56 protein-coding genes and 1 tRNA gene (2 of these 57 running past the window's edge) are annotated in these 57,671 nt (G+C 39.6%); 18 read left to right on the forward strand and 39 right to left on the reverse strand.

Annotation, left to right across the window (positions count from 1 at the left end):
• The 5 genes from B4B65_RS08615 to B4B65_RS08635 form a co-directional block, all read right to left on the reverse strand.
• Positions 1-442, reverse strand: the 5' portion of a protein-coding gene (locus B4B65_RS08615) for an ROK family protein (protein ID WP_293915097.1). 416 nt of this gene lie to the left of the window's left edge; 442 of the gene's 858 nt are visible here — the first part of the coding sequence; its start codon is at positions 440-442; its stop codon lies off the left edge, out of view.
• Positions 429-1,535 (reverse strand): chorismate synthase, encoded by a 1,107-nt coding sequence (aroC, locus tag B4B65_RS08620; protein WP_201680095.1) that lies wholly within the window; start codon positions 1,533-1,535, stop codon positions 429-431. The genes B4B65_RS08615 and aroC overlap by 14 nt, the downstream gene beginning before the upstream one ends.
• 75 nt (positions 1,536-1,610) lie before the next feature.
• Positions 1,611-2,861, reverse strand: a complete 1,251-nt coding sequence (gene aroA, locus B4B65_RS08625) for a 3-phosphoshikimate 1-carboxyvinyltransferase (RefSeq protein ID WP_293915099.1) — start codon at positions 2,859-2,861, stop codon at positions 1,611-1,613.
• The gene (locus B4B65_RS08630) at positions 2,861-3,967 is read right to left on the reverse strand and encodes a chorismate mutase (RefSeq protein WP_201680093.1); all 1,107 of its coding nucleotides are present in this window, start codon (positions 3,965-3,967) and stop codon (positions 2,861-2,863) included. Before B4B65_RS08630 ends, aroA begins: the two co-directional genes overlap by 1 nt.
• Before the next feature lie 33 nt (positions 3,968-4,000).
• Positions 4,001-4,825, reverse strand: coding sequence for a prephenate dehydratase (locus B4B65_RS08635; RefSeq protein ID WP_201680092.1), 825 nt, complete (start codon positions 4,823-4,825; stop codon positions 4,001-4,003).
• 539 nt (positions 4,826-5,364) lie between these two features.
• Between B4B65_RS08635 and B4B65_RS08640 the strand changes: the two genes are divergently transcribed.
• Genes B4B65_RS08640 through B4B65_RS08655 form a run of 4 tightly spaced genes read left to right on the forward strand, consistent with a single transcriptional unit; the run spans position 5,365 to position 8,224 of the window.
• Positions 5,365-5,889 (forward strand): thermonuclease family protein, encoded by a 525-nt coding sequence (locus B4B65_RS08640; protein ID WP_293915102.1) that lies wholly within the window; start codon positions 5,365-5,367, stop codon positions 5,887-5,889.
• 6 nt (positions 5,890-5,895) lie between these two features.
• Entirely contained in the window at positions 5,896-6,759 is an 864-nt protein-coding gene (locus B4B65_RS08645) for an EamA family transporter (protein ID WP_293915104.1), read from the forward strand.
• Entirely contained in the window at positions 6,756-7,373 is a 618-nt protein-coding gene (locus B4B65_RS08650; RefSeq protein WP_293915106.1) for an IMPACT family protein, read from the forward strand. Before B4B65_RS08645 ends, B4B65_RS08650 begins: the two co-directional genes overlap by 4 nt.
• Positions 7,370-8,224 carry a nucleoside phosphorylase gene (locus B4B65_RS08655; RefSeq protein ID WP_293915108.1) on the forward strand — a complete coding sequence of 285 codons (855 nt, stop codon included), beginning with the start codon at positions 7,370-7,372 and terminating at the stop codon, positions 8,222-8,224. The genes B4B65_RS08650 and B4B65_RS08655 overlap by 4 nt, the downstream gene beginning before the upstream one ends.
• 75 nt (positions 8,225-8,299) lie before the next feature.
• Here B4B65_RS08655 and rodA read toward each other — a convergent pair whose 3' ends face one another.
• From rodA to B4B65_RS08730, 15 genes are all read right to left on the reverse strand, one after another.
• On the reverse strand, positions 8,300-9,568 hold the full coding sequence (gene rodA, locus B4B65_RS08660) for a rod shape-determining protein RodA (protein WP_293915110.1): 1,269 nt from the start codon (positions 9,566-9,568) through the stop codon (positions 8,300-8,302).
• Positions 9,561-11,525 carry a penicillin-binding protein 2 gene (gene mrdA / locus B4B65_RS08665; protein ID WP_293915112.1) on the reverse strand — a complete coding sequence of 655 codons (1,965 nt, stop codon included), beginning with the start codon at positions 11,523-11,525 and terminating at the stop codon, positions 9,561-9,563. The genes rodA and mrdA overlap by 8 nt, the downstream gene beginning before the upstream one ends.
• A gap of 44 nt (positions 11,526-11,569) precedes the next feature.
• The gene (locus tag B4B65_RS08670) at positions 11,570-12,094 is read right to left on the reverse strand and encodes a rod shape-determining protein MreD (protein WP_201680085.1); all 525 of its coding nucleotides are present in this window, start codon (positions 12,092-12,094) and stop codon (positions 11,570-11,572) included.
• Complete coding sequence (gene mreC, locus B4B65_RS08675) at positions 12,087-12,920, reverse strand: rod shape-determining protein MreC (RefSeq protein WP_201680084.1); 834 nt, start codon at positions 12,918-12,920, stop codon at positions 12,087-12,089. The genes B4B65_RS08670 and mreC overlap by 8 nt, the downstream gene beginning before the upstream one ends.
• An 85-nt stretch (positions 12,921-13,005) precedes the next feature.
• Positions 13,006-14,028 carry a rod shape-determining protein gene (locus B4B65_RS08680; RefSeq protein WP_002993616.1) on the reverse strand — a complete coding sequence of 341 codons (1,023 nt, stop codon included), beginning with the start codon at positions 14,026-14,028 and terminating at the stop codon, positions 13,006-13,008.
• Positions 14,029-14,364: 336 nt separating this feature from the next.
• On the reverse strand, positions 14,365-16,527 hold the full coding sequence (locus B4B65_RS08685; RefSeq protein WP_293915116.1) for a S9 family peptidase: 2,163 nt from the start codon (positions 16,525-16,527) through the stop codon (positions 14,365-14,367).
• Between the two features lie 19 nt (positions 16,528-16,546).
• Positions 16,547-17,929: an aminopeptidase P family protein gene (locus B4B65_RS08690; protein ID WP_293915118.1), complete on the reverse strand. Its 1,383-nt coding sequence runs from the start codon at positions 17,927-17,929 to the stop codon at positions 16,547-16,549.
• Positions 17,930-17,979: 50 nt separating this feature from the next.
• Positions 17,980-19,629, reverse strand: a complete 1,650-nt coding sequence (locus B4B65_RS08695; RefSeq protein ID WP_293915120.1) for a M1 family metallopeptidase — start codon at positions 19,627-19,629, stop codon at positions 17,980-17,982.
• 55 nt (positions 19,630-19,684) lie between these two features.
• Complete coding sequence (locus tag B4B65_RS08700; protein WP_293915122.1) at positions 19,685-21,367, reverse strand: DNA polymerase/3'-5' exonuclease PolX; 1,683 nt, start codon at positions 21,365-21,367, stop codon at positions 19,685-19,687.
• A gap of 15 nt (positions 21,368-21,382) precedes the next feature.
• Positions 21,383-22,693, reverse strand: a complete 1,311-nt coding sequence (locus B4B65_RS08705) for an NAD(P)/FAD-dependent oxidoreductase (RefSeq protein WP_293915124.1) — start codon at positions 22,691-22,693, stop codon at positions 21,383-21,385.
• Positions 22,694-22,949: 256 nt separating this feature from the next.
• Entirely contained in the window at positions 22,950-23,279 is a 330-nt protein-coding gene (locus B4B65_RS08710; protein ID WP_201680079.1) for a 2Fe-2S iron-sulfur cluster-binding protein, read from the reverse strand.
• A gap of 9 nt (positions 23,280-23,288) precedes the next feature.
• Entirely contained in the window at positions 23,289-24,293 is a 1,005-nt protein-coding gene (locus tag B4B65_RS08715; RefSeq protein ID WP_293915126.1) for an NAD(P)/FAD-dependent oxidoreductase, read from the reverse strand.
• Positions 24,280-24,732 carry a MarR family winged helix-turn-helix transcriptional regulator gene (locus B4B65_RS08720; protein ID WP_293915128.1) on the reverse strand — a complete coding sequence of 151 codons (453 nt, stop codon included), beginning with the start codon at positions 24,730-24,732 and terminating at the stop codon, positions 24,280-24,282. Before B4B65_RS08720 ends, B4B65_RS08715 begins: the two co-directional genes overlap by 14 nt.
• Positions 24,733-24,876: 144 nt before the next feature.
• Positions 24,877-27,858 (reverse strand): protein translocase subunit SecDF, encoded by a 2,982-nt coding sequence (gene secDF, locus B4B65_RS08725; protein ID WP_201680076.1) that lies wholly within the window; start codon positions 27,856-27,858, stop codon positions 24,877-24,879.
• A 314-nt stretch (positions 27,859-28,172) separates the two neighbouring features.
• Positions 28,173-28,646, reverse strand: a complete 474-nt coding sequence (locus B4B65_RS08730) for a hypothetical protein (protein WP_201680075.1) — start codon at positions 28,644-28,646, stop codon at positions 28,173-28,175.
• A gap of 201 nt (positions 28,647-28,847) precedes the next feature.
• Between B4B65_RS08730 and guaB the strand changes: the two genes are divergently transcribed.
• From guaB to B4B65_RS08745, 3 genes are all read left to right on the forward strand, one after another.
• A complete protein-coding gene (gene guaB / locus B4B65_RS08735) occupies positions 28,848-30,323 on the forward strand; it encodes an IMP dehydrogenase (protein WP_201680074.1) in 1,476 nt (491 codons plus the stop codon).
• 145 nt (positions 30,324-30,468) lie between these two features.
• A complete protein-coding gene (locus B4B65_RS08740; protein ID WP_201680073.1) occupies positions 30,469-30,624 on the forward strand; it encodes a 30S ribosomal protein THX in 156 nt (51 codons plus the stop codon).
• A 187-nt stretch (positions 30,625-30,811) separates the two neighbouring features.
• Positions 30,812-31,285 (forward strand): DinB family protein, encoded by a 474-nt coding sequence (locus B4B65_RS08745; RefSeq protein WP_201680072.1) that lies wholly within the window; start codon positions 30,812-30,814, stop codon positions 31,283-31,285.
• Between the two features lie 71 nt (positions 31,286-31,356).
• Here B4B65_RS08745 and B4B65_RS08750 read toward each other — a convergent pair whose 3' ends face one another.
• The 5 genes from B4B65_RS08750 to B4B65_RS08770 form a co-directional block, all read right to left on the reverse strand.
• A complete protein-coding gene (locus B4B65_RS08750; RefSeq protein ID WP_201680071.1) occupies positions 31,357-31,743 on the reverse strand; it encodes a hypothetical protein in 387 nt (128 codons plus the stop codon).
• Positions 31,744-31,864: 121 nt separating this feature from the next.
• Positions 31,865-32,524, reverse strand: a complete 660-nt coding sequence (locus B4B65_RS08755) for a DUF1345 domain-containing protein (protein WP_293915131.1) — start codon at positions 32,522-32,524, stop codon at positions 31,865-31,867.
• Between the two features lie 68 nt (positions 32,525-32,592).
• On the reverse strand, positions 32,593-32,970 hold the full coding sequence (locus tag B4B65_RS08760; RefSeq protein WP_293915133.1) for a hypothetical protein: 378 nt from the start codon (positions 32,968-32,970) through the stop codon (positions 32,593-32,595).
• Entirely contained in the window at positions 32,970-33,548 is a 579-nt protein-coding gene (locus B4B65_RS08765) for a DJ-1/PfpI family protein (protein WP_293915135.1), read from the reverse strand. The genes B4B65_RS08760 and B4B65_RS08765 overlap by 1 nt, the downstream gene beginning before the upstream one ends.
• A 75-nt stretch (positions 33,549-33,623) precedes the next feature.
• Positions 33,624-34,187: an NADPH-dependent FMN reductase gene (locus B4B65_RS08770; RefSeq protein WP_293915137.1), complete on the reverse strand. Its 564-nt coding sequence runs from the start codon at positions 34,185-34,187 to the stop codon at positions 33,624-33,626.
• A gap of 51 nt (positions 34,188-34,238) precedes the next feature.
• Between B4B65_RS08770 and B4B65_RS08775 the strand changes: the two genes are divergently transcribed.
• Positions 34,239-35,336, forward strand: coding sequence for an SGNH/GDSL hydrolase family protein (locus B4B65_RS08775; protein WP_293915139.1), 1,098 nt, complete (start codon positions 34,239-34,241; stop codon positions 35,334-35,336).
• A gap of 57 nt (positions 35,337-35,393) precedes the next feature.
• Here B4B65_RS08775 and rimK read toward each other — a convergent pair whose 3' ends face one another.
• The 5 genes from rimK to B4B65_RS08800 form a co-directional block, all read right to left on the reverse strand.
• Positions 35,394-36,320, reverse strand: a complete 927-nt coding sequence (gene rimK / locus B4B65_RS08780; RefSeq protein ID WP_201680065.1) for a 30S ribosomal protein S6--L-glutamate ligase — start codon at positions 36,318-36,320, stop codon at positions 35,394-35,396.
• Between the two features lie 62 nt (positions 36,321-36,382).
• Entirely contained in the window at positions 36,383-36,817 is a 435-nt protein-coding gene (locus B4B65_RS08785) for an ATP-dependent zinc protease (protein ID WP_201680064.1), read from the reverse strand.
• Positions 36,818-36,828: 11 nt separating this feature from the next.
• Positions 36,829-38,007: an AIR synthase related protein gene (locus tag B4B65_RS08790; RefSeq protein WP_293915142.1), complete on the reverse strand. Its 1,179-nt coding sequence runs from the start codon at positions 38,005-38,007 to the stop codon at positions 36,829-36,831.
• Positions 38,008-38,060: 53 nt separating this feature from the next.
• Positions 38,061-38,543: a DNA-deoxyinosine glycosylase gene (locus B4B65_RS08795; RefSeq protein ID WP_293915144.1), complete on the reverse strand. Its 483-nt coding sequence runs from the start codon at positions 38,541-38,543 to the stop codon at positions 38,061-38,063.
• Positions 38,544-38,601: 58 nt separating this feature from the next.
• Entirely contained in the window at positions 38,602-39,549 is a 948-nt protein-coding gene (locus B4B65_RS08800; RefSeq protein ID WP_293915146.1) for a cation diffusion facilitator family transporter, read from the reverse strand.
• A gap of 316 nt (positions 39,550-39,865) precedes the next feature.
• Between B4B65_RS08800 and B4B65_RS08805 the strand changes: the two genes are divergently transcribed.
• The 6 genes from B4B65_RS08805 (at position 39,866) to B4B65_RS08830 (ending at position 45,787) form a co-directional block, all read left to right on the forward strand.
• Positions 39,866-40,249, forward strand: a complete 384-nt coding sequence (locus B4B65_RS08805; RefSeq protein ID WP_293915148.1) for a LytR/AlgR family response regulator transcription factor — start codon at positions 39,866-39,868, stop codon at positions 40,247-40,249.
• Positions 40,250-40,486: 237 nt separating this feature from the next.
• Positions 40,487-41,350, forward strand: a complete 864-nt coding sequence (locus B4B65_RS08810; protein ID WP_201680061.1) for an SPFH domain-containing protein — start codon at positions 40,487-40,489, stop codon at positions 41,348-41,350.
• Positions 41,351-41,363: 13 nt separating this feature from the next.
• On the forward strand, positions 41,364-41,543 hold the full coding sequence (locus tag B4B65_RS08815) for an Arc family DNA binding domain-containing protein (RefSeq protein WP_293915150.1): 180 nt from the start codon (positions 41,364-41,366) through the stop codon (positions 41,541-41,543).
• 296 nt (positions 41,544-41,839) lie between these two features.
• Complete coding sequence (gene pepE, locus B4B65_RS08820) at positions 41,840-42,550, forward strand: dipeptidase PepE (protein ID WP_293915152.1); 711 nt, start codon at positions 41,840-41,842, stop codon at positions 42,548-42,550.
• 84 nt (positions 42,551-42,634) lie between these two features.
• Positions 42,635-43,951 (forward strand): magnesium transporter, encoded by a 1,317-nt coding sequence (gene mgtE, locus B4B65_RS08825; protein ID WP_293915154.1) that lies wholly within the window; start codon positions 42,635-42,637, stop codon positions 43,949-43,951.
• 102 nt (positions 43,952-44,053) lie between these two features.
• Positions 44,054-45,787 carry a thiamine pyrophosphate-dependent enzyme gene (locus B4B65_RS08830; RefSeq protein ID WP_293915156.1) on the forward strand — a complete coding sequence of 578 codons (1,734 nt, stop codon included), beginning with the start codon at positions 44,054-44,056 and terminating at the stop codon, positions 45,785-45,787.
• Between the two features lie 66 nt (positions 45,788-45,853).
• On the opposite strand, the gene B4B65_RS08835 is transcribed toward B4B65_RS08830, so the two are convergent.
• Complete coding sequence (locus B4B65_RS08835; protein ID WP_293915158.1) at positions 45,854-46,558, reverse strand: hypothetical protein; 705 nt, start codon at positions 46,556-46,558, stop codon at positions 45,854-45,856.
• Between the two features lie 157 nt (positions 46,559-46,715).
• On the opposite strand from B4B65_RS08835, the gene B4B65_RS08840 reads away from it, so the two are divergent.
• Positions 46,716-46,796, forward strand: a tRNA-Leu gene (locus B4B65_RS08840).
• 56 nt (positions 46,797-46,852) lie between these two features.
• Here B4B65_RS08840 and B4B65_RS08845 read toward each other — a convergent pair.
• Together B4B65_RS08845 and B4B65_RS08850 are read right to left on the reverse strand one after the other, a co-directional pair.
• Positions 46,853-47,815 (reverse strand): alpha/beta hydrolase, encoded by a 963-nt coding sequence (locus B4B65_RS08845; RefSeq protein ID WP_293915160.1) that lies wholly within the window; start codon positions 47,813-47,815, stop codon positions 46,853-46,855.
• Positions 47,816-47,865: 50 nt separating this feature from the next.
• Positions 47,866-48,612: a DeoR/GlpR family DNA-binding transcription regulator gene (locus B4B65_RS08850; RefSeq protein WP_293915162.1), complete on the reverse strand. Its 747-nt coding sequence runs from the start codon at positions 48,610-48,612 to the stop codon at positions 47,866-47,868.
• A 72-nt stretch (positions 48,613-48,684) separates the two neighbouring features.
• Here B4B65_RS08850 and B4B65_RS08855 point away from each other — a divergent pair, with 72 nt between their 5' ends.
• On the forward strand, positions 48,685-49,215 hold the full coding sequence (locus tag B4B65_RS08855; RefSeq protein WP_293915164.1) for a 5' nucleotidase, NT5C type: 531 nt from the start codon (positions 48,685-48,687) through the stop codon (positions 49,213-49,215).
• Between the two features lie 136 nt (positions 49,216-49,351).
• On the opposite strand, the gene B4B65_RS08860 is transcribed toward B4B65_RS08855, so the two are convergent.
• The 3 genes from B4B65_RS08860 to purN all read right to left on the reverse strand — a co-directional run bounded on the left by B4B65_RS08860 (position 49,352) and on the right by purN (position 52,585).
• Positions 49,352-50,239, reverse strand: coding sequence for an alkaline phosphatase (locus B4B65_RS08860; RefSeq protein WP_293915166.1), 888 nt, complete (start codon positions 50,237-50,239; stop codon positions 49,352-49,354).
• A 172-nt stretch (positions 50,240-50,411) separates the two neighbouring features.
• A complete protein-coding gene (gene purH, locus B4B65_RS08865; protein WP_293915168.1) occupies positions 50,412-51,938 on the reverse strand; it encodes a bifunctional phosphoribosylaminoimidazolecarboxamide formyltransferase/IMP cyclohydrolase in 1,527 nt (508 codons plus the stop codon).
• A 71-nt stretch (positions 51,939-52,009) separates the two neighbouring features.
• Positions 52,010-52,585 (reverse strand): phosphoribosylglycinamide formyltransferase, encoded by a 576-nt coding sequence (purN, locus tag B4B65_RS08870; RefSeq protein ID WP_002993695.1) that lies wholly within the window; start codon positions 52,583-52,585, stop codon positions 52,010-52,012.
• 137 nt (positions 52,586-52,722) lie between these two features.
• Between purN and B4B65_RS08875 the strand changes: the two genes are divergently transcribed.
• Positions 52,723-53,898, forward strand: a complete 1,176-nt coding sequence (locus tag B4B65_RS08875) for a hypothetical protein (RefSeq protein WP_201680050.1) — start codon at positions 52,723-52,725, stop codon at positions 53,896-53,898.
• Positions 53,899-53,908: 10 nt separating this feature from the next.
• Complete coding sequence (locus tag B4B65_RS08880) at positions 53,909-54,391, forward strand: peroxiredoxin family protein (protein ID WP_293915172.1); 483 nt, start codon at positions 53,909-53,911, stop codon at positions 54,389-54,391.
• 61 nt (positions 54,392-54,452) lie between these two features.
• Here the strand turns inward: B4B65_RS08880 and B4B65_RS08885 are convergent, their stop codons facing one another.
• The 3 genes in view from B4B65_RS08885 to B4B65_RS08895 are tightly spaced (at most 27 nt apart) and all read right to left on the reverse strand, a layout consistent with a single transcriptional unit that may run on beyond the window.
• Positions 54,453-55,904: a serine hydrolase gene (locus B4B65_RS08885; RefSeq protein WP_293915174.1), complete on the reverse strand. Its 1,452-nt coding sequence runs from the start codon at positions 55,902-55,904 to the stop codon at positions 54,453-54,455.
• 27 nt (positions 55,905-55,931) lie between these two features.
• On the reverse strand, positions 55,932-56,675 hold the full coding sequence (locus B4B65_RS08890) for a LytR/AlgR family response regulator transcription factor (protein WP_201680047.1): 744 nt from the start codon (positions 56,673-56,675) through the stop codon (positions 55,932-55,934).
• Positions 56,668-57,671 carry the 3' portion of a sensor histidine kinase gene (locus B4B65_RS08895; protein ID WP_002993709.1) on the reverse strand. It continues 40 nt past the right edge of the window, so 1,004 of the gene's 1,044 nt are visible here — the last part of the coding sequence; the start codon falls outside the window, past its right edge; the stop codon is at positions 56,668-56,670. The genes B4B65_RS08890 and B4B65_RS08895 overlap by 8 nt, the downstream gene beginning before the upstream one ends.

Here is a 57,671-nt window from a genome sequence, read left to right on the forward strand (position 1 = left end):
CCAGTGTAATGCCCAGTATTTTTTCCTCCTTATCGAGCTTGGAAGCAAATATTTCACCCTGAAGAAATGCTGCAGCATCATTTATATATCTGATCTCGATAGAGGGGTTTTGCATGGCTTCACGGATACCTGCAGAAGTATCAAGCTGATACAAACTATCATATTTGTCCTGATTGTGCATCAGGGAAATTCCTTTTTCATAATCGAAGGGACCCGGCATAGCAATCCCAAGCTGTGTGATTTCTTTCGGAGATTTGGCTATTGTCTCTTTTAGATTAGATGCCCAGCTTTGAAAAATCGATTTAGCATCCGATGAAGAATCAACACGATTGCGTGTTACACTTTCAAATAGAATGGACCAGTCAGCTGTATCGACGATAGCTGAGGTAATATGAGAGCCTCCGATATCGGAGGCTAAAATGTATCGGTTAGAAACGGGCATTCGAATAACTTTTTTGTCTTAATAAATGGTCTGTAATCACGAGTGCTGCCATAGCTTCTACTATAACTACTGCACGTGGTACTACACAAGGATCGTGTCTTCCTTTGCCTGAAATACTTACAGACTCTCCTTCGGTATTAACCGTTTCCTGATCTCTCATAATAGTAGCAACAGGTTTGAATGCAGTACGGAATGTAATGTCCATACCATTGGAGATTCCGCCCTGTATACCACCGGAAAAATTTGTAATCGTATGTACATGATCCAGGTCCTGATTTTCGGTCAGAAAAATGTCGTTATGTTCGGATCCTATCATTTGTGATCCTTCAAATCCGGATCCGTATTCAAATCCGTGTACTGCATTGATGCTCATCATAGCTTTGGCAAGATCAGCATGCAGTTTGTCGAATACAGGCTCTCCTAATCCCGCAGGTACATTACGGATAACTGTTGAAATTTTTCCTCCTACAGTATCTCCGGCTTTACGTATACCGTCAATAAATGAGATCATTTCATTGGCTGTAGCCGGATCTACACATCTTACAATATTATTTTCACGTTGTTCCAGTAGTGTAGACAGATCGCTGTGATCCAGGTTAGGAGCATCAATCTTTCCTACAGAAGATACGTGGGCAAATATTTCAATGCCAAGTTGTTTTAGAAATAATTTGGCAACAGCACCTGCAGCTACTCTTGCAGCAGTTTCTCGTGCTGATGAACGACCGCCCCCGCGATAATCACGATTCCCGTATTTCATATGATACGTATAGTCGGCGTGAGAAGGTCTGAATTTATTCTGTATGTGAGAATAGTCTTTAGATCGCTGGTCTTCATTGGGAATGACCAGAGCAATTGGGGTACCGGTTGATTTTCCTTCAAATACACCTGAAAGAATTTTTGCAGTATCACTTTCTTTGCGTTGAGTTGTAATCTTGGATTGTCCGGGTTTTCTTTTATCCAATTCCGATTGGATGAAAGTTTCATCGATTTCGATATTTGACGGGCAACCGTCAATAATCACACCTATAGCTTCGCCGTGTGACTCCCCGAAAGTCGTAATCCTGAATACTTCTCCAAATGAATTTCCTGCCATAAAGTTTAATAATGTATTAGCAAAGCGTAAAGATATAGAATAAGACCATAATATTATGGTCTTATTCTATTTTATCTATGCCGTAATCGTAAAATTTTGATTTTTTAGGTGATCCCAGAATTCAGGATATGATTTTTCGACCACAATAGGATCTTCTATATGAATCTGATCAAATACAAGTGCCAGAGGAGCGAATGCCATGGCCATACGATGATCTTCATATGTCTTGATTGTTATGTGTTCAGGTTTGAAGACATTGGAAGTCTTCAGGTGGTAGATTCCATTATCTTCCACAAGCAACGCTCCGAATTTACCAATCTCATTCTGAAGAGCAGCAATACGGTCTGTTTCTTTGATTTTAAGTGTTTCCAGGCCGGTAAATGAAATGTCGCGTTTCAATGCTGCTGCACATACAATGACTGTCTGGGCCAGATCCGGACATTCTTTAAAATCAAAAAGGGTTTGATCAGAATCAACTGCTGACTTGTGAAGATGGAGTCCGTCCTGTTCAAAAGAAGAGCGTACACCAAAGTGTGTCATTATATCTACTATTGCACTGTCTCCCTGTAAACTGTTTTGTTTCAATCCCGGCAGTACAATATGTCCATTTTCGGATAACGCTACTATCGCATACCAATAGGAGGCCGCACTCCAGTCCGGTTCTATATATAAAGTTGCCTCTTTTGCTTGTTGAGGAGCTATCTCAATTGAATTTTCATTCCATGTATGAGATATGCCCGCTTCCTTGAGCATATCTAATGTCATAGATACATAAGGTCTTGAAGTCAGCTCTCCTTCAATATGAAGCGTAAGACCTTTTTTCAGTGCTGATGCAATCAGCAACAGCGAGGAAATATACTGACTGCTTATGTTTCCTTTTATGGAAACTTCTTTTTTATTCTGGAACATTCCTCCTTCGATTTTCAAAGGGGGGTATCCTGCTTTCTTCTCATAATGTATATCTGCACCTAATGTTTTTAGTGCATCAACGAGAATACCAATAGGACGCTGTTGCATCCGCTCGGTACCTGTAAGGGTAAAATTACCTTTTACTAAGTTGAGGTAGGATGTCAAAAAACGCATTGCTGTACCAGCAGGTCCGATGTTAATGGTTGTGGTATCGGATTGTGGTTCAGCAGCGGTCTTTAAAGCACGTTGCATAATCACGGTATCATCTGCATTCGAAAGATTTTCAATACGGACGTTGCCTTTACTCAGTGCCTGGATAATGAGGGCACGGTTGCTCTCAGATTTAGAACCTGTGAGCTGTACCGTACCTTTTATTGTTTTGCCTGGATGGCTTAATGCAATGCCTGAATGCTCCATTACGCCTCCGTAGCTGGTGTATTGTTCATTACTTCATTTTGTCTGCGGATAGACTCATTGTGTAACAGTTCCAGGAATTTTACTGTAAAATCCTGATCCAAGTTTAATGCATTGGCTAATTTCGCACGTTTTTGTACGATTTCATCCCATCGCGAAACCTGTAAGATGGTCACATTATTATCGCGTTTGTATTCGCCGATTTTCTCTGCAATTTTCATACGGTCTCCGATTTGCTGGATTATTTTGTCATCCAGTCTGTCGATTTCAGCACGTAACTCTGAAAGTTTATCTTCGAAAGCAGGATTGTCGGATTCCGGACGACGTAAAGATAAGTGGCCTACTAATTCAGCCAAAGCTGCAGGAGTAAGTTGTTGTTTGGCATCCGTCCACGCTACTGAAGGATCGATATGCGATTCAATAATTAATCCCTGCATATCCATATCCATCGCTTTTTGTGCAATGTACGGGATCAGTTCACGATTTCCGCAAATATGACTTGGGTCATTGATAACCGGAAGATCAGGAATTAAGGTTTTCAGCTGAATAGCCAGATCCCACATCGGTTCATTTCTGAAAGCTGTCTTCTCGTATGAAGAGAATCCTCTGTGAATAGCAGCCAGTTTTTTAATACCTGCACGGTTGATACGCTCTAATGCACCTACCCATAAAGATAAATCCGGATTCACAGGATTCTTAACTAATACTGGCACATCCACACCTTGTAAGGCGTCTGCTATTTCCTGAACAGTGAACGGGTTTGCTGTAGAACGGGCACCAATCCAAAGGATATCTACTCCTGCAGCTAAAGCTTCTTCCACGTGCTTAGCCGTTGCTACTTCAGTCGCAGTCAACAGGCCTGTTTCTTCTTTGGCTCTTTTTAACCATTCCAGACCAATACTTCCTATACCTTCGAATTCTCCCGGACGGGTACGAGGTTTCCAGATTCCGGCGCGCAATACGTTTACTTTACCGGTGTTTGCCAAAAGGTGAGCTGTTGAAACCAGTTGTTCTTCAGTCTCTGCACTACAAGGGCCTCCGATGATCAAAGGTCTGTCTCCTGTATCTAACCAGGATTTTAGCGGAAGGATGTCTAATGTGTGTTTCATTTTATTGTGTATTTTATATTTTCAGTTTATTAATTACAATTTCTCATTTTTAATGTATTCACCCATGATACTGAAGTTGACAGTATGCTTCAATACTTTGCGGATAGCTGCATCGTATTCGGATTGTTTTTTCCATTCTACATCTACATAAAAATCGTAGTCATTACGGCGTCCTACGACCGGCATAGATTGAATTTTGGTCAGATTGACATTTTGCTCTGCAAAACACTGAAGTACATTAGCCAGAGCACCCACAGCATTGCCGGTTTGAAAAGATAATGATGCTTTATTTGCATTTTTCTGTTCGACGACTTCATCAGCCAGAATCAGAAAACGTGTTGCATTCTTTTTGTTGGTTTCAATTCTGCGTTCAATAATTTCAAGACCATAAAGTTTGGCCGCCAGTTCTCCGGCAATTGCTGCTGTCGTGGTCAGTTTTTCATCCGCAATCTTCTTTGCTGCTGCTGCAGTGTCTGTGAACTCTTTTACCAGAAAATGCGGGTGATCTTCCAGAAATGCATCACACTGACGGATTGCAATAGGATGCGATTCTACAATCTTGATATCTGCTAATTTTACACCCGGCAGTGCTAATAAATGCTGTTGAATGTGCAGATAGACTTCGCCTACAATATGAAAGCGATAATCACGCAACAGATTGTAATTTTGGAGAATACTTCCGGCAATTGAATTCTCGATGGCCATGACCACATAATCTGCTTTTTTCTGTTTGAGGATATCGCAGGTCTTTTTGAAAGAATCACATTCGACAATTTCTATATCATTGCCAAAATATTTGAAGGCTGCTTCTTCGTGAAAAGAGGCCTTTGCCCCCTGTATTGCAATTTTTAAGCTCATTTTTCTCGTTAACTTTCCAAAAAAAGAGGGTCCCGAATATTTCCGGGACCCTCTATATATCTGTATAACTTATATCTATATACTAGTCCCTGCTCTTATTGCTAAAATAAAAGAAACCAAAAAATAGATATGTGTTATTATGTTTCATTGTCTGTGTCTCGTGTTTGACATTTCAAATGTACGGCAAAAAAATAAAAATCCAAATAAAATTTAAAATTTATTGTTTTTTTAATCTTTATAAGTATGTTTTTGTGTTGTTTTTTATGGTTAAAAAATAGCTCATTTTGATATTATTTTTATGTAAATTTTATATTAAAATTGCTTATTTTATTTTGGTTTAAATTAAATAAAACATTTATATACAGCTTTTTATATTTTAAATGTGTTAATATTTATGATGTATTTTTTGACTATTTTTTAATCTATTTTTAACGTATTTTTTTGTAAAAATTTGTGATTTTTTTGTCTGATTTTTATTTGAAAATTTATGTTTTTTTAATGGTTATTTTGTTTGAAATTATACTTTTCCTTTAATTATTTTGGTTTTATTAATTTTGCAGCCTCCCTTTTATAATTTATATGAAGATACTTTTGAGGTGTTTACCTCTTTTTTTATTGCTTTTACGTCTTTTGTACATTCATCCAAAAGATTAGAAATTGCGCATGATCACAGTTATAGCGTTCGTCGGGTGATCGATGGAGACACCTTTGTGATCGAGGATGGTTCTTCTAAAGGAACAAAAGTCAGGTTTATAGGTATAGATGCTCCTGAATCCCGAAATACTGGGCGAAAGCTGATTGGTTATTTCGGTGCAGAATCCAAAAAATATTTAACAGAACGTTTAAAGAATAGGCATGTTAGTCTTACTTTTGATGTTGCAAAGCGGGATCGGTATGGCCGATTGCTGGCTTATGTATATATCGATAGTGTATTGTTAAATGCAGAACTCGTAGAAAAGGGTTATGCGGTAACGATGACAGTTCCTCCAAATGTGAAATATGCAGCGTATTTCAGAGAACTGGAGGGGAAAGCCCGATTGCACAAAGCCGGACTCTGGAAATAGAAGAATATGATATTTGTTTTTTTAAGTGTTATCTGCAGTGTATTGGTTGCCATTTGTATCAAATGGGCAAAAAGCAGAGGTATCAATCATTTACAGTTAGTGTTGTGGAATTATCCTGTAGCGCTGTTGATGACCTGGATATTTCTAAATCCGGAGGCTGTAAAGTGGGATAACCCTGTTCTTCCATGGAATCTGTATTTGCCCTTAGGTATTCTATTACCTACCTTATTTCTGATCATTGCGCTTTCTATAGAATACAGTGGTATTGTAAAGACAGAAGTTGCCCAAAGACTTTCCTTGTTTATTCCGTTGACCGCCGCTTTTCTGTTATTTGGAGAGCGTATTGAATCCGGTAAAATAATTGGACTTGCAGTAGGAGTTGTCGCTATAATCTGTTCAATAGGATGGAGTAAAGGCGGGCAGAAATCCGAAAAGCCGACTTCCTCTATTATATATCCGGCGATAGTATTTTTAGGAATGGGATGTATTGATGTACTTTTCAAACAAGTGGCACAGCATAAAGAGATTCCCTACACGGCTTCTATGCTGATCATTTTTGCACTGGCACTGGTCGTGGCATGTGGCTGTTTGTTTTATTTATTGTTTTGGAAAAAACAAAAGTTTGATGTACAGTCTATGTTTGGCGGGCTGGTTCTGGGTGTTTTCAATTTCGGAAATATTATGTTTTATATGAAAGCACACCGTGCTATTCCGGAGAATCCATCTATTGTCTTTACTTCCATGAATATCGGTGTGATTGCCTTCGGTGCACTGGCTGGTATCTTTTTATTTAAAGAAAAATTGTCTATATTGAATAAAGCAGGACTTTGTCTGGCTGTAATTTCTGTCTTATTAATTGCTTATCTGTGAGTTTATTTGAAGATACTTATCGTACTATTGAATCGCCCTCCGAAGGGATTTTTCGGGACAAAGGAAGTAAATTTATTGCTTATACCTACCCGTTCAGAGATGAAGCCGCATTGAAAACTGTCATTCAGGAATTAAAAGATTTACACCCTAAAGCGAGACACCACTGCTGGGCTTATCGTCTGACACCTGATCGGGCTGTATTCCGGATAAATGATGATGGCGAACCTTCGGGTACAGCAGGCCGGCCGATTCTCAACGTATTGCTTTCTCAGGATGTGACCAATGTCCTGATTGTAGTGGTGCGATATTTTGGAGGGACTCTGTTAGGAGTTCCGGGATTGATCAATGCCTACAAGACAGCAGCGCAGGAAGCTTTGGCCAGTTCGGTTATTGTGGAGCGCACTGTGAATGATGTGTATAGTGTGTCCTTTGAATATCTGCAGATGAATGATGTGATGCGGATCGTGAAAGAGGAAGACTTGACTATGTTGAAACAGGAATTTGATAATAGCTGTTATATGGAGCTCGAAATCAGAAAAATGCAGGTCAATACCGTTGTGCAAAAAATGAATACCATAGAAGGAGTACATCTTAATTACTTAAAAACAATATGATTCCAGCATCTGAACTCATTATAAATACAGATGGAAGTATTTACCATCTGAATATTCTGCCGGAAGATCTGGCAAACACGGTCATCACAGTAGGTGATCCGGACAGAGTCGCAGAAGTCTCTAAATATTTTGACCATATAGAACTTAAAAAAGGTAAACGTGAATTTATCACGCATACGGGTACAATTCGTGGTAAAAGAGTTTCTGTCATATCTACGGGTATTGGTACCGATAATATTGATATCGTACTGAATGAACTGGATGCATTGGTAAATATTGATTTTCAATCAAGAGAACCTAAATCTGATCTGATCAGTCTGAATATTATCCGTATAGGTACTTCAGGGGCTGTACAGGCTGATTTACCAATGGGAACTATACTTGCTTCTGAAATCGGAATTGGCTTTGACGCTTTAATGCAATATTATAAGAGAGAACTTTCCGTTCTGGAAGTTGATATTCAACATGAAATCGGAAAACAGTTCCCGGCCTTACATTTTCAGCCTTATGTGGCACAGGCCAGTGATAAGTTGTTGAAACAGTTTGCTTCTGATCTTCCGAAAGGAATGACTGTCACTGCTCCCGGATTTTATGGACCACAGGGAAGAGCACTGAGGACACAGAATATTTATCCGGATTTTATAGATAAGATTAACCGCTTCAGGGTGGGAGACAGAAGGATTACGAATCTGGAGATGGAAACAGCCGGAATATATGCTATGGCTGCAGCTTTAGGACATCATGCTTTGTCCATAAATGCTATATTAGCCAGTCGTGTGAATGCAACATTCAGTCCGGAACCGCAAAAAATCGTGGAAGAGGCTATTCAATATATACTGGAAAGGATATAATATATACAATCCAAATGTTCGGAATAACTTGCCTTTTCTTTCAATTGCAGAGGTTAGGGTAGGAGCTGTTTTAAATTAAGCTACCCCTTTTCTGTTTGCATCAAACTTGAGCATAATAAACAAGAGTATGGTGAAACTCCACAGCGAGGACCCGCCGTAACTGATAAAAGGTAAGGGAATACCGATAACAGGAACTATACCTATTGTCATGCCGATGTTGATAAAGACGTGAAAGAATAGGATAGATGCTACCCCGTATGCATATATTCGTGCAAATGCTGAGCGTTGTCGTTCGGCTATATTGACTATACGAACCAATAGGGTCATATAGACCGCTATGAGTATGGTACTTCCTACAAATCCCCATTCTTCACCCACTGTACAGAAAATAAAATCTGTACTTTGTTCAGGTACAAAGTTATATTTAGTCTGTGTGCCCTGTAAATATCCTTTGCCGAGCAGCTGACCTGATCCTATAGCGATCATGGATTGGTTGAGATTGTATCCCTGACCCTTCGGATCATCCATTTTACCCAGGATAATATCAATACGGTTACGCTGATGCGGTTGTAAAATATGTTCGTATGCAAAATCCACACACAATATATATGCTGTCGAGACGACAAAGAGTATAGAAATATTGATGAGGTACTTTCGTCTTTTTCTTAGGCTGAAGGCGAAGAATCCGCAGATAACCAGTAAAGAGCCTATCAGTATCCATTGGTTTACGAGAAGTGCAAGTACAAACAGCAATATACACATACCAATAAACAACAGGAAGCCGGTGTTGACATATCCTTCGCGGTAGAAAACAAATATCAGAGAAAAGAATGCTAATGCTGATCCTGTATCCGGCTGTAGCATAACCAGCATAACCGGGAACAATACAATTCCTGCACCTATAGCCAGAGTTTTCATTGTCGGAGCCTTGTTGCTCTGACTGCTGAGGTAATAGGCGAGTAAAAGGCAGGTTGCCAGTTTGCCAAATTCAGAAGGCTGCAGCCTGAAGCTTCCAAGTGGTATCCAGGCCTGGTTACCACCCACATTCCGGCCCACAACTAATACGGCTATAAGCAGAAGAGTAACGACTATATAGATAACCGGAGCAGAAGAACTGAAAAACTTGGCATCAATAATCAAAATACTGATTCCGATAATGATAGCGGAAAAAATATAAATAGACTGTTTGCCATAGTTTGTCTGCAGATTGAACAATTCCGGATGTTCCGGATCAAAGACGGCTGCATGAATATTAAACCAGCCAATAAGGCACAACGTTAGCCACAATAAGATTGTTAACCAATCGATTCTCCCGAAGAAGGATTTTTGCTTAACATTATTCATATCTTCTTTTGATTTGGCTATGGTGAACTAATACTGATTTTCTATCGTCTCTTATTGCTGCAGTCTGCTGCACTGTTTTTGCTTTTGTGCTGTCCTTTTTCACGTCCTCTTTCTTCGGTTTCGGAATTTCCTTCTTCGGCATAAAACTTGCATTATAGATCCGATCCTGAATATACTTTGGCATAGTGATGGTGTCCTTAACATATTTTTCGACCATCATACTAGCTATAGGTCCAGCCCATACTCCTCCGTAACCGGCATTTTCTACAAATACAGCAATTGCTATTTTCGGATTTTCACGTGGGGCAAACGCAAAGAATACAGCATGGTTTTCACCGTGTGGATTCTGGGCAGTTCCTGTTTTTCCACACATTTCTATTCCACTAATTCTGTTGGAATACGCGGTACCTCCCGGAGAGTTCACGGCCTGACTTAAGCCTTCTATCACCATCTGATAATATTTCGCATCTACTCCGGCAGAAATTTTTTCTGTAAATTCTTCTTTCAGGATTTTTTTGTCTCCTATTCCTTTGATCAGGTGAGGACGGTAATAAAAACCTCTGTTGGCAACAATGGCCATGATATTTGCCATCTGTAAAGGTGTAATACCCATTTCACCTTGTCCGATCGATAATGAAATGTTAAATGAAGATCTCCATTTGTCATTACCATAACGTTTTGTATAAAAGTCTGAAGTAGGTAGCAAACCTGGTTTTTCGCCGGGTAAATCGATTCCTAATTTATGACCTATACCAAATTTCATAGTAGCCTCTCTCCACAGATCGTATGCCTTTGGTCCGGAAAGTCCTCTTGAATCTATCATTCGGGCATACGTATACCCGTAATAGGTATTGCAGGACCGTTGTATAGATTTGACCAGACTGGTTGGTCCATCTACGTGCGTACAACGCATAAATCCGCGCCCTCCTCCGTAGCTGTATCCTCCGGGACAATTAAATACAGTATGCGTATCTATCATGCCGGCTTGCTGTGCTGTCAAAGCTGAAACCACCTTGAATACAGATCCCGGCGGATAAGAAGCCTGAATAGGCCGGTTAAACATGGGTTTGGTCGGATCATTCAGCAATTTCATATAATTATTGCCTCTTTGTCTCCCTACCATCAGGTTGGGGTCGTAACTCGGACTGCTTACATAGGCTAGTATTTCTCCTGTGGAAGGCTCGATTGCAACAATAGATCCCAGTTTATTCTTCATTAATTTTTCACCCAGAATCTGCAGTTCTTTATCCAGTGAAGAGATTAATCCATCCCCGGCTACAGCAAGCGTATCATACTTGCCTTCCATAAAAACTCCTTTTGGTCTGTTGAGGGCATCAACCATAAGATTTTTGACACCTCTTTTGCCGCGTAAAAGATCTTCATATGCCCGTTCGACACCACTGGCGCCAATATAATCGCCCGGTCTGTAAAAGCCATTTGATTTTTCGATGTCCCGATCTCTTACTTCCTCAATATATCCCAAAAACTGTGCAGCCAGACTGTCCGGATAACTGCGGACAGTACGATTCTGTACGTAGAATCCTCTGAATTTATATAAATGTTCCTGAAGACGTGCATAGGTAGTCGCCGAAAGTTGCTTTTCAAATTGAGAGGCTCTGAACGGAGAATGCGCGCGTGCTTTGGCCATCCGGCTGTCAAAGCCGGCTTTATCGATATCTATTAATGAACAGAGTAAAGCGGTGTCTATATCTTTTACTTCTTTTGGGGTAACCAACAGATCATAGACAGGTTCGTTTTGTACCATTACCTTGCCGTTACGGTCTAAGATGACCCCGCGCGCAGGATATACAATGACTTTCCTCAAGACATTGTTGTTTGCAGACAGAAGATAAGTGTCGTCAATGATTTGAAGATAAAAAAGTCGAGCAATCAGTATAATGGCAACGGCAATAAATATCCCTTGAATGACGTATTTACGAGCAAAAAAACTGTTCATAAACCGGAGGTTTCCTTCGTTATTAGAAAAATGTACAGAATCGATTATGCATTATAACGGGTCTTCTTTCTAAAGAATAATAGCCCGGATAATAGGATGATAATCAGTGTAAAGATACAACTTAATCCGATACTTAAGAGTGTATATTGAAATTGGTAGAATGAAAATACTTCTAATATATACAATACCGTATGGTGGACTAAAATGCCAAAAAATGTATAGGAAAGGAACCATTTAAATCCCATTTCTCCTAATGAGGGGGTGAGGTAGGATTCTTTCATATCTACTTCCAGTGTAATGTTATGAAAAAAGATCCTGTACCAGGCTAGTGCTACACATGCAGCAGCATGTACGCCCAGTGAATCATAAAATACGTCTACTGTCAGTCCGGTAAGAAAGGCCAGTACGTATAATAATAAATTGGGAAGACCGATAGGTAAAAGAAAGATAATAAGAATATAAGGGAAGGGGCTGGCGAGATTGTAATAACCAATATTCTTGAACAGGAAAACCTGTAAAAGAATAAGGATTACAAATCGTAAAAAATTAAGTAAAACCGTTCTACCCATTGTCGTTATTCGTTTCTTCTAAAAGTCTTTTTTCTTCGGCCATTTTATCTTTAAGAATATACACGTGCTGAAGATTTGAAAAATTGGTGGAAAGCAGTAACCGCAGATCCAAAAAACTTTCACCGGAGGTAATGCCTGTCTCTACTATTTGGCCGACCTGTATTCCTTTTGGAAAAATTGAAAAACCGGAAGTGTATACTTTTTCTCCTTTGGCGACCTTGACATGATTAGGAATATCACGCACCATCGCATACCGTGAATCTCTGTTACTGCCCCACATTAACGAACCAAATACTTCTGATTTGCCAAGTGTGACGGAGATACGTGTATCGGGATGCAATAAAGACTGTACTGTGCAGAAGTCTTTTGAGACATTCAGTACTATACCAACAACTCCATTCGAAGTTATCACGCCCATATCTTTTTCTACCCCGTCTTTCGAACCTTTATCCAGCGTAAGATAATTGCTTTTCTGATGAATACTGTTATTTGCAACATTTGCAACAATAAACTGATAACGTCCTTCTTCTATACTGTCTACCAGGCGAACGCTGTCTGAGCTGTCTTTGACAATATAGCGTTGGAGCTGGTTATGAAGCATTGCATTTTCCTGAACAAGCTGATCATTGGCATCAGCGAGCGCCAGATAGCTTTTCCAGGAGTTTACCTTAGCATACATATTGCCGATCACGACATTAGAAGAATTAAAGGCTGAAGCACGTTGGAAAGTGTTGTTTTTGACAACAAGGAGTACAGAAAAGACAAAAAACAGGATAAACCAAAAAAAGGCGTTATATCTGATTAAGAATAACCAAAGGTTTCTCATGTTATTGCTGGTGTTTTTTAACAACTACGCGATATAGCAGGGTATACCTATCTATATCGCGTAGCTGGAATTGATATTCAAAGAATTACTGCATTAAAAACTTGAATTTTCCAATATTTTTCAATGCTGTGCCTGTACCACGTACAACCGCACGAAGAGGATCTTCTGCTACGTGAACAGGAAGTTTTGTTTTGGCCTGAATACGTTTATCCAAACCTCTTAGTAATGCCCCTCCTCCGGTCAGGTAGATACCGGTCTGATAGATATCTGCTGATAATTCGGGTGGAGTTATTTCTAATGCTTTCAGGATTGCTTCTTCAATCTTCGAAATAGATTTATCCAGACAATGCGCAATCTCCGTATAGGAAACAGTGATTTGTTTAGGAATACCGGTCATCAGGTCACGTCCCTGTACAGCAAAATCTTCAGGTGGCTCCTGTAATTCAGGAAGAGCAGCACCAACTTCAATTTTGATTTTCTCTGCCGTACGGTCACCGATCATGATATTGTGTTGTCTTCTGATGTATTGTACAATGTCAGAATCAAAATTATCTCCGGCAACACGGATAGACTGATCACAAACGATACCTGATAATGCGATGACCGCAATCTCTGTCGTACCACCACCGATATCGATGATCATATTACCGACAGGTTCTTCTACATCGATACCTATACCAACGGCTGCTGCCATAGGTTCGTGAATCAGGTATACTTCTTTTGCTCCTGCAATTTCTGCAGAATCCCTTACAGCACGTTTCTCGACTTCTGTGATTCCGGAAGGGATACAAACGACCATTCTAAGAGAAGGGAAAAACCAACTTTTTCCGTTGTTTACTAATTTTACCATTCCTCTGATCAGATGTTCAGCTGCTGTAAAATCAGCGATAACACCATCACGAAGAGGTCGTACGGTTTTTATATTATCGTGAGTCTTACCTTCCATCTGCATTGCCTGACGACCAATAGCAATTACTTTATTGGTAGTGCGGTCAAATGCAACGATAGAGGGTTCGTCTACTACTACTTTGTCATTATGGATAATCAGGGTATTAGCTGTACCCAAATCGATCGCAACTTCTTGCGTAAACCAGTTAAATAACCCCATTTAGTGAATTTTAAACGATTTTTTATTAATATGCAAAACTACTGAAAAATTATCAATCTCTGTGTACAATGAAAAAAAATTATTTGGTTCAAAATGAACCGAAAAGAATCTTTTGATAGGTATTAAATCGTTAACGGAAAAGAGATGATTATCGTATAATTTTACTGCTTTTTTTATTGTTAAAATTTAAAAAGGCCCCTGTTTTTTAATATTAGTTGTTAAGTAAACTAATCGTTTACTGATAATCCTTATTAGGATTATTTGTGCTGTCCGAGATGTTGACTTTTTAAATCGCTTATAAATTAAAGAGAGCTGCAATTTGCAGCTCTCTTTAATTTATTTTGCTCCCGGAGGGCAATACGTTTTGAGAAATTTGGTGAACAAAGTTGATAAATGCCGCGTTGTTCCTGCTCCTTCATTGATGGAATGGCTGCGGTTTGGGTAGGACATCAGTTGAAATTGTTTGTTATATTTTACCATTTCGTTGATATATACCTCTGTATTCTGGTAGTGCACATTATCATCTCCTGTTCCGTGTATGAGTAATAAGTTTCCTTTTAGGTTTTTGACATAAGATACAGGAGATCCTTTTATAAAGTCTTCTTTATTTTCCTGTGGCAACCCCATGTAGCGTTCCTGATAGATATTGTCATAAAACAACTGGTTTGTTACGGGAGCAATGGATATTCCGGTTTTATAGATATCGGGATATTGTCCGAGGAGGTTGAGTGTGGAAGATCCGCCTCCGCTCCATCCCCAAACGGCTATACGCTCCGGATCTACAAATTTCCATTTTAATATCTCTTTTGCACCCATGGCCTGATCACGAATATTGAGACGGCCGATATTTCTGTAGATAGATTTACGCCATACTCTGCCTTTCGGAGCCGGTGCACCACGGTTTTCCAATGAAATATAGATGTATCCGTCATCCGACATATTACCTGTATATAATGGATTATATCCGGTGTAAGTATCATCTGTTACTGTTTGCGCTGCAGGTTCTCCATAAACATAGAATACAACCGGATATTTTTTATTCGGATCGAAGTTTTTTGGTTTTACCATCCACCCGTCTAATTCAATGCTATCCTGCGTTTTAATTTTGATAAATTCCACATGTGTGGCAATTCCTTCTTTAACAGACTTTGGTTTTACAATTTCTTTATGTTCCGGAAGGCTTACTATAGATCCTGTGGAACTAAACGTCGTGCTCTTGCTGTTGAAAATAGCCAGTTTGCCATTGGAAGAAATCGTATAGGTGTTTGTTCCTTTATATGTCGCCGGAGTTACACGGCTGGACTGCCCGCCATTCAGGCTGATTTTGTACAAAAACTTTTGAGTTGCATTTGTCGGAGAAGCGGAGAAATAAATAAGATTAGCTTTCTGATCAATATTATCTAGTTGTATAACATCATAGTTTTCTTTTGTAATCAGCGTTTCTTTACCCTGAAGGTCGATTTTATAAATTTGTCTCCATCCGTTTTTTTCGGAGAGCCAGATAAATTCCTCGCCATTGTTGATCCAGTCCCAACCGCTTGGGTCTCCGTTATTCCAGCGGGCTTTAATATCTATCCATGCTTCGTCAGTTTCCTGGTGAATGGTTTTGGAAGTCGCATTTACAGCATCGCACACGATAATTTTGCTTACATTTTGTTTGCGGTTAAGCTGTTGGAGTATAATAGATTTGGAATCCAGTACCCATTCCATTCGGGGAATATAGTGCTGGATGTCATCTCCTTCAATACCGGCTTTTTGGGTGCTTCCATCTGATATATTATAAAACCAAATTGTACAGGAAGAAGGGTTCATACCTACTTTAGGATATTCTACCGGAATGGTGAACGAATACAGGCTATCTGTATTGTTGATCATCAGGAAGTTACGTGTTTCTTTTGCGTCTAATTTCCAATAGGCGATTTTTGTTCCGTCGGGTGACCACCGAAATCCGTCCTGGCATCCGAACTCTTCTTCATAAGCCCAGTCAAATGTACCGTTGATAATACGGTCTGTGCCGTCTTTGGTTATAGCGTTGTATGTATGGGTAGAAAGATCTTCTATGTAGATATTATGCTTAGATACATAAGCGACTTTTTTGCCGTCAGGTGAAAATTTTGCAAACATCAGAGAGGATGCAGGCAATCCTTTGCCCAGTTGAATAAGTTGCTTGCTCTTTTTGTCAAATATCCAGTAGTCTCCTCTCGTATTATCCCGCCATACACGTTGCGTATTGGCGAACAGTAAAAGACTATTGCCATCAGGAGATACCTGAAAACTCTGGACTTCTAACGCTTCGGCCGAATCTTTTGGGATAAGGTCCTGTGTGGTCAGAAAGGCTTTATTCTGATCCGGGTGAAGAAGATCTACCATATCAATTCCCTTGGGAGAGAATGAATAATAGGCATTGCCATCTGCCGTCCATTGCATTTTTTGAGCAAAACTATTATGGAGTAAAAAGATGCAAAATATGGATAAAAAGTATTTGGTGAATTTTATCATAAAATAAAAAATTATGCTGCTAATTGTTTGATCTGTAGTTTTCAATTTCCTCTGCGGTTTTAATGAGTTCCGGACCTAATAAGCGATGACCGTCTACTGTGATCAGGAAATCGTCTTCTATACGGACTCCGCCGAAATTGCGATATTCATTTACTTTATCATAGTTGATAAATGTGCTGTTTTTATTTTCTGCCTGCCAGATATCAATGAGTTCAGGAATAAAATACAGACCAGGCTCAACGGTGACTACATGACCAGTTTTCAGCGGTTTACCCAGGCGAAGTGATTTAAGTCCGAAAGTAAGGGTATCTTTTGGTTCGTCTGGAGTATATCCCACATATTGTTCTCCGAGATCTTCCATATCATGTACATCCAGTCCCATCATATGCCCGAGTCCACATTGAAAAAACAGCGTGTGAGCATGTGCTTGTACGGCTTCTTCAGCGTTGCCTTTCATTAATCCAATGGATTTCAGTCCTTCAACAAGGCTAAGGGAGGCTTTAAGATGAATATCTTTGAAGTTTGTGTCCGGAGCGAGTGCATTTCTTGCATTCGTAAAAGACTGCAATACTATGTTGTAAATTTCTTTTTGTTTGGTGGTGAATCGCGAATCTGCAGGGAATGTGCGGGTAAGATCACCTGCATATCCCATCGCTGTCTCTGCACCGGAATCATTCAGAAAAAGATCTCCGCTTTTAAGTGTATGCTGACGATAATGATTGTGCAGTATTCCGCCATTGATAGTTACAATAGGCGGATAAGCCATTTCACAGCTCTGATCAGCAGCCAGATGCTGGATGGCATTGGCAATTTCAAATTCCCGTATTCCCGGTCTGACCAGTCGCATAGCTAAGAGATGCATTTCAGTAGAAACGCGAATGGCTTCTTCTATTTCCTTAATTTCCTGATCCTCTTTGATCTCTCTTTGCTTTACGACAGCTGTTATAAAGGGTACTGAAGGTTGAATAGCACCTACGGAAATCCTGAATAGTTCTGTAAGTAAGATCATGTTGGAAGGTTGATAAGGAGGGAGATAATGTACAGTACGATTCTTGTTTTCCTGCAGATAAGTAGCTAATGCGGAAAAAGGACGTGTCTCACTGATCCCGGAACGTAGACTTTTCTCTTTTAATGTCTCCTGTTTACCCATCCAGACGATATCATCGATACTTAATTCATCTCCGAATACAATTGTTTTATCTTCATCAATATCTATAATTGCAGCCAGACGGGGTTCTTGTATCCCGAAGTAATATAAGAAAGTACTGTCCTGTCGAAATCTGTAGGGGTTGTGTTCGAAATTTATCGGATTTTCAATATTCCCCAAAAACAGGAGAATACCATGGCCAATATTTTTCTTTAAGACATTTCTTCGTTCCTGATAGGTATGCGCTGCAAACATATAGTTGTTGTTTAATACGTTAATTTAATACAGGATGATTTTCTCATCCTTTACATTTTGACTTTGATATAATAATTAAAGGTATCGATATCAATATTTTGCTTTGTCAGTTCCGCAACAGGTATGGGTTTAAACTGCTGATCAAACGTGTATTGTTGTTTTACTTCTCCTTTTTTACCGATAGCTACCGGCATTTTGAAATCTTTGACTTCACTGATCCACCGGGCTGCGGGCAGACCTTTATTGTTCCAAACCACTTCCAGGGTCGGAATGCTGGTATGCTGTACATACTGCTCAAAAACTTTTGACAGATCTATACCCGATTCACGAGATACATAAGATGTGATATCCTGATAATCTACAGTTTTATGATAAAATTTTTTGTTTAATCCTCTGAGGATTGCACGCCATTTTTCATCATTATTTATCATGGAGCGGATCATATTATGTAATACTCCACCTTTAAGATACATATCACCCGATCCTTCTTTATTTACATCATACGGGCCTTGCATTGCTGTATCATTCAGTATACCCCTGCGATTGCCGTTTACATACTCCTGGCTGGCCTGTTTGCCATAATGATAGTCAATGTATAATGCTTCGGAATAGTTTGTGTAGCTCTCATGGATCCAGAGGTCAGCGACATCTTTGGCCGTTATATTATTTCCGAACCATTCGTGACCTGACTCGTGGATAATGATAAAATCCCATTTCATTCCCCATCCTGTGCCGGAGCTTTCTGTGCCCAGATAACCGTTTTTATATTTATTCCCGTAGGCAATGGCGCTCTGATGTTCCATGCCCAGATGGGATGTTTCGACAAGTTTGTATCCATCTTCATAAAAAGGATAGGGACCAAACCAGTGTTCCAGGGCTTCAAGCATGGGTTTGACATTTTCACCAAAGTGCTTTTCAGCTATTGTTTCATTTCCACGGAGGACATAATAATCAATATCCAGTTTACCGTTTTCACCCTGATAGGCATCCTGCAAATGTACATAATCACCTATATTCAATGCCACATTGTAGTTGTTGATTGGGTTAGAAACGCTCCAATGGTAAGTTGTATATCCGTCAGTGCCCTTTTCTACGCCTTTAAGTCTTCCATTTGAGACGTTCATTAAAGAGGAGGGAACTGCAACCGAGATCAGCATACTGTCTACCTCATCCGATAGGTGATCTTTATTGGGCCACCATGCACTGGCTCCCAGACCCTCACATGCAGTTGCTATCCACGGATTCCCGTTTTTATCCTTTTTCCAGTCGAATCCACCATCCCAGGGAGCACGTTTAGCCTCAACTGGATTGCCGGAATAATAAACCTCAAAGGAATCCTGATTTCCTTTTTTTATAGTTTGCGGAAATGATATAAAAACAGCATTATATTCTCTTCTGAAAGGTAAAGTCTTTCCCTGATACACAACTTTGTCAATAGTGAGGTTTTCAAAGAGGTCAAACTGTAGGTCTTTGAAGTCCGTCACTGCCTTGAACCGGAAGAGATTGCTGCCCGAAACAGATTTTTGCTCAGGATTGACTTTTATGTTAAGATGATAGAATTGCACATCATAACAGGTACGTAAGGGGGTAAGCTTTCCGCGTAAGGAATCAGCCCGGGTAAAACTGTTTTTAGGGTGTAAAAGTTGCGAATAAGAATGTAAGGAAAACAACAATAACAGCAAAAGAATAGGGTAGCGCATAACCGATCACAAATTGATCTATAAAAATAGCAAAAGAACCTGAAAAATAAAGCGCTTAAATTCCCCTTGAAATTTTTCTGTTTGTAAAGAATTCGCTGATTTCTGTGACCGAACGTGCATTAAGACAGTTTTCAGCAGATACTCCTCCTTTACGTGCTACGTAGACACCATAGTGCATATCCAAAAGTCCTTCTGTACGGTGTGCATCCGGATTGATGGATAGCAATACACCTTTTTCGATAGCGTACCTGTGCCATCTCCAGTCCAGATCTAACCGCAGGGGATTGGCATTAATCTCGATGACCACCTGATTTGCTGCACAGGCATCTATTATTTTTTTGAAATCCAAAGGATATCCCGAGCGGCTTAATAATAATCTTCCTGTAGGATGCCCCAGAATAGTGGTGTAAGGATTTTCGATTGCTTTTATTAATCTGTCTGTCGCTTTCTCTTCATCCATTTTGAGATTGGAATGTACGGAAGCTACTACAAAATCGAATTGAGCAAGTATCTCATTCGGATAATCGAGAGATCCGTCCGAAAGAATATCAGATTCAATACCTTTGAAAATACGGAATGGAGCCATTTTTTCATTCAGTGCATCTACTTCTTTCCATTGTTGTTCCAGACGATCTATAGACAGACCGTTGGCATATACAGCCGTACGGGAGTGATCGCAGATGCCAAAATATTCTAATCCCAGATCCTCCTTACAGTATCGCGCCATTTCAGCCAGGCTATGTACACCGTCACTATATGTAGAGTGATTGTGAACGGTTCCTTTTAATTCTTCAAAAGTGATAAGCTGCGGAAGTGTACTGTTTTTTGCTCTCTGGATTTCATCCAATCCTTCTCTAAGTTCGGGCTCGATATAGGCTAATCCCAGCAACAGATAGATCCCGGCTTCTGTAGAAGCTGTGGGAAGTGGCTGTTGTATCGCTTCTAATTGTTGGATATGGAGTTCTGAACCTGTAGTTATTAAAAGTGTTCGCGCAAAATTTTCGGAATCTGTATTTAAAAAACTAAAAAGGAAGCCATTGTTATCTTTTGCGTCTATCCGATCTGGATCTTGTTGCTGAATCTGCAGATCAGGAATCGTAGCTAATACTTTTTGCAGCTCTTCTGTTGAAGCGGACAGCAAAAAATCCACACGATCTAATATTTCAACTTTTCTTCTGAAAGCTCCGGTATAAGAAAGCGCTGTGTGTTCAGGTAGGGCGAACCGTAATTTATTGAGAATTGCTTCTGCAGACGGCAATACTTTTGCATATAAAAACCAGCCTTGATTGGCAATGGAAAATTCTATATTTTTCTTAATGTCTTCCTGTGTTTTGAGACCGAAGCCTTTTGCCTCTACCAGACGGTTTTCGTTGCAGGCATAATACAGTTCTCCTACAGATTCAATACCGAGTTCTTTCCATATGATCAGTATTTTTTTTGGTCCCAGACCTTTTATCTGAAGCATATCCAATAATCCGGGAGGCGTATTGGCGATCAGCTGATCCAGTTCTGTAAAGGATCCAGTCTGAATAATTTCCTGAATTTTTTCTGCCGTGCCTTTGCCGATTCCCTGTTGAGCACTGAGATCTTCAACAGTCGCTGTAGCTGCAGCAAAGGGCAATTTGTCAATTTTAAAAGATGCGGAGGCCATTGCTTTAGCCCTGAACGGGTTTTCATTATGAAGTTCCATAAGCTGACTTCCCAGCTTAAATAGCTTAGCAATGACCTTGTTATCCATATCTTAAATATTGTTTTATTCTGTAAGTGCCGGTTTTTTTTCTTCTGGTTTCGGCCGTTCATATTTATTAATGATCAGGCGGATTCCACCATTCATGGTAAAGAATTTGATGGACCAGTTGACGAAAGTAACCAATTTATTTCTAAATCCGAAGATGGACATCAAGTGAACGAACATCCATACAAACCAGGCGAAGAATCCCTGAAACCGGATTTTACCCATATCTACGACAGCTCTGTTACGACCTATTGTAGCCATCGAGCCTTTGTCAAAATAGCTGAAATTTTCAAGAGGCTGATCATTAAGCAGGTGCATGATCTGATGTGCTACGAATTTACCTTGCTGTTGTGCAACAGGTGCGACACCCGGTAACCCTCTTGGAAGATCTTCTGTAATCATAGCAGAGACGTCTCCGATAGCGAATACATTTTCCAGACCTTCGACTCTGCAGGTTGCATCTGTTTTGATGCGATTGCCACGCTGGATAATATCTTTTTCCAGACCTTCTGGGAATTGTCCCATGACACCTGCTCCCCAGATAACCGTTTTGGTATCAATACTTTCTCCATCGCTGAAAGAGATCGTATTTCCATTATATCCTGTTACCTGCTTGTTTAACAATACTTTTACTCCTAATTCTTTCAGATATGTTTCTGCTTTTTCGGATGCCTGCGGAGATAATGCAGCGAGGATCTTGTCCTGCCCCTCTATCAGGTAGACATTCATTTCCTGAGTAGATAACTCAGGGTAATCTTTTCTAAGGATATTATTACGGATCTCGGCGATTGCTCCTGACAGCTCTACACCGGTAGGGCCACCACCGACAACGACGAAGTTGAGGTAAGGAGCACGCTGTGTAGCAGTTTCTTTCAGGACTGCTGCTTCCAGATTTTGAAGAACATAACTTCTGATGTTAAGTGCTTCGCGTATACTTTTCATCGGAAGAGAGTATTTGGCTACTTCCTGGTTTCCGAAGAAGTTTGTTGTAGCGCCTGTCGCAACAACCAGATAGTCGTAATCGAAATCTCCGACATCTGTTCTTACAATTTTAGTATCGGTATCAATATGCGATACTTCTGCTATTCTGAATTTAAAATTTTCCTGCGATTTGAACATCTTCCGTAACGGGAAGGAAATGGCATCGGCTGCAAGTGTTCCGGTGGCGACCTGATAAAGCAGGGGCTGGAACGTGTGATAGTTATTGCGATCCAGAAGTAATACTTCTACATCTTTGTTTTTGAGGTGTTTAGCAACTTCCACTCCACCAAAGCCACCGCCTATGACGATAACTCTTGGAAAACTTCTCTCTGAACGACTGCTTAGCATATTAGTTGTTTTATCTTTATTCTATTAACTTTTGCAAGTTTTTGCAAATATCTTAAATTTTATTGCAGTAAACTAAATTATTTGCAACTAACCTTGTACACATGCGATAAAGAGATCTTTAAAGAAGGCAGATTAACAACGTGCGTTGATCGAAAAGACAGAAGCACTTTTTGCCTGTTTGTATATAAGTCTTTTTCAATCAAGGGTATTCTTAGTGTACAAAGTACACAAATTTAAGAATAATAATTAAAAAGGCTTATTGTAAGGTCCCTTTTATTTTTATTCGTAGCCCGTCATTTTCATTGCCTAGTCTGATCTGACAGGCAAGTCTGCTCTCATCATCCGCATCTGGTAAGGTATCCAGCATATCCAGTTCCTGATCCTGTGGTTCGGACAGGTTTTCAGCTCCATCCAATATCTGCACATGACAGGTCGCACACAATGCCATCCCTCCACAGGTGGCCAGAATCTCGTATTCTGAAGCCTTCAGGATCTCCATCAGGCTCAGATTTATATCTGTAGGAATCTCTACATCTTTTACTGTGCCTTCCCGGTCTTCTACATAAATGGTGATTAAATTATCCATGTGATTTGATTAAAATGCATTTACACCGTTTACTGTTGTATATTTAAATGAAAGTTTCTGATCTGGATATACATATTTAAAAGCACTCTGTGCCATTAATGCTGCTTCATGATATCCGCAAAGAATAAGTTTTAATTTTCCCGGATAGGTATTGATGTCTCCGATAGCAAATATCCGTTCCACATTAGTAGAATAATCAAAGGTGTCTACAACTATTGCATTTTTATCTATATTAAGCCCCCAGTCTGCAATAGGCCCTAACTTAGGACTTAATCCATACAGTGGAATAAAGTGTTCGGTATGGACCACTATGGCTTCTTTTTGCTTGTTTTGTAAATGCACTTCCTGAAGAGTGCCGTTTCCCTGTAAGGCCACCAGATTATGAGAAAGCAACAGGTCAATTTTTCCTTCATTGGCCAGTTTGTATACTTTCTCTGCTGAGTCCGGAGCTCCGCGGAAACTGTCGCTGCGGTGTACCAGCGTAATGCTTTTTGCAACATCGGCCAGGAAAATTGTCCAATCCAGTGCTGAATCACCTCCGCCGGCTATCAGGATATTTTTATCTCTGAAACGTTCCGGATCACGGACCATATAATGTACGGAGTTGTGTTCAAAAGTATCCAGATTCTGAATTTCAGGCTTACGGGGTTCAAAACAACCCAATCCTCCGGCAATCACGACAACCTGACAATGGATAACTGTTCCCTCAGAACCAATTACATGATAAGAACCATCTTCCTGTTTATTCAATCCTTCTACACGTTCTCCTAAAGTGAAGGTAGGGTGGAAGGGCGCTATCTGCTCCATCTGATTATTGATCAGCTCCTGTGCATTTATAGCAGGATAGCCGGGAATATCGTAGATTGGTTTGTGCGGATAAATCTCTGAAAGCTGACCGCCTACCTGTGGGAGGACATCTATCAAATGGCATCTCATTTTTAATAAGCCTGCTTCAAATACTGCAAATAGTCCCACCGGACCAGCTCCGATTATACAAATGTCAGTTGTTATCATAGCTATCTATGTTTAAGTTATCGTGTATTTTATTAAGTATTCGGGTGAAATGTTTGAAATCCTCATCTGTCAGATTATCCCAGGCCTTGGTACGGATCTGTGTGATGTGAGGAGTTAATGATTGTACTTTACTGTTGCCCAGATCCGTCAGTTTAAGATAAAGAGAGCGTCTGTCGGTGGGATGATTGTGACGTTCGGCCAATCCTTTCTTGATCAGCAAATCCACAATCCGGGTCAGTGTAGGCTGATCTTTACCGCATTTTTCAGCCAGTTCCTTTTGTAACAGATCCGGATGTTCAAAGAGTGTCTTTATAATTGTCCATTGATCCACTGTAATATCGAATCCCTTTTCCGTAAAAGAGGATTGTGCGTATTGCTTGACCTTTTTCGCAGTCCGGTCCAGGATAAATGAATATTCGTTGAATTTTTCGTTTTGCATAACAATATTTAGTACAACAAATATATGAAAGAATACATTAAGTTAAAACCATTTTTGTTAGTCCATTGTCAATATTGATGATAAAAAAAGAGGGCTTTCATCATTGATGAAAGCCCTCTGTATGGTACTAAGTTATGTGCTTGATTATGGTCTTGCAGGCTCTACTTTTTTAAGATCTGCTTTTTCTGCCATGTGGCGTCCTTTACGGAAGTCATATACAGAAGGTGCTGCAAGGAAAATTGAGGAGTATGTTCCTACTACGATACCGATAAGGATCGCAAAAGAGAATCCACGGATTACTTCACCTCCGAAGATAAACAATACGGCCAATACGAAGATAATGGTCAGTGACGTAATGATCGTACGGCTTAATGTTGTGTTAATCGCATGATTTACAATATCACTCATTTTTTCATTATGGCTGTTTGGCTTGTTTACGTACTCTCTCAGTCTGTCAAATACAACTACCGTATCATTTACGGAGTAAGCAATTACCGTTAATATCGCTGCCACAAAGTGCTGGTCGATATCCAGAGAGAATGGTACGATACCATCTAACAGAGAGAACAAACCTAATAAGATAACCGCATCGTGGATAGTTGCAATCGCAGCTCCTGCAGAATACTGCCATTTGCGGAAACGGATCAGAATGTATGTTGCAATGATAATAATCGAGAAGATAGCTGAATAGGTAGCTCTTGATTTGATATCATTTGCAATTGACGGTCCTACTTTCTGTTGTGAAAGGATTTCATGTTTGTTTCCTCCAATCTTAGACAAACCAAGGTTCAGTTTATCCAATACATCTTTATCTACGGCATCACTGGTTTCGTCAATCTTGTATGTAGTCGTAATGCGAACCTGATTTTCACTTCCGAAAGTTTTTACCTCAGTTGTTTTCTGGAATACTTCATCCAGATTCTGACGTACGCTTTCCAGATTAACAGCTTTCTCGAAACGTACTGTATACGTACGACCTCCCTGGAAATCTACCCCAAGCGTAAAGCCTTTTGTAAAGATAGATGCCAAACAGATAATAGCAGCAATAATCGATACAATATAGAATTTCTTACGGTTTTTGATAAAGTTGAAGTTTGCATTTCTCAGCGTATTCGCAGACCAAGGGTAAGATACAGAGATCTTCATGTCTTTATCCAACATGAATTCAAAGATCAGACGGGAAATGAAAATTGCAGTAAACAATGATGTAACGATACCTAACATCATTGTTGTTGCAAAACCTAAGATCGGTCCGCTACCTAAGAAGAAGAGTACAATACCTACAAGGAAAGTTGTGATCTGTGAATCGAGAATAGACGGCATCGCATGTTTGTAACCATCCGCAATCGCCTGACGCATAGATTTACCCAGACCCAGCTCTTCCCGGATACGCTCATATATCAGTACGTTGGCATCTACCGCTGTACCCATAGTCAATACGATACCTGCAATACCCGGTAAGGTAAGTACGGCATTTAAGGAGGCTAATACCCCTAACAGGAAGAATACGTTGACAATAACAGCAATATTTGCTGCCCATCCTGCACGGTTATAATAAACAACCATGAAGATCAATACCACTACGAAAGCAATAATGGCAGAGTTTACACCCGCATCGATTGCTGCCTGACCTAATGAAGGACCTACAATAGCCTCTTCAACGATCTTAGCTGTTGTAGGAAGACGACCTGCCTTTAATACGTTTGCTAAATCTTTTGTATCATCTGTTGTAAATGATCCGGAGATCTGTGAACTTCCGTTTGGAATTTCTTCATTTACATTCGGAGCAGAGTAAACAACATTATCTAATACAATAGCAATAGCTTCTTTATTTTGAGCTGCTTTTGCCGTGATTTTGCGCCATTCGCGTGCACCTTCATTATTCATCTGCATCGATACCACAGGTTGATTTGTCTGTGGAGCGATGTCATTTTTTGCATCTGTAATCACATCACCTGTCAATACCGCACCGTTATCAATACCTGACGGTCTGATTGCATAAAGCGATAATGCATTAGGTGAATTTTGTTCAGGTTTTACTGCCCAAAGAAGTTTCAGGTTAGCCGGAATAATAGATTTTATCTCCGGTTTTGCTAATAAAGCGTTTACTTTTGCAGTATCTTTCAGTTCCGCAATACCGACCATGGGGCCCGGTACTAATTGCATCTGGTTGTTTGGTCCCATAGCAACTGACGGTCTCAATACAGCAAATAACGGATTTTCTTCACCCAATTTTGCGTTTACAGCAGCTGAGTCAGATTTTCCTTTGCCGGCACCCAGATTGGCTAACAGATTTTCTTTCTTAGTTGTATCTGCTTTTGTTGTATCAGCAGGGGAAGATTTTTGTGCTTTCAGGGTAGCCGCTAATGTTTTGTTAACATTCTCCAAAAGTGGATATACCTGGAAATTGCTATGTGTTTCATAGAATTCCAGTTTGGCAGATCCCTGAAGAAGTTTGCGTACACGTTCCTCATCGTTGACACCTGGAAGCTCAATAAGAATACGGTTTGTTCCTTGTTGAATCTGGATATTCGGAGATGCTACTCCGAATTTGTCAATACGGGTACGAAGTACTTTATATGAATTCTGGATAGCATTATCCGCTTCTTTTTGCAAGAAATTAGCTACTTCTTTATCAGAGCTTGTCGCTTTGATTAAGGTAGAATTAGATTGTGTAGCAAAAAATGAAGCTAATGGAGTGCTTGCTCCGCTGGATTTGTAGTCTTCGATAAATAAATCAACTAATGATTTATTGGAAGATCTGCTTTTCTTTACAGCATTTCCTAATGAAGTGTTGAATTTTTCATCTTTCGGATTGTTCGCTAAGTTTCTGATCAATTCGTCTAATGAAATTTCCATTGTCACGTTCATACCGCCTTTTAGGTCAAGACCTAAAGCCAGTTCTTTGGCTTTGACTTCTCTGTACGTGTATTTCGCTACTCCCAGATTGTATACAACCTGTCCAGCCATCGAATCTAAATAAGCCTTTTCTTTCGTCATGTCACCTTTGGCGAATGCCTCAGCGTCTTTTTCTACTTTACGGCTCACAAAAGTGAATGATAGGGAATAGAGGCATGCTAACGATACCACTATCACCAAAAATTTAATCAGCCCTTTACCTTGCATTGTCTATTTTAGTGTATTAGTTTGATATATAGTATATTTATAATTTACTCCGGTTGTATTACATTTTACCAAGAATGGCAAAGGTATAAAATTTTTGTATAATGAACCCGACATGATTAAAATAATTATCAAAAGCAAGAATTATCGACAATTTTGTTTGTAAAAGCTTCTCTATTTGTTGATAAACAGATGTGTGGAACTGTAAGCCGGGAAATATAAAAGAGTATTCGGCTTTTTATTATGGAGGAGAGAGGGGGAAACAAAAAAGAGCCTGACGGGTATCCGTCAGGCTCTGCTCAATGATTTGATATTTTCTATTTCAATGTGTATTTGATACCTAATGAAAATTCAGAAGCATCAAAATCACTATTGTGATTTAACTGCCAGTAAGGCTTCCAATCTACGTGAAGACCGATAGGAGCACTAGGGATTTTGAATTCAAGACCTGCCTGAGGACGTAAAGCGATTGCAGTGAAATCATCGCTACCAGCATCGATAAACGAGATTTGAGGACCAACACCTACATACCATCCCAAACCGTTAGTACCACGGAAAGGTCTTGCATACTGATAATCTGCACCAATACCTACAACATTATCACCGAATAATACTTGAACCTGACCTTGATTAGTTCCTCCAAAAGAAGTTTTGTATTGTACTCCAAATGCATCAAATGGTGAATCAAATACAACTCCTATAGCCGCTCTTTGCGGAGACTGTGCTTTTGCTTCTTGGGCACCTAATGCCAAAACAGCTGCTGCTGCAAAAGAAAGTAATAATTTTTTCATAATAATGTTATGTTGTTTTTCTGTTAAATTACGATCAACACTTTGCAAATAGCTTGCCAAAAATCATGATTGATACATTTTTTATGCAGAAATTGTAATCAGGCAATCATCATTTGGTTGTCAATTATAAAAAAACGTTTTACAATCCGAATATTATTTGTAATTTTGCCTGGCAAATAGAAACTCCAACACGTATTTGCCATGCAATTAGATCCACAAAAATTCGTAGCAGAAGGTCTTACCTACGACGATGTATTATTAATCCCCGCTTATTCTGAAATTTTGCCGCGTGATGTAGACACGAGCACATATTTGACTAAAAAAATCAAGTTGAATATTCCTTTGGTCTCTGCCGCTATGGATACGGTAACAGGTTCTGACTTGGCTATTGCTATAGCACAGGCCGGAGGTATCGGCATGCTGCACAAGAATATGACAATTACAGAGCAGGCTGCTGAAGTCCGTAAAGTAAAACGTTCAGAAAGTGGTATGATTCAGGATCCGGTTACGTTGCTGGAAACAGCTACTGTAGGTGACGCATTCAAAATAATGAGTGAGCACAAAATCGGAGGTATTCCTATTATAGACTTATCGGGTAAACTGGTCGGAATTGTAACAAACAGAGATCTGCGTTTTCAAAAAGATATGAAACGCCCTATCAGCGAATTAATGACCCGGGATAATCTGGTTGTAGCTCCTGAAGGTACGGATCTGGTGCAGGCTGAACTGATACTTCAGAATTATAAAATTGAAAAACTTCCTGTTGTCAATGAAGAAGGATTTTTAAAAGGACTGATTACCTTTAAAGATATCCAGAAATATAAACATTACCCTAATGCTGCGAAAGATTCCCATGGTCGTCTGCTGGTAGGAGCTGCAGTAGGAGTGACTCCGGACACATTGGATCGTGTAGATGCTTTGGTAAAAGCTGGTGTTGATGTCGTGACTATTGATACTGCACATGGTCATTCAAAGGGAGTAATAGATAAACTTAAATTAGTTAAGTCAACATACCCTGATCTTCAGGTTATCGTCGGAAATATTGCCACCGGAGCAGCAGCAGCTGATCTGGCAGCAGCAGGTGCCGATGCTGTAAAAGTAGGAATCGGTCCGGGTTCTATCTGTACCACACGTATTATAGCTGGTGTAGGTGTACCACAGTTGTATGCTGTTTATGAAGTTGCCAAAGCACTTAAAGGTACGGGAGTTCCTTTGATTGCTGATGGTGGTATCAAGCAGACAGGCGATATTGCAAAAGCGATAGCAGCAGGAGCAAGTACTATTATGGCCGGATCACTGTTTGCAGGAGTAGAAGAAGCTCCGGGAGAAACGATTATATATGAAGGACGTAAGTTTAAATCATATCGTGGTATGGGATCTATTGAGGCTATGGAAAAAGGATCAAAAGATCGTTATTTCCAGGATGTGGAAGATGATATTAAAAAACTGGTTCCGGAAGGAATTGTAGGTCGTGTTCCTTATAAAGGTACACTGGCAGAAGTTGTATATCAATATATCGGAGGTCTTCGTGCATCAATGGGATACTGTGGAGCGGCAACGATTTCGCGTCTTCAGGAAGCGCAGTTTGTGAAAATTACAGGAGCAGGACTTCGCGAGTCGCATCCGCATAATATTTCGATTACAAAAGAAGCTCCTAACTACAACAGCAGAGGCTAATTTCTGATCGGAAAAAATATTAAAAACGGGCATTCAATTTTTGGATGCCCGTTTTTATTGACCACATTCTTTGTTTTTTAGGATATAAATGGTTAAATTGTAAATCGTTAACTATTTTTATTACATCACTTAACAATATAATAATATGGGTAAAGGAGATAAAAAATCAAGAAAAGGGAAAATTATTATGGGTTCGTATGGTAACAAACGCCCTCGCGGATTTCAAGCAAAAGCTGTGGTTCCGGAAGCTACAGAAGCCGGAAAACCTGCAGCAAAGAAAAAAGGTAAAGAAACTGCCTGATACACGTTCCGGGATTTATTGTCGGTGTGAGAAAGACCAGTATACTTCGTTCAAGTATGCTGGTCTTTCTTTTTATAATCTCCTTCCTAAACCGACATTAAAAAAATAATCAGTTCTGATTTCGCTGTTGACATACTGTTGTCATTGACCCGGATTAACTTTGAATCATAATCAAAACAGGAGAAATATGAAAACAAATGAAATCATCAGCAAAGAAGAATTATTGAAACACTGGCAGGGACACCGCAGTCTGACACGCCGGGTTATAGAAGCATTTCCGGAAAAAGATTTGTTCGAATTTAAAGTAGGTCCTATGCGTCCATTTTCATTAATGGCTCAGGAGCTGATCTCCATCGCCGGTCCTGGATTAAAAGGTATAGTGAATAGGGCAGAAGAGCCTTACAGCGAAAAAATAGACCTGAAAACAAAACAGGAAATTCTTGACGAATGGGACAAAGTAACCAAAGATGTAGATCTGTACTTTAACAAGATTAAAGAAGAAGATTTTCACGATACCTTTAATCTTTTTGGTGAGTACAAATCACCTATATATGAAAATCTTCTTTATTTTATTGATAATGAGATTCATCATCGCGGGCAGGGGTATGTGTATCTCCGGGCTCTAGGAATTCAGCCTCCGCCATTCTGGGAGCGATACTAATTTGTTGTTTTATATAAAGAAAGCGGTTCACTTGTGAACCGCTTTCTTACTTTTGGACAGATTTAAACTGCTTATCGCTGACAATCAGCTGTCCATATCTTATTTTCTTTTGTGAAAGCTATAGTTAGTTTTCCTGCATCAATACGGATCAAAGCTCCTTCTGCTGAATTTATATTAACCAGAGTGTTATCTCCTTTTTTCTCAAACTCTACTCCTTTAAGATCCGGAATATCATTGTTAAAGTAAAAAGTATAGGAATTACCTAATTTCTGTACAGTCACTGTTCCATCAGCCAGCGGTTTATTGTTTTGGCTGTTTCCAAGATCAGTATAGGAAATTTTACCATTGTACTTCCCTACGAAGATATCATTGTCAGCCGGATCATCATCTTTACTACATGCTGAAAATATAGCAACAGTGAACACTAACAGCCCCAAGATCTTAATCATTTTTTTCATAGTGGTAACGTTTTTATGTTTGTTAAAGATTCTGTTTATATGCAGAATAAAGGACAAACCCGGTGCCAAAAACGGGAGGTAGGAAGTAATGTGGCTGATTAACAGTCTGATGTGGTTAGGCTTATTTGATGAACCCGGCGACTATGTTAATGGTCAGAGCGACCACAAAAGTATTCAGTGCAAAGGAAAGTAATCCGTGAAAGAGTGCCACATGTCTTATCTTTTTACTGGATATCTCTACATCTGAAACCTGGAATGTGCATCCTAAAACAAAAGAAAAGTAAGCAAAGTCAAGATAATCGGGCTTCTCTGATCCCGGAAAGTCAAGACCTCCTGCTTTCTTGTCGTCATCATTGTAGTAGAGCCGAGCATAATGAAAAGTATAAATCGTGTGTACAAGTGCCCACGAGGCAATCATGCTGGCTACAGCTATTCCTATATTGCTGATATTGAGAGAAGGGTTATCTGCCGGAGATTCGATTACAAATAATACCGCAAAAAGACAGGTGAAAGAGGCTAATAAGATAAATAAAGTGACTACAATCCGGCTTCCGTCCTCGATTGTGGCTAGTTTAATAATCTTCCGAATCGGCATGGTATAAAAAGTTGTCCAGGCTATGACCAGGTAAGTCAGCGAAAAAGCCAGCCAGCTATACAGGAACTGAACCATTATGTTTTCATTCCTCGGTAATACAAAAAAAACAAATACAGCGATTACCAGTGCGATCAAACCTCTGTGTATGGGTCTCAATTGGTGAATAAATAATTCTTTGGGCTGCATATTTGTTGAAATAAAAGATTTCCCATCCTCTTTTTCAGTTCTGCTGATGGAGAGGATAGGAATAATAGTTATTTGGAACCTGTCCTTTTGATAATCATGATGGATTTGTATTTATCAAGATCAAAATGAGGTGATTCGAGCTTCAGTTCTGTAGGAAAAGGAAAGTTCTTGTCAAAGAAATAGAGCGTTGTAGAGCTTCCGTAGTCATTCGTAGGGAACAGATCTGCAGCACCTTCATAATCTGCATTTGCGATATCACCGACTGAAATAGCATAAATACGGATAATACCACCCTTATTTTGTTCATTACGCACAAAAGCAACTTCTTTGAAATCTCCTTTCAGATCTGCGATACTTTTTTGAGTCAGCGAATCTTTAAAAATAAATCCTACGATCAGTATAATTGGGATGATCAGCAACCAGGCTTTTTTGTTTTTGCTCTTCATTAAAGCGAAATTTTAATATCAAGGAGTTTGAAAAATTCTTTTAAAATGGCCTGATGTCCCGGCCATGCAGGTGATGTCACCAGATTACCGTCTACTATAGCCTGATCTGCAGGTATATTTTTCCATGTTCCCCCGGCAAGTTCGATGTCCGGTCCTACAGCTACATAAGCTGTCAAAGTGCGCCCCGCTAATACTTTTGCGGCAGTCAATACCTGAATACCATGACAGATAGCGGCCACAGGTTTGTTGGCGTCAAAGAAATGTTGTGTAATTTCCAGTACACGCTTATTCAAACGGATATATTCTGCAGAACGTCCGCCTGCAATATAGAGTCCGTCATATTCTTCCGGATTGACACTGTCGAAGTCCTTGTTGATACCGAAGTTATGCCCGCGTAATTCCTTGTATGTCTGATCTCCGGTAAAATCATGCACTGCTGTAGGTACTACATCTCCTTTTTTGCGTTCAGGAGCGATGGCGTCAACATCAATTCCAATTGCACCCATTGCCTGAAAAGGTACCATTGCTTCATAATCTTCTACATAATCGCCTACTAATAATAAGATTTTTTTTGCCATGATCTTCTAAATTTTTATAGTGTTAAATATACAAGTAATTGCTTTGAGCGGCAGATCAGTTTAGTAAAATATACGTCATGAATTGCCTTGAAGTTTTTCGGCCATTGTTCTTTTTGTCTTCCTGACTTTCGCTTCCAGCTGACTTCTCAACAACATATTAACTACTCCTTTTCCTTCTTCAAAGTTATCATTGAAACTAGGCAGCGAAAAGGTGTCCAGAACATCTCCTCCGTCAAATGGCATCCGTGCAGTTGCAATGCTCAATACCGATTGTCCGCCTCTGGCACCGGGACTTGTAGCCATCAGAAAGATCGGTTTGTCCGCATATATCTTTCTTTTGGGAATGCGGGAAATCCAATCGACCAGATTTTTGTACCCCACATTATAATTGCCGTTATTTTCAGCCAGTGAGATAAGAATAAGATCTGCCCAGTCGATCTTGTCCACAAAATTATGCACTTCCTGTGGTATTCCTATTTCTGCTTCTACCTGCTTGCTGAACAGCGGTAACGGAAAATCATTGAGATCAGCAATCTCAATAATATCTTCGGCTTCTTTGTAATATCTGGATACAGATGATACCAGTTTTTTATTTATAGATGAGGAACTGTTGCTTCCTGCAAAAGCTAATATTTTCATATCGTAAACTTAACTAAATTTTATATCTTCAGCCTAATTAAAACTATAACAATGAAATCTAAACCTTGTTTTTTACTTCTGTTTTTGATGGTTTGTTTTTTTAAAGGATATGCACAGACCGCTATTCATTGGTTAGACCCTTTGACCGAAAATGCTGTGTCAGGCAGGGTTCCCGGATTAGCAAAGAGTCATGACTATGGCCGACTTCCTGCTTCTCTAAAAGAACAGGTGAGGGAGCCGGTATGGTCGTTGGGAACTAATGCAGCTGGTTTGTTTATAGATTTTCAGACAGATGCAGATTCTATTATAGTGAAGTATACACTTAAGGGTTCACTCGCAATGCCGCATATGCCTTCCACCGGTGTAAGTGGTCTCGATCTGTATGCCTTTGATCCGGTCAAAAAGATCTGGAGCTGGGCTGCAGGAAGGTATGATTTTAGTGATACCTCTTCATTTGTGTTTTCGAATATAGCATCCAACTCCTCTCTGCAGTATCGCTTATATCTACCTTTGTATAACTCCGTTGGCTGGATGAATATCGGTGTGCCGGAAGGGAGCAAACTGGAGTTCTTGAAGAGGGATAGTAAGCCTGTAGTGGTATACGGTACGTCTATAGCTCAGGGAGCCTGTACATCAAGACCTGGTTTGGCGTGGACCAATATTCTGGGCAGACATCTGCAGATACCTGTGATTAATCTGGGGTTTTCTGGTAACGGACGATTAGAAGAACCTGTCCTAAACCTGATGAATACTGTCGATGCGCGCGTTTATGTGCTGGATTGTATTCCTAATCTGGGTATTACCAAAGATTTGTCAGAAAAGCAATTGGACTCTTTGCTCAAGAATGCAGTATCGGTATTGCGTCTGAAACACCCCAAAACGCCGATAATTATTACAGAACACAGTTCGGGTATGGATCCACAGGTGATGAATCTGGGAACAAACGCAGCTTATACACGATCGACTGTGATTGCAAGGAAAGCATTCCGGGATATGCAGCAATCCGGAATAAAAGATCTGTATCTGCTGTCAAATACAGCTATCGGTCTTGATCTGGAATCAACGGTGGACTATGCTCACCCCAATGATCTGGGAATGATGAAGATTGCACGTGCATATGAAAAACTGATCCGGAGCATACTGAAGTAAAAAAATATCCTCACCTGTATAAGCAGGTGAGGATAACATTATATAGCTAAGAATGGCTTAGAGCTTACTTTCTTTTTTCTTTTTGCGGATTTCCGGTTTTGAAACCTTGAGTTCATATTGTCTCTCCAGATACATAATGATCTCTCCAGCGATATCTTTTTTAGTTGCTTTTTCTATTCCTTCCAGTCCGGGGCTTGAATTGACCTCGAGTACTAATGGACCTCTTTCCGATGGAATCATATCCACTCCACAGACGGTCAGACCCAATTCGGCAGCAGCAGCTATGGCTGTATCTTTCTCCTTCTTGGTCAGTTTGATGACTTCAGCACTTCCTCCTCTATGGATATTGGAGCGGAATTCACCTTCTTTGGCTGTTCTTTTCATAGCTCCGACGACTTTTCCTCCAACGACGAAGGCGCGTATGTCCGTTCCTTTGGATTCTTTAATAAATTCCTGTACAAGGATATTATTCCCTAATCCATAGAACGCTTCAATAACGGATGAGGCCGCTTTTTTTGTTTCAGCGAGCACAACACCTATACCCTGTGTTCCCTCCAGCAATTTGATAACCAGCGGCGCACCACCGACCATGCTGATCAGGTCATCTACATCGGAGATGGTTCTTGCGAATCCTGTTACCGGAAGTCCGATGCCGGCACCCGAAAGGATCTGCATACAGCGCAGTTTGTCCCTTGAACGGGTAATAGCCTGACTTGGGTTGGCTGAAATAACACCCATAACCTCAAATTGACGTACAATAGCAGATCCATAAAAGGTAACAGATGAACCTATCCGCGGAATAATGGCATCGATAGGGCCGATCTCCTGACCACGATAATGAATGCTTGGGCTGTCCTGGCGGATGCCTACGTAACATTTGCTGTGATCCATGACCACACACTCATGTCCTCTTTTCTCGGCAGCCTCCACGAGTCTTCGTGTGGAATACAAAGATTTATTAGTTGAAAGAATAGCGATTTTCACTGAACTGTTAGTATTGTATTGTTATAACAAATGATATGCTGCTTGGTTTTCCTTTTGCAAATTTATAAGGAAGAGTTTTCTGAGAGGTTGTATTTTGAAACGTCTACAAGGAATTTTTTGCTTATAAAATTTCGCCCAAGAAGCATTGGAAATTTCATTCCCGAACGATTTCGGAATGAAAGTTTAATATTATATAGTTGATCGAAGAGTTTAATCTTAGTAAAGATCATATACCTGATCTCTGAATGTCCAAAAGAGCTTTTTACAACTCCCTGGCGTACTATCGGAAACCGGATGACACGTGTGCTCTCTGTCTCAAAATCGTCGATGATCGTGCATTGTATAAATTTGTGTCCGTTTTCTTCTTCAATATGATATTCTTCACAATGAAGAACAGAAGTACGGGCACCTGTATCGATTTTTGCCTTAAAATTGTACAAGCCAAGTTCCGGCAGATCTACCGTTTCATACCAACCTATGGTTCGCATTTCAGCCATATATCTACCGTTTATTCGTATTCAAATGTTCCGTAAGGAGAGTGGATCGTTACCTTTTTGCCTAAAGCCTCTTCCACACGGCCTACAACCTGCGCAGGAATACCAAATGATTCAGAAATCGCAATAATATCCTGAGCAATGTCTTCCGAAACGTACAATTCCATACGGTGTCCCATATTAAAAACCTTATACATCTCCTGCCAGTCTGTTTTTGATTCTTTCTGGATCAGATCAAACAGAGGTGGAACAGGGAACAGATTATCTTTGATAACATGCACATTATCCACAAAGTGTAATACTTTTGTTTGCGCACCACCTGAACAATGCACCATTCCGTCGATTTGTGAACGATATTTATCTAAAATAGTCTTGATAACCGGAGCATATGTACGGGTTGGTGATAAAACCAGTTTACCTGCGGTGATGGTTTCTCCGTTGCCTATTTCAACAGGATCTGTCAATCCTTTACCACCTGCAAATACCAGATCATAGGGGACTGCAGGATCAAAGCTTTCCGGATATTGTTCGGCAATCGCTTTATGAAATACATCATGACGTGCAGATGTAAGGCCATTGGATCCCATTCCGCCATTATATTCTTTTTCATATGTGGCCTGTCCGTATGAAGCAAGTCCCACGATTACATTTCCGGATTTGATGTTATGATTGGAAATCACATCCTTACGAGGCATACGACAAGTAACCGTACTGTCAACAATGATGGTACGCACAATATCGCCTACATCTGCAGTCTCTCCACCTGTAGAATAGATGCCAATACCCATATCACGAAGTTCAGAAAGTATCTCTTCAGTCCCGTTGATGATTTCTGCAATTACTTCTCCAGGGATCAGATTCTTATTTCTTCCAATAGTAGAAGATAACAGGATATTATCTGTTGCACCTACGCACAGCAGGTCGTCAAGATTCATAATAATAGCATCCTGTGCGATTCCTCTCCATACTGAAGCATCTCCTGTTTGCTTCCAGTATACATACGCCAATGAAGATTTTGTACCTGCACCATCGGCGTGCATAATATTACACCATTCTTCATCACCAGCCAGAATATCAGGGATGATTTTACAAAAAGCTTTAGGAAACAGTCCCTTATCAATGTTTTTGATTGCATTGTGTACATCCTCTTTACCTGCGGACACACCTCTTTGGTTGTATTTTAAATCTGACATCTTGGGGCAAAAATAGTCAATCATCCTGATATTTACAGGAAAATTGGCGAATATTAAACGGATTTGAGTATGGACCAGGAGTCTACCAGTTTGTCAAAGGTGAAGCGGGCATTTGCCGGACTGGTGCTGGGCAGGCTGTGATAGGATATTTGCGGAAGTCTCTTATGGTATCTGTCATACAATTGTTTTGCTTTATTACCGTTAAAAATGACGTGCTGTATAGAAGGTACATATTTTAGCAGGCTGATGATATCGTTAGGGATTTCTGAAAGAATTGCTGTATCCATACTGCCCGGACGTATTGCAGAAGCACAGGTATCCCACAGAGCAATATGATGATCCTCTAAAAGCTGAATGCGTCTGGAATAACCAGATTCATATTCTTTTTCCATAAGATGAAATAATAATTTCCAGAACCGGTTTTGAGGATGTGCATAATATTGCTGCTGTTCCAGCGATTTATCTCCTGGCAGAGAACCCAGAATTAAAAACCTTGGAAAAAGACCACACACAGGAGGAAAAGATTCTTTTAGCATATTCTAAAATTACAAAAAATGATAAATCTATTAGTCATTTGAGTTTCAGATAGTAGATTTAATGATGATGTTCATGTGCTGTAGGCCCAGCTTTGATATTACACAATACTGAATTATCATGTTGGTTAGCTGCTGTTTTCAACTGAATAGTTACATGATGAATGTTTAAGTGTTCCAAATCGTGTTCTATTTTACGAAGCATTTTTTCGCTTTCTTCAATTGTCATTTTTTCATTGACTATGGCATGGCAGGTCAATGCATTTAATCCACTGGTGATTGTCCATATGTGCAGGTCATGTATATTGTTAATACCTGGAGTGCCCAGTAATTTTTTTGTCACTTTTTCAACTTCAACATTACTCGGAGTGCCTTCCATAAGAACATGTATTGCGGATTTAGTAACTATGTAACCGCTTCGCAAAACCAATAGAGAAACGATAACACTTGCCAGTGGATCAGCCCAACCCCAACCAAAAAACATAATGAGTAATGCTGCAATTATAGCACCAACCGACCCCAACATGTCACTTAGTACATGCAGATAGGCTCCACGCATATTAAGATTTTCCTTGACATCTGCGCCACGCATCATGATCCACGCCACAAGTACATTTATCAATAAGCCTATAAATGCAATTATGAGCATTCCTCCTGATGCAATCTCTGGCGGGTTTTGGAAGCGTTCAACAGCTTCATAAATAATATAAGCCGAAATCAGTATTAATGTTGCACCATTAATGACTGCTGCTAATATTTCAAATCGTTTGTAGCCATATGTTTTTCCATAATCAGCTACTTTGTTGCTGAATGTAAAAGCCATCAGAGCAATGAAAAGTGAAATAGCATCACTCAACATATGTCCTGCATCTGCTAATAGGGCAAGGCTATTTGTAATCAGACCACCAATAACCTCTACTGCCATATAACCCGTGATAATTACCAAGCTAATGGTTAAGGTCTTTTTATTCGCAGTATGCGATTGGCTATGTTCGTGATTATTTCCCATAATTTACTGCTTTTTAAATTTTAAATGTAAGCTGTTAGCATAGTCTTTTTGAATAAACATTGTAAAATTGACAATTATATCGTGTCTATCTGTTATAGAATTTTGTGTTTAATTTGTAAGATTTACAGATTATCAAACTAATTCTTTTATTTTGCTGAAATAAGCTGTTTAACAGGTTGCCCACAAATGAAAATATTCCAAAATCTATGAAAATCTCTATGCGTTTGGAGGGTCTGTATACATAATATTTCATTCTGTATAAAAACAGCGCCATTCTATCTATTTACTAAAAATACCATCCCGATTTGAAAAAGCAGTGGCAAAAGCGATTTCCTATCATAAAATGCTGGATAACGAAGAAAAAAATCTGCTAACCGATCAGATAGAAGGCGAATTTATATTTATAAAATCCGACCGGAGATATTTTAAAGTTGTTTTTAAGAATATTTTATTTATCGAGGGATTGAAGGATTATGTTATTATTCATACAGAAAATCAAAAACTAATTACCCACACGAATCTGAAGAATGTTCATACATTATTGCCATCAAATAACTTTTTAAGAGTCAACCGTTCGTATATTATCAATAAAGACCGGATCGATTCTTTCAGCAACAATGATGTATTTATAGGGGACAATGAAATAAGTATCGGTAATTTTTACCGGGAAGGTTTTCTGAAAGAAATTATGAAACATTAATTGAACAATCTGATTTCTCTTATTGAGAATATTTTCATATTTCAAATACTGATGCTTTGCAAGAATATCCAATTTAATGCTGCGTACATACTTTTCCTTTTTTTCATGATTCGCATACCCCAAGTATCCTTATTTACCGTTGATTCTTTTCTTGAAATTTTAATTTTAAAAGGACTTGTTTTTGAAATTAAAATGATATAATTTTGATATCATATCAATAACACTAATATTTAAATTATGGAAAAGTTAATCAAACCTATTTCAGGCTTTCTGGCCTTATTAATTGCGGTAATATGTTTTGCGCTTGCCATATATTGTATTGTTCTGGTCAAGGACAATCCGACATATGGGTTTATAAGTGCATTGTTGTTTCTGGTATTTGCTTTTACACTTAAAGGTCTCATGATTATCAGTCCGAATCACTCCCGCGTATTGAGCTTTTTCGGCAGGTATGTAGGAACAGTAAAAGAAAACGGTTTGTTCTTTATTAATCCTTTGTATTCAAGTATCAAAGTGAGCCTTCGTTCGGATAACTTACAGGGGCAGACGTTAAAGGTTAATGATAAAATGGGTAATCCTATTGAAATCGGAGCTGTAATTGTGTGGCAGGTAGGAGATACATACAAAGCTTCTTTTGATGTAACAAACTACACTTCATATGTTCGTACACAGAGTGAAGCGGCTGTGCGTCATCTGGCCGGAAGTTTTCCTTATGATAATCTTGAAGATGAAGAAGCTTCTATTACGCTTCGTGAAGGAGGAGAGACCGTCAATCATATTTTAGAACAGGAATTGACGGATCGTCTTGCTCCGGCCGGGATTGTTATTAAAGAGGCTCGTATCAGTCATCTGGCTTATGCTTCAGAGATTGCAGGAGCGATGTTACAACGTCAGCAGGCAACTGCTATCGTAGCGGCTAGAGCTAAGATTGTAGAAGGTGCTGTGGGTATGGTGGAGATGGCACTTCATAAGCTTTCGGAGAAGGATATTGTGGAGCTGGATAATGAGAAAAAAGCAGCGATGGTCAGTAATCTTATGGTGGTACTTTGTGGTGAAAAGGCAGCCTCTCCGATAGTCAACGCAGGTACTTTATATCAATAAAATTGAAAACAGGATGTCGGATAAAAAGAATTTTATGTTAAGGGTCGATGCTGAAATGTTCAAGGCATTGGAAAAGTGGGCAGCCGACGAATTCAGAAGTGTAAACGGTCAGATTGAATATCTCCTGAATAAAGCATTGAAAGAGAACAAACGTCTTAAAAGTAAAGATTCAGGGGATAAGTCTGAAAAATAACCTATCTTTTCGGTATCTGCCTGTTAATAATGCAAGAGTGTGTAAGCTCCTGCATTATTTTTTTTGTATTTGCTAAATCAATTTTTGATAACAGGAATATGATTTGTTTGAAAAATTGACTTGATTTTTTGTGATTATTTGTATTTAAATTATACATTTATTAAAATCGATAAGAATTTTGATAATAGATGATCTGGACATTGTGCCAAGAGTGGAAAGAATGTCATTTTGATAAGGATTCAGGTAAATATTATTTGAAAGCTATACATTTGAAAGTATTAAAGAAGTAATGTGATATGGAAATTGGAAAGAATACACGGCTGATGGTGATCAGTACAAGTACAGTATATGGAAGTGATTTTTTAGTTTATATACGTGACAGGATAGCGGAGTTTACAGGAGAAAAACAAATTTTGTTTATTCCTTACGCCCGTCCGTCCGGAGTTACATATGATGAGTATACCTCCAAAGTAGGTCAGGCTCTTATATCCTTAGGTATTAATGTAAGAGGTATTCATGAGTTTGAAGATCCGGCGCAAGCCATACGTGAGGCTTCTTCCATTTTTACGGGTGGGGGAAATACCTTTTTACTGCTTAAGACTTTGCAGGAAAAAGGATTGCTGCCGGTATTGAAAGAGGAAATTGAAAAAGGAAAACCCTATATCGGTACTTCTGCGGGATCTAATATCACCGGATTAACTATCAGTACCACCAATGATATGCCGATTGTCTATCCGCAGGGATTTGATGCTTTGCAGATTTTGCCGTTTAATATCAATCCCCATTATCTGGATCCGGATCCTAACTCCACGCACAAAGGAGAAACCCGTGAGACCCGTATTCAGGAGTTTCATGTCTATAATGCACAACCTGTCCTGGGTATACGGGAAGGAAGCTGGTTAGAGGTGGAGAACGGACAAGTCATACTTGCCGGAAATCTGACAGCCAGACTTTTCAGACAGGGAGCAGCACCTGTGGAACTCTCTCCCGGACAGATTGATTTTTAAGTTCTGAAAAACAGCTTTCAGCCTGAAAGCCAAAATAAAAGGTTAGCTTTGCCGCGTTTTGTTCACTATAATAATGGAGTTCCGATGGATCAAAATAACCTACTTCATCCTGCAGACATTGCAGAACAACTGGCAGAGTTAACCGGAAGAGAACTGTATCAGGCATTTTCTGATTATCCCCTGGATATCCGGCTCGAAATTTTCTCTTTTTTCGATAATGCTGCGCAATATGAGCTGATAAAACAATTGTCGGAAAAAGAACTGTCCGAATTTCTGAATAATCTAAAACCTGATTTACGTAATGAGCTGTTTTATCAGTTGCCGGATGAAATGATCAAGTATCTGATCAACCTTCTCAATGAACGGGAAAAGCAGATGGCGCTGGAGTTGATCGGTTACAAAGAAGATAGCATTGCGCGCCTAATGACGCCAATGTATGTACAGGTCAGGCTGCATTATACCGTAGCTGATGTATTCCGGCACATTAAACTTTTCGGCAGAAAAGCAGAGACGCTGAATTTTGTATATGTGGTAGACGGACAGAATGTGCTGATCGATGATCTCAAGATCGGTCAGCTGCTGCTGGCTGATGAAAATACAAAGATCTCTGAACTGGTAGACTACAATTTTGCTGCTATCCGGGCCTCCACACCAATGGAAGAAGCATTCGAGATCTTTCAAAAGTATGACAGGAGTGCGCTTCCTATTATTACAGATAGTGGTGTATTGGTTGGTATAGTGACTTTTGACGATGTACTGGATCGTATAGAAGATCGTGATACGGAAGATATCCATCGTTTCGGAGGGATGGATGAGCTGGATCTGGCTTATACAAAGACTCCTTTGCTGGAACTGGTACGTAAGCGTGCAGGATGGTTGATTATCCTATTTCTGAGTGAAATGTTAACAGCTTCAGCTATGAGTTATTATGACGGAGAGATTGCGAAAGCGGTGGTACTGGCTCTGTTTGTGCCACTTATTATATCCTCCGGCGGAAATTCCGGATCTCAGGCTGCATCACTTATTATACGGGCCATGGCACTTGGCGAACTGAAACTGAAGGACTGGTGGTATGTCATGAAGAGAGAAATTTCCTCCGGGATTATTTTAGGTGCTATCTTGGGTTCTATAGGATTTATACGGATTCTGCTCTGGCAGCAACTTGGTATATATGATTACGGTGAATACTGGTTTTATATAGGTTTGAGTGTATCCATATCTTTATTGTTTATCGTATTATGGGGGACATTATCCGGATCTTTTATTCCCTTTATCTTACGAAGACTCGGAATGGATCCGGCTACTGCCTCGGCTCCATTTGTGGCTACATTAGTCGATGTATCCGGTCTTATTATCTATTTTTCTATTGCTGCATTCTTCCTCAGCGGCAAATTATTGTAAACATGCTGTTATTGTCAAACAGATAGGCTTTTAAACTGTTAAAGAGATGGGAGGCAAATGTAGGCTTCCTCTCTATATTGTTAATATTAAAAACATATCTATATGGCAAAGATTGTAGCCGATCAATTGGTGGAGATGCTCGTGCAGGCGGGTGTAAAAAGAGTATATGCAGTTACGGGAGATAGTCTCAATTTTTTTAATGAAGCTATCCGAAAAGACGGGCGTATCAAATGGATTCATGTACGACACGAAGAAGTAGGAGCATATGCTGCTGCTGCAGAAGCAGAACTGGATGGTATTGCCTGCTGTGCGGGTAGCTGCGGTCCGGGACATGTACATCTTATCAATGGAATGTATGATGCACATAAGTCGCATGTCCCTATGCTGGTTATTGCCTCTACCATCAATACGCATGAGATGGGAATGGATTATTTCCAGGAAACAAATACCATCAAATTATTTGACGATTGCAGTTGCTATAACCAGCTTATTACTACTGCAGAACAGGCTCCCCGAATTATTCAGACCGCTATTCAACATGCGATCAGTAAAAAAGGAGTCGCTGTTATCGGTTTGCCGGGAGATGTCAGCGAGCTGAAAGCTGTGGATACAGAGACCTCTACACAGATCTTCCGTTGCAATCCAACGATCCGTCCTTCAGAGGACGAACTTTTGAAACTGGCTAATCTGATAAATTCAAGCCGATGTACCACTATTTACTGTGGTATTGGAGCTGAAGGAGCCCAAGAAGAAGTCGTTCAGTTGTCACACCATCTTAAAGCTCCTGTAGGATATTCTTTCCGGGGAAAGATGGGTATACAACATCATAATCCAAACGAAATCGGTATGACAGGTCTGCTTGGCATGCCTTCTGCATATCAGAGCATGCACGATTCTGATTTAGTGATTCTGCTGGGAACGGATTTTCCATATGAAAATTTTATGCCTGTTGATAATAAAATTATTCAGATTGATACCAATGCAGAACGTCTCGGAAGACGTGCAAAACTGGATTTGGGATTGATCGGGGATATCAAAGATACTATTGTGGCACTTCTCCCTTTACTGAATGAAAAGCTGGATGATAGTTTTTTGAAAAGTCAGCTTGATTTTTATGAAAAAGTAAAGGAGAATATGCATACGTATATCAATGCAAAAGGAGAGGAAGATACCATTCAACCAGAATATCTGGCGCATATCATTGATACAAAAGCTTCTGAAGATGCTATTTTTACGGTAGATACAGGCATGACCTGTGTATGGGGAGCCCGCTTCATTACAGCTACCGGTAAGCGCAAAATGCTTGGATCCTTTAATCACGGATCTATGGCCAATGCGATGCCTATGGCTATAGGAGCTGCTCTGGCTTATCCGGATCGCCAGGTAATTGCGATGTGTGGAGACGGAGGGTTATCTATGTTACTCGGTGATCTTGCCACTATACGGCAGTATAATATTCCGGTTAAGATTATTGTTTTTAATAACCGATCACTTGGAATGGTCAAATTGGAAATGCAGGTGACGGGTTTGATGGATAATGAAACCGATATGATCAACCCTGATTTTGCAATGATTGCAGAAGCAATGGGTTTCAGAGGGATAACAGTACGTAATCCTGAAGAAGTGAGCGGAGCTATAGATGCGGCATTGCTGCACCTGGGACCTGTATTGTTGAATGTATTTACCAATCCAAGCGCACTGGCGATGCCACCTAAAGTGAATCTGGATCAGATGTTTGGAATGGCAAAATCAATGACAAAACTGATGTTAGGAGGGAAAATGCAGGAGGTATTTGATACGGTAAAATCCAACTATAAACATCTTAAAGAGTTGTAAGGTATAGCGTTAACACGATGACTGTTGTAGTAACTATTACTGCAGCAGTCATAATGTTTTTAGAGGTTATGGATTAGATACTTTATTTATTTTAAAAGGTGATGATAGATGTAATTTATATTCGTTTTTGATATTATATCTTGTTGTATAATCGATGATTGTTTCAATATCGTATTTGTTATCTTTTAATAACTCGTCTGTCAAAGCTTCATCATCTCCGATTAGCTTAAGGAGCTTCTCTTTCCGTTTTTCCTTTTGTTTTTTAAACAGAACCTTATTGTTTAATTCCACAAACGTTTTGGAGTGCAATTTTCTTCCAAATATATAATCAGAATGTGCATAGCCAAATCCGGTTCCTGACCCCGTATTAGTAAATGCTGTTAAGAATTTCCACTTTCGATCTCTTATATGAAAGATTTCAATAACTCCATCTACTACACATTGCTGAAATTCATTTTTAGCCATCTTACTATTTAACCATTCATCAGGGGAGTATTCAAATAGTTTGGCACCTTCTTTATATTCCCATTTTATTGATTTGAAGATTTCCTTTTTCTCATCATTGAAAATTTTAATAATTTCATCACTGCTATAAATGATTGACTGTGCTGTATTACTCTGTCTGAACTTAACTTTTATAGAACTTAATTCTTCCATTTTACCCCATATTGTATCTCCTTTTAAAGTGATGAGATAATCCTGCGCATATGAACTACTATAAATGCCTATAGACATCAAGGCAAGGAAAAGATACTGAAAGATGGTCTTCATAACCCGTGTTGATAAATTTATATTTTTTGACTTATTTGCCTGCAATAATAGCTTATTTTTTTTTAATTCTATATTGATCAGGATGTTATACTAACTTGTATAAGATTTTTGATTTTTTAGATGAAAAAAGGCGATTTCTCCTTATATTTGTCGTGCTGCCCAAGTGGCGAAATGGTATACGCACCGTCTTCAGGTGGCGGCGCCGCAAGGTTTGCTGGTTCGACTCCAGTCTTGGGCACAAAAAAGGTTTACATTGAAAAATGTAAACCTTTTTTATTGGCAGATAAAATCTGTCTAAAGATTCTTTTCTTTAAGCCATGAAAACAAGGTCTCGTAAACTTTTGTCCTGACTTCTTTTCCGGAAAGAACAAGATCATGTACCCCATTTTCAACAGCCCTGATAGTAATATCTCCTGTCAGCTTTAAGGCATATTTGTGGATATCTTTAACTTCGAGTACAAGATCACTGCTGTTGACCTCCTGATTCCATACTTTTGGCTTTTTGCTTTGATGTGAATGCATAATCAGGGCAGGAATCGTAAGTGTTGCACCCTTGTGCAGTACTTTATGCGTCTTATGTATGGCTCTTATAAACCCTGCATAAGAGTAGGGATATTGTACAGGCTTCCAATTCAGATCAAAATCCCATTCACCTGAAAGATCCTTATGCAGACTTCCTGCATAATAACGGTTTAACCCGTTCGGAAGGCGAAGGTGGGGGAATACTTTAGCTATGCTGCTGGCAAAAGGTATTGCTATACGTTTAGACAAAGCATCTACATTAAAATCATAAAACGGGCTATTTGCCCATAGGCCTTTGATTAAGGAATGATGCGGATGACGAATTGCATAATAGGTAACTGTGAGTCCGCCCGTAGAATGACCAGATAAAATAACCGAACTATGCCCTTCATCAGCAATCAATTTCAGGGTCAGATCAATTTCTTCGTCATACTCACGTAAGTCTCTGACATTAAATAGTTTTTGATGAGGAAGATAAGAGCGTCCGTATTTTCGCAGATCCAAAGCATAGAAGTCATATCCGTGATGATTGAATCGCTCTGCCATCTCTTTTTGAAAGAAATAATCAATATAGCCGTGTATGTACAGTACAGCTTTTCGGGTGACAATTTCACTTTTTTTCCGAACGACCGTTGCCACAGCTTTTCCTTCGTAATCATCTTTGAGTCTCAGTGTAAGTTGTTCATAAGGACTTCCCAGAATGTCAGTCTGATAGATAGGTAATTGATCTTCCATATAGCAGTATTTAACCTAATTATACAATTTTAGCTTCATATGCGTATTCATTAACGGACTTCTACTCCGATGGTATTGTAATCTTCTAACAGGATACTATCCGGGTCGCATTCTGTTATCAGCATATGCAGAGATTTTGTCTTTGCTACATAATAATTATCTGTACTGTTCAGTTTATCTGACGTACAAAGACCAATCGTATTGGTGCTGTTAGCAATTATTTCCCGTTTCATTTCAGCGTCTTCCAGATCTTTACAATACAATTCATCAGGCGTGATACTGGATACACCAAAGAAGTAGTAATCTGCCCTGAATTTCTGGATATTCAGAAGAGTTTCGTTGCCATATGTCGCAAATGCTGTTTTAGAAAGACGACCGCCAAGAAACAATAGTTCGCATGTCGGGTGATCTTCCAGAACATTGGCCACCGGAAAACTATTTGTTATAATCGTAGCTCTGAGATCCTGTGGTAATATTTTAGCCAACTCCAAAGCGGATGTTCCTCCATCGAAAAAAAGAAGCTGATTGTGTTTGATCAGGGATAATGCTTTGCGGGCAATGACTTTCTTTTCCTCAATATCTCTTATTTCACGTTGTCTGTAATGATGCGGAATCTTCGACAGGGTTGTTGCACCTCCACGTACAGCTTTGAGAAGGCCCTGGCTGTCTAGTTCTTTGATATCTCTTCTTACAGTGTCTTCAGATGCTGTTATAACAGCTGACAGTTCAGCATAAGAGACAACTCCTCTTTTGTGAAGTTCATTTAATATGGTAGATAAGCGTTCCTGTTTTAGCATAAGCTAAAGTAGCATTTAAAATAATAAACAGCAAATATTTGCAATTTATTGCAAAATATTGCATATTGCAGCATGGAACAACAGAAAATAATTGCGCTTGATATGGATGGTGTACTGGCCGATAACCAAAAGCATTATCTCTCATATTATTATAATGAAACAGGAATCCGGCTGGATCCTTTATCCATGTTGGGAAAATCTGAGGGTTTGGGTTTGCCCGACGAAACAGCGATATACCGCTATCTGCATACTGAGGGCTTTTTCAGAACCCTACCTGTTGCTGAAGATGCGATAGAAATTGTTCGGGAGTTGCAGAACAGGTATAAAGTATATGTAGTGTCTGCAGCAATGGAATTTCCGCATTCACTTCGGGAAAAATTTGACTGGCTGGCGGAATATTTTCCTTTTATTTCCTGGAAAAATATTGTTTTCTGTGGTGATAAAAGCATGATTAAGACCGACTATCTTCTTGATGACCACATCAGTAATTTGCGTACTTTTCAGGGAAAGCCAGTCCTTTTTAATTCCTTTCATAATGTAAACGAACAAGGATATGAAAGACTGATGAACTGGAAAGAGGTAGGGGAATATTTTTTGAAGTAAGCAATAATTTGCTTGTGTAATCCTATTCGAACCGGAATTGCAGCACAATCTTTATGTGCTGCAATTCCTTATAGGTATCTGAAATTTATGCCTGAACTGAGAAAACCCTGTATTGATTTTTCAGGGCTGTTTATTTCTATTTAAAAGCTTCCGTTATAGCTTTACCTCTCCATGCCTGAGGTTGGTCAAGTCCCAATATCCAGGCTAAGGTAGCACCCGTATCATAGGTGATAATGGTGTTTTTGATTTCATGATTTACTTTCACACCCGGTCCGCTGATAATCCATGGGATCTCCACTTCATCCAGTGATTTTCCACCGTGGCCTTTATCTATTCCTCCATGATCTGATGTGATGAGTACAATAGTTTCGTTCGCTATACCTGCATCTTTTATTGCATTCAGTATCTTACCTATCCGTGCGTCTACTGTTTTCAGAATTTCATAATATTCAGCTGTGCGATGGCCTTTGGCATGTCCTGTATGATCCGGTTCATCAAAATGAATAAATGTAAACAGCGGTTTTATTGTTTTGATTGTTTCTATGGCATCGTTCACACATTTTTCTTCATCATCATTTGCGGGTAATACATGTGTAATTGCATCTTTTTCGATCAGGTAACCAATTCCCGGCCAGCTGTATACTGCTGCAGTGACAGCCTTTGGCTTTTGATCCCGGATTACACTGAAGATACTTGGAAACTGTTTGTATGCAGCAGTTGTGTATGCAGATGGAATCTCCGGCTTTTGACTTCCCCATTCTGTAAAACCATGTTGAGTAGGACCGGCACCCATCAGCATCGATGCCCAGTTAACAGCACTGGAAGAAGGAAGAACTGAGCGGGCATGCAGACTCCATGCGCCGGATGCCATTACTGATTTGACATTTGGCATATCTGCTTTAGGTAGGGCATATGCACCCAATCCATCACAGCCGATGACTACAATATGCTTTGCTTTTTTGATCTGTGCCTGCAGTGTAAATACACTTAAACAGATCACTGCACATAGAAATAATTTTTTCATTGGTTATTAGATTTACAAATTAGTCAAATATATTCTTTTGCTACGTAAATCGCTATATATGAGGTTTAAGCAATCGATTGTCCAACGGTTTTGTTATAAAAAAATAAGGCTGAGTTCTGTAGAGAACCCAGCCTTAATATTGTACTATGTTATATGTTTAACGTCTGTCTTATTAGTGTTTGAAGTGGCGTACACCTGTCGTCACCATTGCAAGGCCTTTTTCATTTGCCATATCAATAGACAGTTGGTCTTTGATCGATCCTCCCGGTTGTAATACCGCGGCAATACCAGCTTCTGCGGCAAGCTCTACGCAATCAGGGAAAGGGAAAAATGCATCTGAAGCCATTGACGATCCGTTAAGATCAAAACCAAATGATTTAGCTTTCTCGATCGCTTGTTTCAGGGCGTCTACGCGTGAAGTTTGCCCCACGCCTGAAGCTAACAGCTGACCGTCTTTTGCAAAAACAATAGTATTGGATTTGGTATGTTTCACAATTTTATTGGCAAAGTACAGGTCTTCCAACTGCTCTGCAGTAGGCTTAACATTCGTAACAGAAGTCATCTGATCCGGATTTTCTACCGTATTGTCTTTATCCTGCTGAATGACACCATTCAATAATGTTTTGAATTGTTGCTGAGGTAATTTCACATCCTTACGAACCAGAATGATACGGTTTTTCTTTGCTGTGAGGATAGCTTTCGCTTCTTCAGAGTAAGCAGGAGCAATCAATACCTCAAAGAAAAGATTGTTAATTTCTGTAGCTGTTTCTGCATCTACCTCACGATTTGTAATCAAAACACCTCCGAATGCGGAGACAGGATCACATGCCAGCGCATCTGTCCATGCTTGTTTTACAGTTGGACGTGAAGCCACACCACAGGCATTTGTATGTTTCAGGATCGCAAAAGTAGGTTCTTCAAATTCATCGATAATAGATACGGCAGCATCTACATCTACTAAATTATTGTATGAAAGTTCTTTACCGTTCAGCTTGTCAAACATCGCATCCAGGTTGCCATAGAAAACACCTTTCTGATGCGGATTTTCTCCGTAGCGTAATACCTGTGCTGCTTGTTCAGACTGTTTGAACACATCAAGAGGGTTCTCCTGATTGAAATAGTTAAAAATAGCTGTATCGTAATGAGACGATGTATTGAAAGCGCGTTTTGCAAATTCCTTACGTTGCTCAAGTGTCGTACTTCCTTCCTGAGTCGCTAATATATTTTCAAGTTCCTGATAATCATTTTTAGAAGACAGGATCACAACATCATTAAAGTTTTTCGCAGCAGCGCGGATCAATGAAATACCACCAATATCGATTTTTTCAATAATATCCTGTTCCTGAGCTCCGGAAGCAACTGTTTCTTCAAACGGATAAAGATCAACGATAACCAAATCAATTTCCGGAATTTCATATTGTTCCAGTTGTTTCTGGTCATCTTCCAACGGTCTTCTTGCCAGAATACCTCCGAATACTTTAGGGTGTAACGTTTTGACACGTCCGCCTAAAATAGAAGGGTAGCTGGTCAGATCTTCTACAGGTACAACACCGATACCTAAATCTTTGATAAATGCTTCGGTACCTCCGGTAGAGTAGAAGGTCACACCATGTTTGTGCAGCAGTTGAATGAGAGGCGCTAAATTGTCTTTGTAATATACAGACACTAAAGCATTTTTAATCTTTACAGGATGGCTCATTATTATTTTGTTTGGAAGCCGCAAAGATACAAAATAATACAGAATAGCCTAAGGCGTATTTTAGTAAATTATCAATTGTACTTTTTTAACAGGTTTTCAATCACTTTAGGGTAGTGAAGATGTTCCAGTTGCTGGCCTTTGAATTTTATAATTTCCAGCGTATCGCCGGATTCCACCTTAAATTTGGCCTGATAAATGACTTCACCTTCATCAAAATGCTCATTTACAAAATGAATAGTAATCCCGTGTTCGGATTCTTTGGCCTCGAGTATCGCTTTATGAACGCGATCCCCATACATTCCTTTGCCACCAAATTTAGGAAGCAAGGCCGGGTGGATATTGATGATCTTATTTGGAAAAGCTTTCAGTAAATTTTCCGGAACAAGCCACAGAAAACCAGCTAATACAATCAGATCGATATTCAGATTTTTCAGTAGTTTAACAATATCATCTGTTTGGAAAAAATCATGTCTGTCAAATACGTGAGAAGGAATCTCAAAGTTATCTGCACGTTGCAGTACATATGACTCGGGATTATTACTTAAGATCAATGCGACCTCGGCTGTATCTGAATATTTAAAATGCTCCATTATTTTCTGAGCATTAGAACCTGATCCTGAAGCAAAAATAGCGATACGTTTTTTCACAGACTTTCTTCCTTATTGATAACCATTAACTAAAACTAACCAAAAATACTTAAATTTTTCATTAAATTATTGTAAGATATGCGTTAAATGCAGAAATTGGAGCCAAATCTTACAATTAAATTGGACTTCTATCCCTTATGAGGAAACAAATACTTCTAAAGCTCTCATGTGTAATCTATTTAGTGAGCAGTGCATTTCAACAGACTGTCACGGCACAGCTTGCTACTTCGGGAATCAATCTTCGATCGTATATCATGAATATGGATATGCCTCGTCTCAATCTGCAGGTCAGCAATACCAAAGTGGTAGCTCCTGCTATCGAAATTGCGGTAACTGCGGTCGGAAGAGCTTCTGCAGAGGGAAAGAATGACGGACAGCGGCTGCCCTTGTTATACGATAGTTTTTGCCATCCCAGTGTCGTGTATGTGGACAACAAATGGAATGGATTCCGGTACTGGATGGCCATGTCTCCCTATTTCGGACAGACAAAGTCTGATCCCGGTTTTGAGAATCCTACTGTAGTCTGTTCCAATGACGGCATTCACTGGGAAGAGCCTAAGGGTATCCGCAATCCTATTGATATTCCGCCCGCAAAACCTTCACATGCATACTGGAGTGATCCGAAGTTGTATCTGGATGATAAAGGGCTGATGCATATCTTTTATAGAGGAGATGCTATGCCAAATGGTAAACTGGGCGTGCGGTTTGGCGATCATGAACGTGCAATTGTACACCGCTCTTCCCGTGATGGTGCCAACTGGTCTAAAGTATGGATGTTGTATTCTTCCGATTCTGAAGGTGTGGATGCTGCAAACCTGCTTTTGTCTCCGGCAATCTTTCAGGATCACACTGGTAAATATAACTGCTACGATGTGATCTACAGTTCGGCCAAACACCCTATAGGTCCTCAGGGCAATCAGACACATGCCTTTGTTCATAGGCGAACTTCTGCACAGATTGACTCTTTTGGCAAATTCAGTACGACACAACTGTGTAAATTTATCAACCGCCCCTGGGGTACGGGAATGGATCCCTGGCATCTGGATGCTTTTATGGTAGGACGTCTTTATTTTATGTTGGTAGATGTAGGCCGGGTCAATAATTATTATGGTAATGAACTGTATATTGCCTATAGTCAGGATGGTATTAATTTTAAAGTTATTAATACGCCTCTTTCGCCCAGCGGAGCTTATAAATCTGCGATGTATCCTATCAAAGCGGACGGCAACGAGATCCAGTTGGGACTATACAGAGCGGATAATAAAACTGGCGTAATATCATATGAAATAGTATCTTTAATGCACAAGGACTAAATATTATATAATGAAAAAACTGATTGTTATTTTACTGAGCGTCTATTTTACAAGCCATGCTGCAGCACAAAAAGCACCGGCCAGCATACCGGATTTTACTTTTTATTTATTACAGAATAATCAGCCATTCAAACAGGATAAACTTCCTTCATCAGGATATATTGTCTTCAATTATTATGATCCGGGCTGTGGGCATTGTCAGAAAATGGCTGCCGGAATCGCCAAAAACATTGATAAATTTTCGAAAACCCAGATTTATTTTGTGACCATTAATGATAAGCCTTATGTAGACGGGTTTATTGAAATGTATATTCCGGCATTAAAGAACAGGAAAAACGTAGTGTTTTTGCATGACAAGGATATTGAGTTTATCCCTAAATTTAATCCTACACAGTATCCATCGGTTTACGTGTATGATGCAAAGACCAGGAAGCTGATCAAGCACTTTGACGGGGAAGAGGATGCCCGTAAACTGGTTACTTATCTGAAATAAGATTTATAATGATTGGTTTCATCAGATCATGAAACCAATCATTTTTGACAGCTGAATGTTGTTAATTTTTCTGAGTCAGCAAATAATCTAAAATTTTCATAGCGTATTCATCTGTCTCAACAGCTGAATTGGACAATACAACCACTGCGGATTTTTCATCCGGAGCGATTCCGATAAACGAACGGCTTCCGTTGGTTCCGCCATTATGCCAGTAAAATGTGATGCCTTCCAGCATATTGATATGCCATGCCATCCCCAGATCGGTATCAGGAGGCAGGAAATAAGTGAACTGCTTGGTTTCCGCTATCGCTTTTTCAATGTCGGTCTCCGGCATCTTGAACTGAGTGCGTGCAAATTGAAGCATATCTGTAACAGTAGATTTTAAAGCCCCTGTACCGGCAAGTGCATTGAAATTCCAGACAGGTACCTGCTCACCTTTGCTGTTATAGACACTGACCAACTGATTGTTTTTTGGATCTACTTTATCTGTAGTCGCATTCAAACTGAGGGGTTTTGCAATGATATCCTGTATCAGTTGGTTGTATGTTTTTTTACTGATTACACTGATCAGCTCGCCTAATAATCCAAACCCTATATTGCTGTATTCAAATTTTTCACCGGGAGCTTGCTCTGCTTTGAAGGTTTTGAGATAGGCATAAAGTGCTTTACGGTCATATGCCTTATAGGGATCCAATTCGGTATAGCCTTTTACCGTTTCCAGATTGCCGGGCAATCGGGGCAAACCTGACGTATGGTTAGCTAAAGACCGGAAGGTGATTTTCTGAAGATCGGTATTGGTTTTCAGGGAATCCGGCAGATATTTTGTAATGGCGTCATCCAGAGAGATTGTATTTTTCAATACTAAATCTGCTAATAATGTCGCTGTAAATACCTTGGTGACGGAACCTATTTCATAAAGGGATGTTTCCGTTGGTAAAGTTGAATTTCCTTTTGTTGTTTCACCGAAAAAATAAGTCTTGACCTGATTATTTTTGATTACTCCAATAGTAAGTGATGCCGTGTTCGGCTTTTTAAGATATGCTTTCGCAATAGAATCCACATAAAAGTCAAGAGGGGATTCTTTAACTGATTTATCAGTTAGTATCGTATCCGTTTTTGTTTCCTCCTGTTTCTCTGCTTTTGGATAAGGTTTTATCAGAAAAGTATTGTAATGCAGACTCTTGTCGATAACCAGTAAAAGCTGCAGAGGACCATCAGCATAATCTAAGCGATAAGCACCGATTCCGCTGTCAAAACTTTCCAATGTAGCTGAACGGATGCGACCTTTCGGAAACACATTCTGAGTAAGTATAGATGCCAATCTGCTTTTGGGGATGGCTTTTTGAAAACTCTCATCTGCCATATTATAAATGGAATCTACCTGCTGATTGTTCAGAAAAAATTCAATTTTATTAAATACGGCTTTATTTTGCTGTTGTTGAGAACTTGTCTGTTGAGCTTTTAATGATAAAGCGATCAACAGACAAGACAGAGATATTATATATTTTGTCATTGCAGGACAAAATTAAGCAATGAAATGCTACATACCAATTAATTGTTTTAATCTGGCATAACCTGATTTGCTGACATTTATTTTGTCTCCTGAGATGAGTGTAGCAATGTAATTCTCTTTTTCCAGAGGTTCTATTTTTGATAACTGATCAACCCGGATCATGAAAGAACGATGTACACGGACAAAGTTTTTCGGATCCAGTTGCTTTTCAAAAGATGACATGGTTTTGTTTTTCAAAAACATTCCTTCTTTTGTGTGTATCTTCACATAATCGTCATATGCTTCCAGAAAAATAACCTGTTGTACCGGAATTATTTTGATTTGTGCACCATTCTTAACAACTATACGTTCCAGATTTTGCTCTTCTCCTTCCAGAGATTCTTTAATCTTAACAGGAGTGGCCGCCAGAGTAGACTGTTTGAATGCCGTGTTGAATTTGCTGACTGCCTGGTCAAACCTTGACTGGCTGATCGGTTTCAGCAGATAATCAATTGCATTTTTTTCAAAAGCCTTGATTGCAAATTCATCAAAAGCAGTGGTAAAAATGACTTGTGGCTGTTCGTCAATAATCTCCAATAGTTCAAAACCATTTAATTTAGGCATTTGAATATCCAGAAATATAAGATCGGGTTTGTGCTGCTGAATAGCCTTTATTCCCTCAAATCCATCATTACATTCTGCAACAACCGTATAGTCCGGATGTTGTTGTAAATAAGCTGAAATAATACTTCTGGCAAGGGGTTCGTCATCTATAATAATGGTCTTAATCATATTGAGGTATTTTTAGGGTTGATATAAAGCTCTTATCTTTTGTTTCGGTAAATAAAAGGTCTGTGCGACCGAAGATCAGGAACAACCTGCGTTGTACACTGCTTAATCCGAAGCCTGTACCTTTGGTGTTTTCATACTGATCATTTTCAATAGGGTTGGTGATTCTGATCCAAAGAAGATTATCTGCGTAGGAAACCTCGACTTTGATAAGGACATCTCCGGTAATGTTGTAAAGCCCGAATTTTATAGCATTTTCCAGCAAAGGCTGGATAATCATAGTGGGTAGCTTTGTTTCAGACAGCTCTTCAGGGAAATGAACTTCTGTATTCAGGCGATGACCAAAGCGTACTTTTTCAATGTCCAGATAGAGCTGCAGATGAGAGAGCTCGTCTTTTAGTGAGATCAGACTGAGATTGTCCTTTCTCATTGTTCCCCGCAGAAAGTCGGAAAGCTGAAAAGTCATTTCACGTGCTTTCTCAGGTTTAATACCAATCAGTGCTATAATGGAATTTAAACTATTGAATAAAAAATGGGGCTGCAACTGCTGTCTGAGATTATATAATTCGGCATCTCTGACCATCTTTTCAGATTCTTCCTTTCTTTTCTTATTTTCTTCATATTCTTCCTGAATATTCCATACGATCTGCAGAATGGCAATACAGAATAAAACAAGAAAATTGAGAATAACCCGGTAGGGGATACTAAAGTCAAAATAACTGATGTCTATCAAAGAGAAAATCTGCAGGAGAATAATGCGGCTTACGTAGAGCCCAAGGGCAACAACAATAAGACCGATTGCGGACAACCGAAGCATCTGACCTTTTCGAGGCAGGAAAAAATTAATGGTGCTGGATAGAATATAACAACACAAAGTGATGCTTAAGGCATTAATCCCGGCATCATACAACGCGATTTCTTTGGTTGTACCGCTCCATATCAACAGACCAAATACAACCAAAAAGTATAATATACAAATTGTCCATGCAGAGACATGGA

The organism is Sphingobacterium sp. UBA5789 (genome assembly GCF_002418355.1).
Lineage (GTDB): Bacteria > Bacteroidota > Bacteroidia > Sphingobacteriales > Sphingobacteriaceae > Sphingobacterium.

Excerpts from the sequence above, each read along its gene's own strand:
- aroC (WP_201680095.1), bottom strand. The coding sequence starts at position 1,535 with ATGGCAGGAAATTCATTTGGAGAAGTATTCAGGATTACGACTTTCGGG.
- aroA (WP_293915099.1), bottom strand. The coding sequence starts at position 2,861 with ATGGAGCATTCAGGCATTGCATTAAGCCATCCAGGCAAAACAATAAAA.
- B4B65_RS08630 (WP_201680093.1), bottom strand. The coding sequence starts at position 3,967 with ATGAAACACACATTAGACATCCTTCCGCTAAAATCCTGGTTAGATACA.
- B4B65_RS08635 (WP_201680092.1), bottom strand. The coding sequence starts at position 4,825 with ATGAGCTTAAAAATTGCAATACAGGGGGCAAAGGCCTCTTTTCACGAA.
- B4B65_RS08645 (WP_293915104.1), top strand. The coding sequence starts at position 5,896 with ATGATATTTGTTTTTTTAAGTGTTATCTGCAGTGTATTGGTTGCCATT.
- B4B65_RS08655 (WP_293915108.1), top strand. The coding sequence starts at position 7,370 with ATGATTCCAGCATCTGAACTCATTATAAATACAGATGGAAGTATTTAC.
- rodA (WP_293915110.1), bottom strand. The coding sequence starts at position 9,568 with ATGAATAATGTTAAGCAAAAATCCTTCTTCGGGAGAATCGATTGGTTA.
- mrdA (WP_293915112.1), bottom strand. The coding sequence starts at position 11,525 with ATGAACAGTTTTTTTGCTCGTAAATACGTCATTCAAGGGATATTTATT.
- B4B65_RS08670 (WP_201680085.1), bottom strand. The coding sequence starts at position 12,094 with ATGGGTAGAACGGTTTTACTTAATTTTTTACGATTTGTAATCCTTATT.
- mreC (WP_201680084.1), bottom strand. The coding sequence starts at position 12,920 with ATGAGAAACCTTTGGTTATTCTTAATCAGATATAACGCCTTTTTTTGG.
- B4B65_RS08680 (WP_002993616.1), bottom strand. The coding sequence starts at position 14,028 with ATGGGGTTATTTAACTGGTTTACGCAAGAAGTTGCGATCGATTTGGGT.
- B4B65_RS08685 (WP_293915116.1), bottom strand. The coding sequence starts at position 16,527 with ATGATAAAATTCACCAAATACTTTTTATCCATATTTTGCATCTTTTTA.
- B4B65_RS08690 (WP_293915118.1), bottom strand. The coding sequence starts at position 17,929 with ATGTTTGCAGCGCATACCTATCAGGAACGAAGAAATGTCTTAAAGAAA.
- B4B65_RS08695 (WP_293915120.1), bottom strand. The coding sequence starts at position 19,629 with ATGCGCTACCCTATTCTTTTGCTGTTATTGTTGTTTTCCTTACATTCT.
- B4B65_RS08700 (WP_293915122.1), bottom strand. The coding sequence starts at position 21,367 with ATGGATAACAAGGTCATTGCTAAGCTATTTAAGCTGGGAAGTCAGCTT.
- B4B65_RS08705 (WP_293915124.1), bottom strand. The coding sequence starts at position 22,693 with ATGCTAAGCAGTCGTTCAGAGAGAAGTTTTCCAAGAGTTATCGTCATA.
- B4B65_RS08710 (WP_201680079.1), bottom strand. The coding sequence starts at position 23,279 with ATGGATAATTTAATCACCATTTATGTAGAAGACCGGGAAGGCACAGTA.
- B4B65_RS08715 (WP_293915126.1), bottom strand. The coding sequence starts at position 24,293 with ATGATAACAACTGACATTTGTATAATCGGAGCTGGTCCGGTGGGACTA.
- B4B65_RS08720 (WP_293915128.1), bottom strand. The coding sequence starts at position 24,732 with ATGCAAAACGAAAAATTCAACGAATATTCATTTATCCTGGACCGGACT.
- secDF (WP_201680076.1), bottom strand. The coding sequence starts at position 27,858 with ATGCAAGGTAAAGGGCTGATTAAATTTTTGGTGATAGTGGTATCGTTA.
- B4B65_RS08730 (WP_201680075.1), bottom strand. The coding sequence starts at position 28,646 with ATGAAAAAATTATTACTTTCTTTTGCAGCAGCAGCTGTTTTGGCATTA.
- guaB (WP_201680074.1), top strand. The coding sequence starts at position 28,848 with ATGCAATTAGATCCACAAAAATTCGTAGCAGAAGGTCTTACCTACGAC.
- B4B65_RS08740 (WP_201680073.1), top strand. The coding sequence starts at position 30,469 with ATGGGTAAAGGAGATAAAAAATCAAGAAAAGGGAAAATTATTATGGGT.
- B4B65_RS08745 (WP_201680072.1), top strand. The coding sequence starts at position 30,812 with ATGAAAACAAATGAAATCATCAGCAAAGAAGAATTATTGAAACACTGG.
- B4B65_RS08750 (WP_201680071.1), bottom strand. The coding sequence starts at position 31,743 with ATGAAAAAAATGATTAAGATCTTGGGGCTGTTAGTGTTCACTGTTGCT.
- B4B65_RS08755 (WP_293915131.1), bottom strand. The coding sequence starts at position 32,524 with ATGCAGCCCAAAGAATTATTTATTCACCAATTGAGACCCATACACAGA.
- B4B65_RS08760 (WP_293915133.1), bottom strand. The coding sequence starts at position 32,970 with ATGAAGAGCAAAAACAAAAAAGCCTGGTTGCTGATCATCCCAATTATA.
- B4B65_RS08765 (WP_293915135.1), bottom strand. The coding sequence starts at position 33,548 with ATGGCAAAAAAAATCTTATTATTAGTAGGCGATTATGTAGAAGATTAT.
- B4B65_RS08770 (WP_293915137.1), bottom strand. The coding sequence starts at position 34,187 with ATGAAAATATTAGCTTTTGCAGGAAGCAACAGTTCCTCATCTATAAAT.
- B4B65_RS08775 (WP_293915139.1), top strand. The coding sequence starts at position 34,239 with ATGAAATCTAAACCTTGTTTTTTACTTCTGTTTTTGATGGTTTGTTTT.
- B4B65_RS08785 (WP_201680064.1), bottom strand. The coding sequence starts at position 36,817 with ATGGCTGAAATGCGAACCATAGGTTGGTATGAAACGGTAGATCTGCCG.
- B4B65_RS08790 (WP_293915142.1), bottom strand. The coding sequence starts at position 38,007 with ATGTCAGATTTAAAATACAACCAAAGAGGTGTGTCCGCAGGTAAAGAG.
- B4B65_RS08795 (WP_293915144.1), bottom strand. The coding sequence starts at position 38,543 with ATGCTAAAAGAATCTTTTCCTCCTGTGTGTGGTCTTTTTCCAAGGTTT.
- B4B65_RS08800 (WP_293915146.1), bottom strand. The coding sequence starts at position 39,549 with ATGGGAAATAATCACGAACATAGCCAATCGCATACTGCGAATAAAAAG.
- B4B65_RS08810 (WP_201680061.1), top strand. The coding sequence starts at position 40,487 with ATGGAAAAGTTAATCAAACCTATTTCAGGCTTTCTGGCCTTATTAATT.
- B4B65_RS08815 (WP_293915150.1), top strand. The coding sequence starts at position 41,364 with ATGTCGGATAAAAAGAATTTTATGTTAAGGGTCGATGCTGAAATGTTC.
- pepE (WP_293915152.1), top strand. The coding sequence starts at position 41,840 with ATGGAAATTGGAAAGAATACACGGCTGATGGTGATCAGTACAAGTACA.
- mgtE (WP_293915154.1), top strand. The coding sequence starts at position 42,635 with ATGGATCAAAATAACCTACTTCATCCTGCAGACATTGCAGAACAACTG.
- B4B65_RS08830 (WP_293915156.1), top strand. The coding sequence starts at position 44,054 with ATGGCAAAGATTGTAGCCGATCAATTGGTGGAGATGCTCGTGCAGGCG.
- B4B65_RS08835 (WP_293915158.1), bottom strand. The coding sequence starts at position 46,558 with ATGAAGACCATCTTTCAGTATCTTTTCCTTGCCTTGATGTCTATAGGC.
- B4B65_RS08845 (WP_293915160.1), bottom strand. The coding sequence starts at position 47,815 with ATGGAAGATCAATTACCTATCTATCAGACTGACATTCTGGGAAGTCCT.
- B4B65_RS08850 (WP_293915162.1), bottom strand. The coding sequence starts at position 48,612 with ATGCTAAAACAGGAACGCTTATCTACCATATTAAATGAACTTCACAAA.
- B4B65_RS08855 (WP_293915164.1), top strand. The coding sequence starts at position 48,685 with ATGGAACAACAGAAAATAATTGCGCTTGATATGGATGGTGTACTGGCC.
- B4B65_RS08860 (WP_293915166.1), bottom strand. The coding sequence starts at position 50,239 with ATGAAAAAATTATTTCTATGTGCAGTGATCTGTTTAAGTGTATTTACA.
- purH (WP_293915168.1), bottom strand. The coding sequence starts at position 51,938 with ATGAGCCATCCTGTAAAGATTAAAAATGCTTTAGTGTCTGTATATTAC.
- B4B65_RS08875 (WP_201680050.1), top strand. The coding sequence starts at position 52,723 with ATGAGGAAACAAATACTTCTAAAGCTCTCATGTGTAATCTATTTAGTG.
- B4B65_RS08880 (WP_293915172.1), top strand. The coding sequence starts at position 53,909 with ATGAAAAAACTGATTGTTATTTTACTGAGCGTCTATTTTACAAGCCAT.
- B4B65_RS08885 (WP_293915174.1), bottom strand. The coding sequence starts at position 55,904 with ATGACAAAATATATAATATCTCTGTCTTGTCTGTTGATCGCTTTATCA.
- B4B65_RS08890 (WP_201680047.1), bottom strand. The coding sequence starts at position 56,675 with ATGATTAAGACCATTATTATAGATGACGAACCCCTTGCCAGAAGTATT.